Genomic DNA, 57671 nt, shown 5'->3' with positions numbered 1-57671 from the left:
CGGAAGTGCTGGAAGGCATGGAGAATCTGGCGCTGGTCTGCATCGATAACATTGAGTGTATTGCCGGAGAAGCGGAGTGGGAGATGGCGATATTTGACCTCTACAATCGCATTCTGGAAACCGGCAAAACCCGCCTGCTGATCACCGGCGATCGGCCACCGCGTCAGCTCAATCTTGGCCTGCCGGATCTGGCATCCCGTCTCGACTGGGGACAAATTTATCGTCTGCAGCCGCTCTCTGATGAGGACAAACTGCAGGCGCTGCAGCTGCGTGCCGGTCTGCGCGGTTTTGAGCTGCCGGAAGATGTCGGGCGCTTTCTGCTGAAGCGCCTCGATCGTGAAATGCGCACGCTGTTTGAAACGCTGGATCGTCTTGACCGCGCCTCTATCAGCGCCCAGCGCAAACTGACGATCCCGTTTGTTAAAGAGACGCTCGGGCTCTGACGTTATCCTTTCTGATACTGGCGGAAACGCCGCTGCAGCTCACGCAGCTGATCGATTCGGGCGTCATACCGTGCCTGCTTCAGACTGCCAAGCGGCACCTCTGCGCTGGCGCTGCCCAGCGCGGTAATGGCCTGATCGAGCTGACCGCTGAGCGCCAGGCTCTCTGCCCGTGCCGACAGCTCTTCATCACGTAATCCCTGAGCCGCCGACGCCTGTGCCAGCAGATCCCAGGCGTTAAGGTCGTCCGGGTGGGCAAAGGTATAGCGGTTAAGAATGCGGCTGGCGCTGGCGGGCTGCTTCGCTTCCACATAAGCGTTAGCCAGGTTGAGCTGCAGCACCGGATCGCTGCCGCCGCCGCGGGCGCTGCTCAGCATGGCGATCGCCTGCTGCGGCTGGTTTAGCCCCAGATCGATATCGGTCATCAGATCAAGAAACCAGACGTTATCCGGCTGTTTCGCCAGCAGCGGCGCCAGCGTACGTCTGGCATTCGCAAAATCTTTGGCCTGCAGAAACTGTACCGCTTTGCCATACTGCGCCGCCTGCTGTTCACGCAGATTGCCTTTCGCATACTCATTCAGCAGATCGTCAGTGAGCTGATTGCGGCCGGTCGGATACATGCCCAGTACACGCACTTTCGCCATATAGAAATCCTGCGACGACTGGACCACCACCGGACGCATCTGGTTTGCGCGGTTGCGCGCGTCAGAGAGGCGGCTGTCAGGCAGCGGGTGCGTCAGCAGAATTTCCGGCGGCCGGGAAGAGAAGCGCGTCTGGTCGGCAAGCTTTTCCAGAAAGGCGGGCATCGCCTGCGGATCAAAACCGGCGCGCTGCAGCACCTGAATACCGATGCGATCCGCTTCCTGCTCATTACCCTGCGTAAAGCTGATGATGCCCTGCTGGGTGCCTGCCAGCGTACCGGTCAGAGCGGCCATTCCCGCCTGCGGATTTGCCATCGCCAGCAGAATAGAACCCAGCGCACCGACCCAGGTCAGCGGCGCACTGCGTTTCTGCTCCTCCATGGCGCGCGCCAGATGGCGCTGCGTCACGTGTGAAATCTCATGCGCCATCACCGAGGCGAGCTGGCTTTCATTGTCGGTATAGCGAAACAGGGAGGCGTGCAGCACCACGTTACCGCCAAAAAAGGCAAAGGCGTTGAGTTCGTCGTTCTGGATCAGGAAAAAGTGAAACGGCGTGCGTACTGAACTGGCGTGCGCCACCAGACGCTGCCCCAGCGCATTAATGTACTGATTCAGCAGCGGATCCTGAATCAGCGGCGCACTGGCCCGCAGCTGGCGCACGTAAAAATCGCCCATCTGCAGTTCCTGATTAATGGATAGCGTGGAACCTGCCGTCGTGCCGATGTCGGGCAGGTTATCACTGAGATCGGCGCGTGCGCTGAAGGCTGGCGTCAGCAGCAGCGCAGGAATGAGGGTAGCCAGTACGGAGATACGCAGTCGGTTTAACATGCCTCGATCCTGATAATGCTCATCTGTCGCCGGACAGAAGAGAGGGTAAATGTTCGATGTGAATCGGGTTTTCTGCTCTGCCGTTATCTTAACCGCAGGCCGCCGGGTTGCAAAGAGAGCGGCCACAGAAGCGCATAATGGAGCGTTTAGCAGTGTGAGTCGCAGTTTTGCCGCAAAAAACTGAACAGTAATGCAGCGACAGACGGGCGGATAAGTCACTATGAATTCAAAGTTACGTAAAGTTGCTCAAAAATATTGAATCTGGCATGGATTTTTCCAGGTATTCTCTGAAAAACAGCGCGGCGCTGACCTCAACTATCACCCTGTTCCATCAGCTTTTTTTATCATCAGCGCCGGATAAAAACCGACCTTAACAGAAATTAATGGTCAGGATTAACCCGCTCGTCAACCCGCCTGGTAAGCATTGGTAAACCTGCTTTCCGGCCAGCCTATTCTGCAGCGCTGACGTCATGACCATCGAATTCCCTGTTTAATCAGCACAGCTAATTATGTTGCGCGCAACTAAAACGCGCTTATGCCGTGTGGGTCGGTCACGCCGTTCCGTATGCGCTGTGGTATAGATAAGGCACTTTTTTCCTTGTGGACTGTTAATACACGTGCCGTGTATGCCGGAGAGTTTGTATGCGTTCAGCAGTAAGCTATGCCCTGATTGCTGTTCTGGGAGGCGTGGTCGGAGCAGGAATAATCAAAGGAGACGACCTCTATCAGCGTGTGGCGAAACATTTTACCGCTGAGCCTGCCGATCCCGAGGGGTTCTGGAGCACGCCCGCCATTGAAGGCTATGGCAAGATTCACTACGAAGCAGATGCGGCCTTTAAGCCGGTGGCCGGCCTGAGCAATAAAGTCATTTTTCAGCTCACCAAAAATGAAGGCGATATCAAACGTCCTAACCTGGGCCTGGAACGGGTTGCGCGCGTGGTGAATCTCTATGTTGCCTCCGGGATCCCTGTCGATCAGCTGGCGTTTGTTGTCTCCATGACCGGCGATGCGACGCCTGCCACGCTGGACAACAGCCACTTCAGACAATTTTATGGCGTTGATAACCCTAATCTGCCGCTGATCAATGCGCTGAATAAGCTGGGCGTAAAAGTCTCCGTATGCGATCAGTCTGTTGCCTTTCACCACTATCCCAACGCCTGGATCGATCGTTCAGTGATCCATGCGCTCTCCAGCCCGACTACGGTCTCCACGCTGGAAAATCAGGGCTATGCCCTTTTGCAGATGTAATCGTTTCGGTTAAGGAGAAACAGAATGCGTGTAGCGTCTTATATTGTTATCGCCGCGCTGGCAGGGTTTGTCGGCGGTAATGTGTTACAGCTTCCTGAGCTGGTGGATAAAGTCAGCGGTAAATTTGCCGATAAAAAAGCGGAGCCCGCTGACTTCTGGAGTACCCCGGCAATTGCCGGCTACGGCAAAATTCACTTTGTGAATACGCCGGACTACAACCCGGCAATGACGCCCGGGCTGAGCAACAAAATTGTGTTTCAGATCAACCGCAGCGAAGGTGATATTCATCAGCCTAATCTGGGTCTGGAGCGCGTGGCGCGCGTAACCAACCTCTATTACGCTGCGGGTGTGCCGCTTAATCAGCTGAACTTTGTGGTGTCCATTAACAGCGATGCGGTCCCGGCTGCACTGAATAATGAGCAGTTTCACAAGGCGTACGGTTTTGACAACCCGAACCTGAAACTGATTGATGAGCTGAAAAAAGCAGGCGTCAAAGTCACGATTTGCGATCAGTCCGTAGCGTTTCACCAGCTGCAGCGTGACTGGATCGATACCCGCGTAACCCATACGCTCTCCAGCGGCACGACGGTCGCTACGCTGCAGAATGAAGGATACGCCTTTTTGATGCTGTGATTTCAGCCGACAGCGGCGCAGGCCGCTGTCACCTCTCTGCTTCAATCCGCAAACCGATCCAGCGTAAAAAAGAGTTCTGTTGCCAGTCCGGCGGGATGATCCGTGCTGAAACGACCTGAGCGGTGTACACTTGTGTGTCTCTCATAACAACAAGTGACCCCCTCAATCACCACAGCGTCAGGCACGTAAATCTATGAAGCAACCTATCCGCGCGGCGGCGTTATGCTGACGCGAATCCGGCCAAAAACTGACCTGCGGACGCTGATCGCGCTGCTGGCAATTATCAGTATTGTCATCACGCTGGCAAACACGCTCTATGCGACCTGGCGCGTGCAGCGCATGGTGCTGATTGAAACCACACTGGAAGCCAACCGCGCCTACGCGACAAAGCTGGCAACCACCACAGAACTTTTCTTTCAGCAGGCGCAGTCGCAGCTGCACTTCAGCGCTAACCTGCTGGGCCAGGCGTTTGACGATGAGGCGCTCGCGCAGCAGGAAGTCAATCGCCTGCGTGAGCAGACCAGCAGCTTCAACTCCGTCGCGGTGGTGGACAGTAACGGCATCGTGAAAGCGATCTCACCGGAATCCCTGACGCTGAAGGGCATGCAGCTTACCAGCCAGGCATCCCGGGAAGCGCTGACGCAGCGGCAGCCGCTGGTCAGCAGGGCGGTGATCTCAGCCGCGAACAATCTCATCGTGTTTGTTTCATGGCCTGTCTGGAATAGCGAAGGACGCTATCTGGGTTACGTGGGCGGCACGCTCTATCTGAAGAAGAAAAGTATCCTGAATGCGCTGCTGGGCGAGCAATATTATCGTGACGGGACCCAGATTTTTGTCCTGGATCGTAACAATCAGGTGCTTTATCACCAGAACAGCCAGCTGGTGGGTAAAAGCGTGCCGGCTATTATCAGCGAACGCGAGCGGGAGGAGCGCAGCAGCGGCACCGCACAGATCACGGAGAACAACAGCAACAAGCTGATTGGCTACGCGGTGGTGCCGGGTACCGGCTGGATGGTTGTGGCGCTTAAGCCTGTGGCGGTTACGCTGGCTCCGCTTTCCGGCCTGCTGCTGAACGTGCTGAAGAATTCGGTGCCGTTTGCGCTGCTGACGCTACTGGTGGCGATCGTGCTGGCCCGGCTGATTGCGCTGCCGCTCTGGCAGCTGTCGCGAAAAGCGAGCCAGATGGATACGCAGGGGGTGTCGGCAGAAATTGGCGGCATCCGCGCGTGGTATTTTGAGGCGGCGCAGGTGAAACGGGCACTGCTGACCGGTATCGGACTGGTACAGGATAAAATCGGGCGCCTTAAGTCAGAAGTGCAAAGCGATCCCCTGACACAGTTGCTCAACCGGCGCGGATTGCACGCCGTGCTCGACTATTTTGATGCGATGCAGCAGCCGTTTGCCGTGCTGGCGCTGGATATCGACCACTTTAAACGGGTCAATGATAATTTTGGCCACAGCGCGGGCGACGACGTGATTAAGCAGGTTGCGCAGACGTTGCGCAGCAACGCCCGTCAGACGGATGTGGTCTGCCGTAACGGTGGCGAAGAGTTTCTGATGCTGCTGCCGGCAACCACTATTGAAGAGGCGCGGGTTATTGCCGAGCGGGTACGCGTCAGCATTGCAGAGCGCTGGATTGATCCGCCCGGCCATATCACGCTCTCAGTGGGCATCGCCTGCTGGCAACCGCAGCAGGGCACGCAGGAGGAGAGTCTCAGGCAGGCGGATGCGGCGCTCTATCAGGCCAAGCACGCCGGACGAAACTGTGTGATGATTGCCGGCCATGACGCGCTGGTCAGCAGCATTATACGCTGATCCGTGCGGGTCGATAAGCGGACGGCTACGTGCCGTTCTGGTGCAGTAAAAGGATAAGGTTGATGTTGTCTTTGTTGTTTCAATGGTACAAGCGTCGCTTCAGCGATCCGCAGGCGATTGGCCTGCTGGTGATTCTGCTGACGGCGTTCTGCATTCTGTTTTTCTTTAGCGGGTTGCTGGCCCCGCTGCTGGTGGCGCTGGTGCTCGCTTATCTGCTTGAGTGGCCTGTGGTCCGGCTGCAGCGTATCGGCTGCAGCCGCAGCTGGGCAACCAGCATCGTGTTAATACTTTTCGCCGGCATTCTGCTGGTTATGGTACTGATAGTGGCGCCGGTTGCCTGGCAGCAGGGCATTAACCTGACGCGCGATCTGCCCAACATGCTTAACAAGCTCTATGTCTCTGCTGCTGCGCTGCCGCAGCGTTTTCCGGCGCTGGTGGATGCAGGCATTATCGATATTATCGTGGAAAATCTGCGCAGCCGCCTGACCGGCCTGGGCGAATCTCTGGTGCGCTATTCGCTGGCTTCGCTGGTTGGCCTGATGACGCTGATGATCTATCTGGTACTGGTGCCGCTGATGGTGTTTTTCCTGCTGAAAGATAAAGATCAGATGCTGAACGCAGTACGGCGCGTGCTGCCGCGTAATCGCGGGCTGGCAGGTACGGTATGGAAAGAGATGAATCAGCAAATCACCAACTATATTCGCGGCAAAGTGCTGGAGATGGTGGTGACCGGCGTCGTCAGCTGGATCGCTTTTTTAGTGCTGGGACTCAATTACGCGCTGCTGCTGGCGGTGCTGGTGGGCGTTTCGGTACTGATCCCTTACGTCGGTGCGCTGGCTGTCACGCTGCCGGTGATCGGCGTCGGACTGTTTCAGTGGGGGCTCAGCAGCGACTTCTGGACGCTGATGGTGGTGTATCTGGTGATTCAGGCACTGGATGGCAACGTACTGGTCCCGGTACTGTTTTCAGAGGCGGTGAACCTGCATCCGCTGGTGATTATTCTGTCAGTGGTTATTTTTGGCGGACTGTGGGGGTTCTGGGGCGTATTTTTTGCTATTCCGCTGGCCACGCTGGTGAAAGCGGTGGTGCGCGCCTGGCCGGAAACCATGCCGGAACGGCAGGTCACAGAGTAAGAGGTAATGGGAAGCGGTGCGCAGCGGAAGCGCACCGCTTGTGATCAGGCAGACTTAACGTAATCCAGCACGATATCGTGATGGTCTGAAGTTTTAAAGCTGTCGAACACCTTCTCCACTTTACCATCCTGACCAATCAGGAAGCTGATGCGGTGAATGCCATCGTAGCTTTTGCCCATAAAGGACTTTTCACCCCAAACGCCAAACTGCTCGCACACCTGGTGATCTTCATCAGAGAGCAGCGTGAAATTCAGCAGCTCTTTCTCAACAAAACGGGACAGTTTTTCCGGCTTGTCGGTGCTGATACCCAGTACCTCAACGCCCGCTTTTTTCAACTCATCCATGTTGTCGCGCAGGCCGCAGGCCTGAGTGGTACAGCCTGGCGTCATCGCTTTCGGGTAGAAATAGACCAGAACACGCTGTCCCTGGAAGTCGGCCAAATTTACTTGTTCGCCGTCCTGATCGGGCAAGCTAAATTTCGGTGCGGTATCACCGGCTTTCAGTGGATTCATCACAACTCTCCGTTTTTTGTTCATGCTGTGGGTATGACACCCGGCATCGCCTGCTGGCCTGCCGGACGTTTACCTCAGGGTTATTTCATAACACGTTATGTTGCCGCAACAGAGTGTGTGGCGAAATAACCCGGAGCCTGATTACAGGACACTGCTGCTGTCGTCGGTGACACTATAGAGGCGAATTGAGCCCTGTGCATGCAGTTCTTCACAGAGCTGATTAAACGCCTGCTCTATGGGCGCGCTGACCCGGTTAGCCGGGCTGTGTGCCGTCATCTGAATATAGAGTACCGGCTGTTCATTGTCCTGAGCCGGGTTGATACGCGATACCAGCTCAGCGATGTTCAGCTGGTGTTTATCAAACAGATCGGTAAAGCGCTCAATAATGCGTGGTGAATCCGGCACTTCTACCTGAACCCGGACCGTCACCGGCATCGGTGGCGTGGCGCGCGCATTCGTTCGCTTCATTACTATCAGCAGCTCCAGCTCAGCCCCTTTCATCGGCAGGGTGGATTCAATCAGCGTGATAGCGTTCCAGCTGCCGGAAAGCAGCATAATAAAGGTGAACTCATCGCCGAGCATGGCCAGACGGCTATCTTCTATATTACAGCCGCAACTGCTGACATGGCGGGTAATAGCGTTAACGATACCTGGACGATCAACGCCAAGGGCAGTGATGACCAGATGATGCGGCTGTGGCTGCGACAAAATGAGTTTTCCTGTACGTTCGCTAATAACTATAAGGTAAACATAAAAAAAACTGCTGACAAGCGCGGGAATGGGCTGGCTCGCTTGCTTTTCTTTCAAGGTAAAACGTAACATGAGGCACTTGTTTGTCGAGGGGATAGCCCATGTTCACCGGAAGTATTGTTGCACTCATTACGCCTATGAATGACCAGGGCCAGGTTTGCCGCCCGAGTCTGAAAAAACTGATTGATTATCATGTCGCCAGCGGAACCGCAGCGATCGTTTCTGTTGGCACCACCGGCGAATCTGCAACGCTCAGCCATGAAGAGCATGGTGATGTGGTTATGCAAACCCTGGAGCTGGCCGATGGCCGTATTCCGGTCATTGCCGGAACGGGCGCTAACGCCACTGCTGAAGGGATCTCTCTGACAAAACGCTTTACCGGCACCGGCGTAGTCGGCTGTCTGACCGTAACGCCTTACTACAATCGTCCGACTCAGGAAGGGCTTTATCAGCACTTCAAAGCGATTGCGGAAAGCACCGACCTGCCGCAGATGCTTTATAACGTCCCGTCACGTACCGGCTGCGACATGCTGCCGGAAACAGTGGCACGCCTGGCGGAAATCAAAAATATTATCGGTATTAAAGAGGCGACCGGGAACTTATCGCGCGTTTCACAGATCCAACAGCTGGTTGGTGACGAGTTCATTATTGTCAGTGGCGATGATGCCACCGCGCTGGATTCCATGCAGCTGGGCGGCAAAGGCGTTATTTCTGTCACCGCCAACATTGCGGCGCGTGAAATGGCTGAACTCTGCGCGCTGGCGCAGGAGGGCAAATTTGCCGACGCGCGCCGCCTGAATCAGCGTCTGATGCATCTGCACCAGACGCTTTTCTGTGAGCCCAATCCTATTCCGGTAAAATGGGCCGCGAAACAGCTGGGATTGATCGCGGATGACACGCTGCGCCTGCCAATGACGCCGCTGACCAGCGCGGGTCAGGAAAAAACAGCGCAGGCACTTATTAAAGCGGGTCTGCGTTAATTTAGGGAGAATCAATGAGTTTTTCAGTTAAGCGTTCGACGCTGGCAACAGTAGCGGGCCTGTCTACCCTGTTGCTGCTGACAGCCTGTTCCAGCGATCAGCGTTACAAGCGCCAGGTGAGCGGCGATGAGTCCTATCTTCAGACGCCTGAACTGCGTGATTTAAACGCGCCGGCAGGAGCAATACTGCCGATACAGAACGGCGACTATGAGGTTCCGCATCGCGTAGCCAATGGCGCACTGGGTAAAGCGCTTGATATCCGTCCGCCGGCGCAGCCGCTGGCGCTGATGAACGGTACCCGGGCGCAGTTCACCGGTAATACCGGCGTACTCGCGCTGGAAAGCAGCCGTGGCTCTATCTGGTCACAGGTGGTCAACGTGGTGCAATCCTATAAATTCCCGATTGCTCAGCGTAATGATGCCGGGCAGCAGCTCACTACCGATTGGGTGCAGTGGAACCGCGCAGATGAAGATAATCAGTATCGCGGGCGCTATCAGATCAGCGTCCAGAACCAGGGGTATCAGCAGGTTCTGACGGTGCGTCTGCTTGAACTGCAGCAGCAGGGCCAGACGGTGACTTCACCGGCTCAGGTTCAGCGCTATACCGGCCAGATGCTTAACGATCTCAGCACCGGTCTGGATAAGATCGATACCGCCAGTCAGGATGCCGCCGCCGGGCGTGCAACCGGGCAGATCGATGTACAGAGTGGCGCGGATGACACCGGCCTGCCGCTGCTGATCCTGCGTTCGCCGTTTAACGTCACCTGGCAGCGACTGCCGGCGGCGCTGCAGCGTGCAGGCATGGAAGTCACAGATGACAACCGTTCGCAGGGTAGTCTGAAAGTGACCTACAAGCAACCGGGCAGCAGTGCATTTGACGCGATTGGCGCCAAAGATCCGGAGCTGCCGAACGGTGACTATAAGCTGCAGGTCGGCGACCTTGATAACCGCAGTAGTTTGCAGTTTATCGATCCCAAGGGTCACGTGCTGACCCAGGCGCAGAACGATGCGCTGGTCGCCGTCATGCAGGGTGCACTGAATAAATAATTGTGTAAAGGCCGGAGATTCTCCGGCCTTTTTGTTTTGATTTTGGCATAATGGCGCCCGGCGAGGTAAACGATTGCGTCACGCAGTCGTTGCGCGGTGGAACACCGCTGAACACGGGTTATTTCATGTCTGGAGTTAACAAGATGCAAAAGCGAGCTGAGTTGTATCGCGGTAAAGCGAAAACCGTATACAGTACCGACAATCCGGATTTGCTGGTACTTGAGTTCCGCAACGATACATCAGCAGGAGACGGAGCGCGAATCGAACAGTTTGATCGTAAAGGCATGGTAAACAACAAGTTTAACCACTTTATTATGACCAGGCTGCAGGAAGCGGGCATTCCTACTCAGATGGAAGCGCTGCTGTCTGATAACGAAGCGCTGGTGAAAAAGCTGGAGATGGTGCCGGTAGAGTGTGTGATCCGCAACCGCGCGGCCGGATCGCTGGTCAAACGCCTTGGTGTGGAAGAGGGCATGCTGCTCAGTCCGCCGCTGTTTGATCTCTTCCTGAAAGATGACGCCAAACATGATCCGATGGTCAACGAGTCGTACTGCGAAACCTTTGGCTGGGTCAGTAAAGCGAACCTGGCACGTATGCAGGAGCTGACGTATAAAGCCAACGAGGTACTGAGCAAACTGTTTGATGACGCCGGTCTGATTCTGGTGGATTTCAAGCTGGAGTTTGGTCTGTTCAACGGTGAAGTTACGCTGGGCGATGAGTTCTCACCCGACGGCGCGCGCCTGTGGGACAAAGAGACCATGGACAAAATGGATAAAGACCGTTTTCGTCAGAGCCTCGGCGGCGTCGTTGAAGCGTATGAAGCCGTAGCGCAGCGCCTCGGGGTAAAACTCGACTAAACCGCATCACGTGGCAGGTAATATCGGGTCGTCTCTGCAGACGGCCCTTTTTTATATCCGTCATCTGCCGGGCTGCAACGCTGGTGATTATGCCTGGCCCCATCTAAAATCATGCCTATCTGAAGAAAAATAAACAGGAGCAGGCCATGCGCTGGCAAGGGCGTCGTGAAAGCGACAATGTGGAAGATCGTCGCGGCGAATCATCAGGTTTTGGCGGAGGCGGGCGACAGATCCGGCTGCCGCGTGGCAAAGGCGGCATTATCCTGCTGGTGGTGGTAGCGGTCGCCGGGTATTACGGTTATGACCTTACCGGACTGCTGGGCGGCGGGGGCGGCGCACCGGTGCAGCAGCGCCAGGTGGACTCCGCGCAGGATAACGAGGCGGCGAAATTTACCTCGGTGATCCTTGCGACCACAGAAGATACCTGGGACAAGCTGTTTAAGCAGATGAACAAACAGTATGTGCCACCAAAGCTGGTGATGTATCGCGGCGTGACGCGCACCCACTGCGGAACCGGCCAGGCGGCGATGGGCCCGTTTTACTGTCCGGCTGACCAGAGTGTCTATATTGATCTTTCGTTCTACGATGAGATGAAAACCAAACTCGGCGCAGGCGGCGACTTTGCGCAGGGCTACGTGATTGCGCATGAAGTAGGGCATCACGTGCAGAAACTGCTGGGTATCGAGCCGAAAGTACGAGAGATGCAGCAGGGGGCCAGCGAGAAACAGGTGAATCAGCTGTCAGTGAAAATGGAGCTGCAGGCCGACTGTTTTGCCGGCGTCTGGGGCCACTATATGCAGCAGCAGAACATTCTGGAAACAGGCGATTTGCAGGAGGCGCTTAACGCGGCAGAAGCGATTGGTGACGACCGCCTGCAGCAGCAGAGCCAGGGGCGCGTGGTGCCGGACAGCTTCACGCACGGCACATCTGAACAGCGTTACACCTGGTTCAAACGCGGTTATGACGGCGGCGATCCGGGCCAGTGTAACACCTTCGCCACAAACTGATGTCCTGTGCAGTGATCACGGCGGCGATGCAGCAGGCAGGCATTCGTCGCTTAGCGGTGATTGCGGGCGATGCACACTGGGTGCGCGAGCAGGCCGGTCTATGGCAGCAGGCGCTGCCGGGTGACTGGATCACGCTGAGCAGCGCCCGCGACCTGACGCCGCACGTTGCCCCGGCCGCGCTGCGTACGCTGCTGGGACGTGAGTTTACGCATGCGCTGTTCGACGCGCGATACGGCTTTCACGCTGAGGCATTTGCCGCGCTGGCGGGCACGCTGCGCGCCGGCAGCTGGCTGCTGCTGCTGACGCCGCCGTGGGAGAGCTGGGCGACAACTGCCGATGCAGACAGCCTGCGCTGGGCCGATGTTGCAGAGCCGATTGCCACGCCCCGCTTTATATATCGCCTGCAGCAGCTGATGCTGGCAGATGATCAGGTGCTGCTGCAGCGTCAGCATCAGCCGGTGCGTCAGCCCGCCGCAGGCGTCTGGCCGCAGTGGCAGTGTCGTGCGCCACAGCAGCAGGCGACTATTCTTGCTCAGCTGCAGGCGCTCACCTCCGGTGTGGCGGTGGTCACGGCCCCGCGCGGGCGCGGTAAGTCGGCGCTGGCCGGCATGCTGGCGCGTACTGTGTCACGCGTGCTGGTCACGGCTCCGGCAAAGGTGTCAACAGACGTGCTGGCGCAGTTTGCCGGCGAGCAGTTTTCCTTTATGGCTCCTGATGCGATCCTGCAGCAGCCGGCTGATCCGCCGCCTGACTGGCTGATCGTTGATGAGGCTGCCGCGATCCCGGCGCCGCTGCTGCAGCAACTGGTCGCGCGTTTTCCGCGCGTGCTGCTGACCACAACGGTGCAGGGGTATGAGGGCACCGGACGCGGCTTCCTGCTGCGCTTTTGCGCCACCCTGCCTGACGTTCACGCTTTTACGCTGGATGAACCCCTGCGCTGGAGCGCTCAGGATCCGCTGGAGCAGTGGCTTAATCGCGCGCTGCTGTTCGAAGAAGCGGATCAGGCTGAACCGGCATCAGAACCAATGCTCTGTAAAGTAACACCGGATGCGCATCCCGCTGCGGTGGAAGCGGGTTATCGTCTGCTGGCGAGTGCGCACTATCGTACCTCGCCGCTCGACCTGCGACGCCTGCTGGACGCGCCGGGGATGCAACTCTGGCTGGCCGGTACGCCGGAGAGCGTGGCCGGTGCGCTGTGGCTGGTTGAAGAGGGCGGGCTGGATATCGCGCTGGCGCAGGCGGTCTGGGCGGGTACGCGTCGCCCGCGCGGTAATCTGGTGGCGCAGTCCCTGGCGGCCCACGCGGGTTTCTGTACGGCGGCCACGCTGCGCTCCCTGCGCATCAGTCGTATTGCGGTCACCGCAGCCTGCCGTCAGCAGGGAGTGGGCCGTGCGCTGGTCGCACAGGCGCGTCAGCAGGCCGACGGCTGCGATTTCCTGTCAGTGAGCTTTGGTTACACGGCGACGCTATGGCGTTTCTGGCACGCCTGCGGCTTCACGCTGGTGCGGGTCGGATCGCAGCGTGAAGCGAGCAGCGGCTGCTATGCCGCGATGGCTATCTGCGCGCTGACGCCGGCCGGAAAATTATTGCAGATGCAGGCGGCACAGCGGCTGGCACGCGACGCCGTCTGGCTGCGCGACCTTATCGATTTACCGCTGCAGGGCGCGACAGCATTGCAGCAGGATCTTAATGAAGAGGATGTGGCATTGCTGGCCGGTTTTGCCTGGGCGCAGCGCCCGTTCGAAGCGAGCTATGCGGTGCTGCAGCGGCTGGTACGCGTACAGCCACAGCCGTTAACGCAGGCCATACTGCTTCAGCAACAGACGCTGAGTGAGGCGGGCAGCAGCGCCGGTCTCAGCGGCCGCAAAGCGGTGATACAGCGGCTGCGTCAGGAGACGGCCGAGGCGCTTGAACGGCTCGATCCGCAGGCAGCGCAAGCCTGGCAGCAGCAGCTGACGTTGTTGCAATAAATCAGGGTTCTTATTCAAATTTTCCCGGTATCACTCTGCTGGCTGCGGCGTATAGTGATTACAGGAGGTCAGTATGGCTTTACGATATGTTGTTGTTCAGCAGCCGGTGCAGGCTGCACAGCTCTTTCTGCTTTATCACGGCGCGGATGATAACCCTGATGCGATGGCACAGATTGGCAGCTGGTTTGCGCAGGCGTTTCCGGACGCGCAGGTGGTGTCGGTTGGTGCGCCTTATGCGGGTAATGTGCCGCAGGGCCGCCAGTGGTTCATGGATTATCCTGCCCAGGATCGTTCGCCGCAGCAGTGTGTTGATGCGGTCATGCCGGTGTTTATTGAGTCTGTCCGGCACTGGCAGCGCGCCGCTGGCGTCCGGCCGGAAGCGACGGCGCTGGTAGGCTTCTCGCAGGGCAGCACCATGGTACTGGAGGGCGTAAAAGCGCAGCCGGAGCTTGCCGGACGTGTAGTTGCCTTTAGCGGGCGCTATACCACGCTGCCGGAACGGGCCAGCAGGCGTAATACTATTCATCTTATTCATGGCGACGATGACGAACAGGTACCGCTACAGCATGCTAAAGCGGCAAACCAGCGTCTGACTGAGCTGGGGGGAGATGTGACGCTGGACGTGGTGGACGATCTGCCGCATGCGATAGATGAACGCAGCATGGCGCGGGCGCTGCATCATCTGCAATATACCATACCGCGCCGCTATTTTGATGAAGCGCTGAGCGGCGCCAAACCAAACGATGACGTTGTGATGTTTCTGTAGGGGCGGGCGGCATAAATGCCGCCCCTGCGGGTGCCCGTAGGGGGCGCATTCATGCGCCCCTGGGTATTTACGCGTCCGTTGCCAAATTGCGGCCAGGGCGGCATGAATGCCGCCCCTACAATAATTGTAGGGGGCGCATTCATGCGCCCCTGGCGTATTCATGCGCCCCTGGCGTATTTATGCGCCCCTGGTTTATCCATCGATTGTTTGCGACAAGGGCGGCATGAATGCCGCCCCTACAGGTGCCCGTAGGGGGCGCATTCATGCGCCCCAGGCCTATTTTTTCTTTGGCCAGTCATCTTCATCATCCCACTTATCGTTGAAATCACGATGCGGGGGCAAATCCGGCCGGTTATCCATATATTTCTTATGATCGATGCGCTTGAGATCTTTATAGACGTTCATCAGCACGCCCACCATCAGCACAATCACCAGTATCCACCAGTACTCTTTTAACCACTCCATGCCCCGTCTCCTTGTTTGTGCGGTCAGGCGATCAGCTGCTCCATAATGCGCTGATACATGCGGCTCAGCAGCTGCAGGTCTGACGCTTTGACGCACTCATTGATTTTATGAATTGTGGCGTTAACCGGACCAAGCTCCACCACCTGCGCGCCCATACGGGCAATAAAGCGTCCGTCGGAGGTGCCACCTGTGGTTAACAGCTGCGGCTTAATTTCATTATAGTGCGTTACGGCGTTTACCACGGCGTCGACCAGCTTGCCGCGTGACGTCAGGAAGGGTTGTCCGGAGACAGTCCACTCCAGCGTATAGCGCAGCTGGTGGCGATCCAGCAGTTCCGTCACGCGATCTTTAATCATCTGATCGGTCAGCTCAGTGCTGAAGCGAAAGTTAAACTGCACAAAAAACTCACCCGGAATAACGTTATTGCTGCCGGTACCCGCCTGCACATTCGCAATCTGCATGCTGGTTGGCGGAAAGAAAGCGTTGCCCTGATCCCACTCGGTGGCCACCAGCTCATTCAGCGCCGGCATCGCACGGTGTACCGGGTTATCTGCCAGGTGCGGGTAGGCGACATGGCCCTGCACGCCGTGCAGCGTCAGGTTTGCGGTCATGGAACCGCGCCGGCCGTTTTTCACCACATCCCCGACAATTTCTGTACTGGAGGGTTCACCCACCAGGCAGTAATCCAGGCGTTCATGACGCGCCATGAGGCGCTCCACCACTTTGACCGTGCCGTTAACCGCGCTGGCTTCTTCATCGGAGGTAATCAGAAACGCCAGGCGGCCCTTGTGCTGCGGATGCGCGGCAACAAACCGTTCAGCGGCGACCACCATCGCTGCCAGCGAGCCCTTCATATCGGCGGCACCGCGTCCAAACAGCATGCCATCCCGGATAGTGGGCTCAAACGGCGGGTTGATCCAGCGATTTGCATCACCGGGCGGCACGACATCTGTGTGTCCGGCAAACGCTAAAGTTTCCCCGTGACCGCGCGTGGCCCAGACGTTCAGCGTGTCATTAATATGCATCTGCTCAATCTGAAAACCGATAGCCTCCAGCCGGGCGATCAGCAAGGCCTGGCAGCCCGCATCATCCGGACTCAGCGAAGGGCGACGGATGAGCTGCTGAGCCAGCTCAATAACCGGACAGAACATGTTATGACTTCTCCTGAATAAAGGCGTGGTAAAGATCGGCACTGTAGCCCGGCAGCAGGCTGCCATCGGGGGCGGCAAGCAGCGGACGTTTAATGATGGCGGGCTGTGCCAGCATCACGGCGCTGGCGCTGGCCGCATCATTAATCGCGGCACGCTCTGCTTCCGGCAGCTTACGCCAGGTCGTTCCACGCGTATTAAGCAGCGCTTCATAACCGAGCCGATCAATGAAGTGCTGCAGCAGCGCGGCATCCAGTCCATCCGCGCGGTAATCGTGAAACCGGTAGTCGATGCCGGATGCGGTTAATGCATTGCGCGCTTTTTTTACGGTGTCGCAATTTTTGATTCCGTACATCACCCACTGCGCTGTCATAGCTGTTTCCCGTTCTGCAAAAAAATCTGCGCGCGAGTTTACCACAGCGGGTTGCCTGCGGTGAGCGCCAGTGGATGTTGCCTGCATTTTTCATCATCTGCAGGCTTTAATCGAAAACGCTAATCAGGACCAGTAAACGCTTTCATTTTGAGCGCAAACTGTGCGCTGCCTGATTATCAGGCCGGTAAGGATTATCTTAATCACGGAATTGTGCTACAGCATGCGAAAAAAATTATTTTTCAGCCTGTACAGCAGGTTGCAGGAATGTGCGTCAGGACACAAAAAAGAAAAACTGCAGCTTTTACCTGCTTCTGCCGATAGTGATAAGAGGTGAAAACGTATTCACCTGCAGAAAAAAGCGGCGTACAATTGCCATCACAATAAGAGAGGTTGTTATGGTTGAACATGAACTGGGGAACTGGAAAGAATTTATCGAAGCGATGTTACGTAAGTAACGCGTGACGAGGAAAGCAGGGTATTTCCCCCCCTTGCTGTGATTCTGACCACACACATCAATAAAGCCGCCGGGAGCCTCTTCCGGCGGCTTTTTCATGCCGGTTAATCCTGCGGTTTCTCACGCAGCGGAAAACGACGCCGGACCAGCACAAAGAACAAGGGTACAAAGAAGATAGCCAGCAGCGTGGCGGTCAGCATACCGCCCAGAACGCCGGTCCCTACCGCGTGCTGACTGCCTGAACCTGCGCCGCTGCTGATCGCCATCGGCAGGACGCCAAACATAAAGGCCAGCGAAGTCATTAATATCGGGCGCAGGCGCTGACGCGATGCTTCAAGCGTAGCCTGCTTTAGTTCGCGGCCTTTACTGTTGATCTCATTCGCAAACTCCACGATCAGAATCGCGTTTTTCGCCGAGAGGCCGATTACCGTCAGCAGACCCACCTGAAAATAGACGTCGTTTTCCAGCCCGCGCAGCCAGGTTGCCAGCAGGGCACCCACGACGCCCAGCGGCACAACCAGCATCACCGAGAAAGGAATAGACCAGCTTTCATAGAGGGCTGCGAGGCATAAAAACACCACCAGCAGCGAAATAGCATAGAGCGCCGGGGCCTGCGCGCCGGATAATCGTTCCTGATAAGATGCGCCGGTCCACTGGAAGCCAGTGCCCAGCGGCAGCTGCGCCACCAGCTTCTCCATCGCATCCATGGCTGTTCCGCTGCTGACGCCGCTGGCCGCTTCGCCAACAATTTCCAGTGATGCATAACCGTTGTAGCGCTCCAGGCGCGGCGAGCCGGTTTCCCAGCGGCTGGTAGCAAAGGCAGAGAAGGGCACCATGCCGCCGCTGCTGTTGCGCACGTACCATTTATTGATATCGCCGGGCAGCATACGAAACTCCGGCGCAGACTGCACATAGACCTTTTTAACCCGGCCGCGATCGAGAAAATCATTCACATAGGTCGAGCCCCAGGCAGTAGAGAGGGTCTGATTGATGGTGTCCAGCGAGACGCCGAGCGCCTGCGCTTTGCGCTGGTCGATATCAATCTGCAGCTGCGGCGTGTCGTCCAGGCCATTATGTCGCACGCGCGACAGCGCCGGATCGGCCGACGCCAGCGCCAGCAGCTTATCGCGCATCGCCATCATCTGCGTATGCCCGATGCCGCCGTGATCCTGCAGCTGCAGGTCAAAGCCGGATGAGCTGCCCATACCGCTAATGGCTGGCGGACTGCTGGCGACCACGCGCGCTTCAGCAATGGCGGTAAATGCGCGGGTAGCGCGCTCAATAATGGCAAAAGAGGAGCGGTCGTCACCCGGGCGTTCATCCCAGGGAGTAAGGCGGACAAACAGCCGCGCCACGTTCTGACCGTTGCCGCCAGGCCCGGATCCAATGGTGGCAAACACCGACGTAACGTTCTCTTTTTCTGCCGTGAGGTAGTAATGTTCGACTTTCTCTACCACGCGTGACGTCTGCTGCAGCGTTGAACCTGGCGGCAGCTGAATCTGCGTCATGAATACGCCGCGGTCTTCCAGCGGCAGAAAGGAGGTCGGCAGGCGCAAAAACAGAAAGGCCATCAGGCCGATCAGCGCGGCATAGAGCAGCATCCAGCGGCCACTCTGGCGCAGCAGCCGCGCCACGCCCTGCTCGTAGCGCTGAGTGCCGGCGTTAAATGCGCGGTTAAACCAGCCGAAAAATCCACGCTGACCATGATGTTCGCCCTGTTTCAGTGGCTTAAGCAGCGTGGCGCAGAGCGCGGGCGTCAGGATCATCGCCACCAGCACCGACAGCACCATGGCGGAGACAATCGTGATTGAGAACTGGCGATAAATGGCACCCACCGTGCCGCTAAAAAAGGCCATCGGGATAAAGACCGCGGAGAGAACCAGCGCAATGCCCACCAGCGCACCCTGTATCTGACCCATCGATTTTCGCGTGGCGGCGCGCGGCGATAATCCCTCCTCACTCATGATGCGCTCAACGTTTTCCACGACCACGATCGCATCATCGACCAGCAGGCCAATCGCCAGCACCACGGCAAACAGGGTCAGGGTGTTAATACTGAAACCGCAGAGATAGAGCACGGTAAATGTACCCAGCAGCACCACCGGCACCGCGATCGTGGGAATAAGCGTGGCGCGGAAATTCTGCAGAAAGAGATACATCACCAGAAAGACCAGCAGAATGGCTTCCAGCAGTGTTTTAACAACATCTTTAATTGACGCTTTAACAAAAGGCGTGGTTTCAAACGCGATTTTCGCTTCCAGGCCGGGCGGAAAATAGTGCGCCAGCTCCGCGACGCGGGCGCGGACCAGCCGGTCAGTATTCATCTCATTCGCGCCTGAAGCCAGCTTGACGCCCAGGCCTGATGCCGGCTGACCGTTATAGCGGCTCAGATAATCATATTTCTCTGCGCCCATGGCGATGCTGGCCACATCACCCAGCGTGACAACTGCACCGCTGCTGCTGCTTTTTAAGGTAATGGCGCGAAACTGCTCTGGCGTCTGTAGCATGGACTGCGCATTGACCGTGGCGTTCAGCGCCTGTTTTTCTATGGACGGTAATCCGCCGACCTGGCCTACGGCGACCTGCGTATTCTGTGACGCGATCGCCTGTATGATGTCGGCGGTCGTGAGCGCATAGCGGGTCAGTTTGGCGGGATCGAGCCAGATACGCATGGCGTATTGCGAACCATAGGCATCCACCTGACCGACGCCATCGATGCGGCTAAGCGGATCCTGGATGTTACTGGCAACGTAATCAGCAATATCCTGCTTGTCCATGCTGCCATCGGTGGAGACAAAGGCGATCATCAGAATATTGCTGTCGCCGGTTTTATTGACGTTAACCCCCTGCGCCTGAACGGCGGCCGGAAGTTTGCGCAGGGCGCTCTGCAGCTGGTTCTGTACCTGCTGACGCGCCTCATCGGGATCGGTACCGGCGAGAAAGGTCAGGGTAATCTGTACCTGACCGGTACTGCTGCTGTTAGAGGACATGTACATCAGGTTATCGATGCCGGTCATATTCTGTTCGATAACCTGCGTCACGGTATTCTCCAGCGTCTGCGCAGAGGCGCCGGGATAATTAGCCGTGATCCGGACATTGGGCGGAGCGAGATCCGGGTACTGTTCAACCGGAAGGGAGGTAATAGCCAGCGTACCGCACAGACAGAGTAACATCGCCAGAACCCAGGCAAAGACCGGGCGGTCGATAAAAAAGTCCGACATAACTCTGTTACTCCTCAGCGGCAGCTTTTCATTATTATGTGAGCCGCGCACGGCAGGCGCGCTGGCAGGCGAGGCGGGTACACTCTACAGAGACCAGCCTGCTTTACTTTACGCGGTGTAAATCAGAGAAACGTGGAGTAATTATGGAAGAAATGTAAATGTTACGCTGCCGGGCGGGCCAGTCTGAGCAGAACGCTTTCCTGTCGGCCACTCGTTTCCGGCGCGCTGCCTGAGAAAAAACAGCAGATATTCCCGACGGATACCCTCTGTTTTTCTGGCGTCCTCCCGACCGGTCGCGCTGCTGACCTGTTTTTTGTGCGTCACGACCGATTCTTACAAATCAGATCGTGCACCCAGCCAGTATATTTTGCTTCGTTCATGCAGAACGGGTAGGATTCATCGCCGTAATTTCCCGGGTCACCACGCGCATCGTTCCACTGCTCGGGTACCGGTTTTTTACTCCATTTCGCACCGCAGGCGCAAACGATTGGTCAGCCGGTGATTGATGGTCAGGACAAACAGGAAAGCTATGAAACATACTAAAAAAACGCCCGACGAACAGCGTGCTGCGAGAAGGCGCTGGCTGAACTCTCACGATACCGGTTACCACAAAGCGATGGGTAACCGACAGGTACAAATGATCGCCATCGGCGGTGCTATCGGCACCGGTCTGTTCCTCGGCGCTGGCGCCCGCCTGCAGCTGGCAGGTCCGGCGCTGGCACTGGTCTATCTGGTGTGCGGCATCTTCTCTTTCTTTATCCTCCGTGCGCTGGGTGAGCTGGTTCTGCATCGCCCCTCAAGCGGCAGCTTTGTCTCCTATGCGCGTGAATTCCTCGGGGAAAAAGCGTCTTATGTAGCCGGCTGGATGTATTTTGTGAACTGGGCGATGACCGGGATCGTCGATATCACCGCCGTGGCGCTCTATATGCATTACTGGGGCGCGTTTGGCGACGTACCGCAGTGGGTATTCGCGCTCGGCGCGCTGGCCATTGTCGGCACCATGAACATGATTGGCGTGAAGTGGTTTGCCGAAATGGAGTTCTGGTTTGCCCTGGTCAAAGTGCTGGCAATCGTGATCTTCCTGATTGTTGGCGTGGTGTTTCTCGGAACCGGTAAACCGCTCGACGGCAACGCAACCGGCTTCCATCTGATAACTGATAACGGCGGCCTCTTCCCGCATGGCCTGATGGCCGCGCTGGTGCTGGTGCAGGGAGTGGTATTCGCCTTTGCCTCGATTGAGCTGGTGGGAACCGCGGCCGGCGAGTGCAAAGATCCCAAAACCATGCTGCCGAAAGCGATCAACAGCGTGATCTGGCGTATTGGCCTGTTCTATGTGGGCTCCGTGGTGCTGCTGGTACTGCTGCTGCCGTGGAATGCCTACCAGGCGGGACAGAGTCCGTTTGTGACGTTCTTCTCGAAGCTGGGCGTTCCCTATGTCGGCAGTATCATGAACATCGTGGTCCTGAGCGCGGCGCTCTCCAGCCTTAACTCTGGTCTCTATTCAACCGGCCGTATCCTGCGCTCGATGTCGATGGGCGGCTCCGCGCCGGAGTTTATGTCGAAGATGAGCAAGCAGCAGGTGCCGTATGCCGGTATCCTGGTCACGGTAGCGGTTTACATCGTTGGCGTAGTGCTGAACTACTATGTGCCGTCGCAGGTGTTTGAGATTGTCCTGAACGTTGCTTCGCTGGGGATCATCTCCTCATGGGGCTTTATCGTGGTCTGCCAGATGCGCCTGCGCAAAGCGATCAAAGAGGGCAAGGCAGAAGATGTCAGCTTTAAGCTGCCGTGGGCGCCGTTCACCTCCTGGCTGACGCTGCTGTTCTTACTCAGCGTGCTGGTGCTGATGGCATTCGACTACCCTAATGGCACCTACACCATTGCATCCATTCCTCTGATCGCCGTGCTGCTGGTGCTTGGCTGGTTTGGCGTACGTAAACGCGTACAGGCAGAGGCGATGAAAGAGCATGAGGTGCACGCGGATGACAGCAGCGATGCGTCACCGCAGCTGGCGGACGAAAGCGGACGCTAAACCCTTCTCTGTAAAGTAACGGGAGCCTGCGGGCTCCCGTTTTTTTATCTGTTATACCTGTCGCCGCACAGGGAATTCAGATAGTTTTCCCCGCCGCTGCCGCCTATCATTTCAGCTTCTCTCAGCAAAGCAGCGGAGCGCTCATGGCATTCACCATCAACATCATTAAAAATAAAATCCTGTCTGAAAACTGGTTTGTGCTGCGCAATTACACCTACGAACTGACCCGCAGCAATGGCGAGGTGGTACGGCACAAACGTGAGGTCTACGATCGCGGTAACGGCGCAACGATTCTGCTCTACAATCGTGAAAAAAACAGCGTGGTGCTGACCCGTCAGTTTCGCATTGCCACTTATGTTAACGGCAACGAAAGCGGTGAGCTGATTGAAGCCTGCGCCGGACTGCTCGACGATGACACGCCGGAAGATTGCATCCGCAAAGAGGCGATTGAGGAGACGGGCTATCAGGCGGGAAAGGTAGAGAAACTCTTCGCCGCCTATATGTCACCGGGCGGCGTCACGGAGCTGATCCACTTCTTTGCCGCAGAATATAGTGAGGCGACGCGCGCGAACAGCGGCGGTGGCGTTGAAGATGAAGCGATCACCGTACTGGAGCTGCCGTTCCCGGAGGCGCTGGCGATGGTAAAAGCGGGGCGCATTTGTGACGGTAAAACCATTATGCTGCTGCAGCATGCGCAGATAGCCGGATGGCTGAAGGCGTAACCGGAGCGCAGCGATGCACCCCGGGTGGCGGACCTCAGCCACTCAGTTACGCCACCGCGTCCTCTATCTCTCCGACCACGCACTCCGGATGCGCCTGCAGTCGCGCCAGCGCTTCTGCATATGAGGGCATGGAGTCGGCTGCGCCGGCGCGTTCGACGCAAAGCGAAGCAAACGCTGCGGCAAACCGCGCTGCCTGCGGCAAATCGTCGCCGGAGGCGAGGCGCGCGGCCAGCGCACCGTTGAACGCGTCACCCGCGCCGGTGGTATCGCGCGGCTGGGCCGGAAAGAGCGGAATACGCAGCTGCCGGTCGGGCGTTGAGAGCAGGGCACCGGCCATGCCCAGCGTAATGATCACCTGGCGCGCGCCCTTGCGATGCAGCACCCCGGCGGCACGACGCGCGCTGGCGAAATCGGTTACCGTTACGCCGCTGAGCTGCGTTGCTTCGGTACTGTTCGGCGTCAGCAGATCAACCTTTGCCAGCAGCGCATCGCCAATCTTCTGCCACGGTGCCGGGTTAAGGATGACAAAGGTGCCGCTGGCGCGGGCGTTATCGATCATGCGCTGGATAGCGCTGAGATTATTCTCCAGCTGCACCAGCAGAATGTCGGCTGCGGCGACCGTAGGCTGGCAGCGCGTCACCTCGGCTGCGGTCACGGTGGTATTGGCACCGGGATAGACTGAAATCATATTCTCTGCGTCATCGCCCGCGACATAGATCAGCGCATTGCCGGTCGGCTTCTCTTTACAGGTAAACAGCGTAATGGCATCAAAACCGGTTTTTTCCAGATGCCGGCGCGCAAACAGGCCAAAATCGTCATTGCCTACTTTGCCGATATAGTGCACCCGCGCACCCGCGCGCAGCGCCGCCGTGGCCTGATTCGCACCTTTGCCGCCTGCGCCCATCATGCTGTGATGCGCGGTCAGCGATTCACCCGGCAGCGGAAAGCGGCGCATCACCGCCACGATGTCGAGATTAAAGGAGCCAAAAACACACACCTTTCCTTTCATCTTACGCTCCTGAACAGGCGTTCTGCGGCCAGACAGGCACCGCGACAGCCCGTGTAGTCGGTTGAGTGACTGAAAATAATCTTCAGGTGTTCACGGGTCACCGGCGGCCGCAGATGCTGCTGGATCTGGCTGCGCAGCTGCGCCAGCGGAAAATCAGCCATCGCCAGTACACCGCCACCGAGGATCAGGTACTCCGGATCGAGAATATTCATTTCGGTTGCGATGAGTTCGGCCAGCCGCCGGACAAACGCCTGCAGTTCCGGCTGTTCGCCGTGGCGGGTAAACAGGGCGGAGATCGGCGTACCGGCGGCATTCTGTGCGGCCCAGCGGCTCAGCCAGTGGCCCGACGTCAGCGTTTCCGCACAGCCGTGGTTACCGCACGGGCAGGGCAGGATGTTGCCCGCTACCGGAATATGCCCCAGCTCGCCGGCACCGCCATGCTCGCCGTGATAAAAGCCACCGTTCAGCCACAGGCTGTTGCCCATACCGGTGCCGGGATAGAGACCCACGGCGTTGTCCGGCAGCTGCTCCAGCTGCAGCAGATCCCACAGCATCAGATGGTTTACATCTTTGTCCATCGCCACCGGTACGCCGAGCAGCGCGGTGAGGCGCGCCGCGACCGGCTGGCCATCCAGGGCCTGAATAAAGGGCAGCGAAATGACCTGCTGCCGGTCGCGACTGAGAATGCCCGGCAGACCCAGCATAATGCCGCTTACCGGCTGCTGTTCCAGCGTGTCGCGGATGAGCTGAGCGAGCGCCAGCAGCGCGTCGGGCTGCTGCGCCCAGCTGGCGGTAGCGACTTTGCGAAAGCTGCTCCAGACGCCACCCTCTTCCATCAGCTGCAGCCGGGTACCGGTGCCGCCGATATCGATCCCGAGCCAGCGTGGTTTCATGCGGACACCTGCGTCAGCCCCTGGGCTTCATCAATGCTGTCGCGCATCATTTCCCAGGCGGTCGCTAAATCATCATGAATGTTAAACAGGCCGGAGGTGCCGACAATCAGCACTTCTGCACCCGCCCCAATCAGCTGGTTATAGGTGCGGGTGTTGCAGGAGCCGTCAATCTCAACCAGATAGTGATAACCGTGCTGCTGCTTAAGCGTTTTCAGCTCGCGCACTTTCTCCACCATCTCCGGAATAAAAGGCTGACCGGCGTAGCCAGGATCCACCGTCATCACGGTGATTTTATCCAGCAGGTGGATATAGTGCTGGATAAAGGAGACCGGCGTGGCGGGGTTAAGTACCACCCCGACTTTTTTTCCAAAGCTGCGGATCAGATTTATTACGCGGAAGGCATCGCGATTAATGGTTTCTGCGTGCGGGCAGATATAGTCAGCACCCGCTCTGGCGACCGCTTCGATAAAATCGGTCGGCTCTTCCACCATCAGATGTACATCAATGGCGACGCGGGTATAGGGCCGGATCTGCTCAATGAAGAAAGGGGAGAGCGTGATGTTTTTGACGTAGTGACCATCCATAATATCCACGTGAAGAAAGTCAGCGCGCGAATCGAGAACCTGCAGCTGGTGCTTGATCTCCATCAGGTTCATACACATCAGTGACGGGGAGATTTGAATACGCATCATACTTCCTTCTTTTCAGTCAGAGGATTAAGCACCGCGGCCAGCTTGCTGAGCTTTACCGCACGGTGTTCATTGAACCGGGTTTTAAATTGTTTAAAGGCGAGTACCACAATCAGCACTGCCCCCCACATCGCCAGACTGACGTGCTGGCTGATATTCATCAGGTTGAAGCCGGTGGAGAGCACCTGCAGCGCAATCAGCGCCAGCACGACGCCGGTGACGCGGCCAAAACCGCCGTTGGGATCGGTGCCGCCGAGGATAATCGCCAGCACCGTCAGCAGCAGGTATGCGTCGCCGTAGCCCATACGCGCTGAGTTAAAGCGCGCCATCATGATCAGGCCCGCCAGTACGCAGAGCAGGCTGGAGATCACGTAAACCAGCATCACCATGCGATGGGTGTTGATGCCGCTGAACCAGGTCGCGTTAATGTTGCTGCCGCCCATGTAAATACATTTACCGGCGCGGGTTTTACCGAGGAACAGCGCCAGCAGCGCAGCGGCAATCAGAAAGACCCAGAGCGGCAGCGGCATCCCGAGCAGCGTATCGGCGCCCAGCGCCTGCACCACCGGCGGCATGCCGCTGACGGCCGCGCCTTTGGTCAGCCAGATACCGATCCCGTTCAGCGTCATCATCGTTGCCAGCGTCACCAGAATCGGATGCGCGCCGATACGTGTCACCATCAGTCCGGTGATGACGCCAATCGCGGCGGCAATCAGCATGGCGCCGATAATGGCGATAAACAGCCACAGCAGCTGCAGCGCCATCCCGGCACCGGCGGGCAGGGCGCTCATCAGCGTCCAGGCGATAAACAGTGCGGTCAGGTTAGCGGTCGCGATAATGGCGAGATTCAGGCCGCCGCTGAGAATGGCAATAAACATTGCCAGCGTGAGCAACCCCAGCTCCGGCAGCTGAAACGCCATGCTCATAAAGGTTGAGTCGGTCAGGAAGCGGCCCGGCAGCATCAGGGTAAAGGTTGCCAGCGCCAGCGCGATAAGCAGCATCAGACCAAGGTTGGTGCCGTCAGGGCGCAGTGCAGTCAGTGATTTCATCATCAATGCCCTCAGTCACACGAAACTGACATCAGTTTCTTTGCGTTTTTTGTAGTGCGTTACGGCGATCGCAATCATGATGACGCCGCCGACCACGATATTCATGAAGTAGTTCGACACGCCCACCAGGTTAAGACCGTTTTTCAGGATGGCGATCAGGAAGACCCCCATCAGCGTGCCGCTGACCGTGCCTTTACCACCCATCAGACTGGCGCCACCCAGCACCGTTGCTGCCAGCACATCAAGCTCGCCGCCGACCAGCGCATTAGGCACCACTTCGCCCATGCGATAGACCTGTACCAGGCCGCCAACCGCCGCCATGGCGCCCAGCCAGCCGTAGGCAAAAACGTGGATCAGGCCGACGCGGATGCCGATACGTCGCGCAGACTCTGCGTCGCCACCCACCGCATAAAGCTGGCGCCCGAGGTTGGTTTTGTTCAGCAGCAGTGCCGTCGCCGCGGCAATGATCAGCATGGTGGCCAGCGGTAAACCGACCTGAAAGCTCTCGCCCTGCCAGCTGAACGGCAGCACGTTACGCAGGGTGATCCACCACTCCGGCAGCGAATAGAGGCTGCGGCCGCCGGTCACCCACATCAGCAGGCCGAACAGCAGCGACTGCATGCTGATAGTGATGATGATGGAGACCACCCGCAGCGTGGTGATCAGCAGCGCATTGATCACGCCAAACAGCGTGCCGCACACGATCGCCAGCACAATGCTGAGCAGCGCGTTATCAAACTGAAACTGCACAAACAGGGACGCAAGCAGGTACTGCACCACTGAGGCAACGGCGGCAAAAGAGATATCGATCCCGCCGGTCACCAGCACCACAAAGAGGCCCAGCGCAAAAATGCCGGTTACCGCGTAGCTCTCGGCCAGATCCAGCAGGTTCTGTACGGTAAGAAACTGATCGCTGGTCATAGAGAAAAACAGAATGAACGCCAGCAGCACCCAGGCGAGCCAGCCCTGGCTGGAGTGCGGACGTAAACGGGAAAAATCAGGCATTGATCACCTCCGCCAGCTGCTGCTGCTCGACGCTATCAGGTTGATATTCGGCATGAATGGTGCCGTCGCGGAAATGCAGGATACGGTCGCAGTTGTACCAGACCTCCGGCACCTCATCGGAGATCAGGATGATCGACAGTCCCTCTTTCGCCAGCTCATGAATCAGCTGATAGATGCTGGCTTTGGCACCGACGTCTACGCCAACGGTTGGCGAGTCGAGGATCAGGATGCGCGGCTGCGTCAGAACCCACTTTGCCAGCACAATTTTTTGCTGATTGCCGCCGGAGAGGGTGGAGATGGCGAGATTCGGGTCAGCGACGCGCACGCCGAGCTGCTGGATCCACTGCAGGATCAGCTTGTTTTTGCGGTATTCATCGATCAGGTGAAAACGGTTCTGCAGCTTGTCGAGGATCGGCAGCACCATGTTGTCAGCCACTGACTGCTGCTGCACCAGACCTAACGTCAGGCGATCCTCCGACACATAGCCGATACCGGCTTTGATCGCATCTTCATGGCCACGAAAGCGGACCGGTTTGCTGTCGAGCCAGATTTTGCCGCTGTCGGGACGCGTCATGCCAAACAGCGACAGCGCCAGCTCGGTGCGTCCGGATCCGAGCAGACCGCACAGCCCCAGCACTTCACCCTCGTAAAGTTTGAAACTGACATCATGGTACTGACCGGCACGGGTCAGATCGTCTATCTCCAGAATCACGCGCTCGCTGTTACGCGTCGGCGATTTCAGCTGATAGTCGAGCTTCAGGCCGGTCATCAGCTCGGTAAGGTGATGCGGTGTCATCTCCCGGGCGGGCCAGCAGCCCATTTTACGGCCGTCGCGGATCACCGTAACGCGGTCGGAGATCTCCAGCACCTCATCAAGCCGGTGGCTGACAAAGACCACGCAGATATTTTTATCTTTCAGATAGCGCACGGTGCGCAGCAGCTGATTAACCTCGGTGCGGGTCAGCGAGGCGGTTGGCTCATCCATGATCACCAGGCGCGCATCGGCGACCAGCGCGCGACAGATCGCAACCTGCTGGCGCTGAGCAATCGAGAGCGTCGCCACTTTCGCGTCCAGATCGAGGTCAAAATTCAGCTCGGTTATGATGCCGCGCGCGCTTTCACGCAGGCGCGCGCTGCGGTGCCAGCGCAGCAGACCATTGAGGTTATGCTCAAACGCAATGTTCTCTGCCACGCTCAGATTCGGAAACAGCGACAGATCCTGATAGATCACCTGAATACCGAAGTCACGCGCCTGTTGCGTGGTCAGTCGCGGCAGTGCCGGGCCATCGCCCAGCGTAATGCGGCTGCCGCTGTCCGGGGCGTGCACCCCGGAGATAACTTTGATCAGGGTGCTCTTGCCACAGCCGTTGGTGCCAGCGAGACAGTGCACTTCACCTGCCAGTAAGGTCAGGGAGATATCGCTCAGCGCGCGGTTGCCACCAAATGTTTTCGACAAATTCTCGAGCGCAATTAGCGTCTGTGGAATGACCTCTTGCATATCAGAGCCCCATTTTTACCAGTTTTGGCAGGTTTTCTTTATCCAGACTCTCGGTGTTGTTACCGAGAATGGTATGGGTCGCTTCATCTACTTTGACTTTGCCCAGTCCTTCAATCGTCATACCGTCGGTGATCGGCTCTTTCTTCTGCATCATGTCAGCGATACGGACAAAGACTTCACCTGCGGTCTCCGGATTCCAGATGTAGCCGCCTTTAATGGCGTTACGCTGTACCAGTGAGGCACCCTGGCCCGGACTGAAGGAGCCAATAACGCAGACCTGATCGATTTTTTTACGGTTCATTACGGCGCGTCCGGCACCAATTGGCCCCTGTGAACCAAACGCCATAATGCCTTTCAGATCGGGATATTTAGACATCAGCTCATTGGTGGTACGGATGGAGTCATCCAGCGATTCGCCGACGCCAAATTTGTCGGTGACCAGCTGCATCCTGGGGTAGTGCTCTTTCTGATAATTGAGCGCGGCGTCGGTCCACTGCTGATGCAGCGGTACGGTCAGGCTGCCCACGTACATGGCATATTTGCCCTCGTCGTGCATGCACTTCGCCAGCGCTTTCATGTGATTGATACCGTGTGTGGCGGCGTCAACCAGTTCAAAATCCCAGTTGGCCCCCTGCTGACCGGGCGACTCATGGGTAATGACTTCGATGCCGGCATCCCGCGCCCGTTTCAGCACCGGCTCCAGCACTTTCGGATCGTTGGGCACCACGCCGATGATGTCGACTTTCTGCGCAATCAAATCTTCAATAGCGCGCACCTGCAGCGCCGGATCGGCTGCGGTAGGGCCGACCATCCATGCATCGATGCCGCGCTTCGCCGCCTCACTTTTAATGCCCGCTTCCATGGCGTTAAACCAGGGAATACCACCAATTTTAACGACGATACCCATGCGTAATTTATCAGCGGCCTGCGCACCGGTGGCGGCAAACAGGGCAAGCAAAGAACAGGCAATAAGATGTTTTTTCATACAGACTCCTGGTTAATTTTTAATTAGCTGCATGGACTGATGACGCTGAGAACAGACAATGACGTTAACGCCATTCCACGCCAGTTCCTGTTCCAGCTCTTTATCTTTTAATTGGTCAGTGATCAGAAAATCGACATCACGGTAGTGACAAACACGGGCAAAAGAGGGCCGCATAAATTTACTGCCATCCAGCAGAAGATGTTTTCTTTCAGCGGCCAGTAACATTTGTTGTTTTAAATGCGCGTTATTCTCATTGCCTTCGCGTAAATAACCGTCATTACCTAAACTGCTACAGGAAAAAAATATCTTGTTAATCTGAAATTCACGCAGCGGCTGCTCAGCCACTACGCCGTGAAAATCTTCATCGCGGTCAGAATATTCACCGCCGAGGCAGATAGTACGAATGCTGCCGCGCGCCGCCAGCGTCTGCACGATGCGTAGCGAATTGGTTAGCACGGTTAACTCAATATCGGGCAGCTGTCGCGCCAGATACCAGCAGGTGGTACTGCTATCGAGCAAAATACAGTCACCCGGAGTAATAAAATCGAGCGCGCGCTTGGCAATACTCATTTTTGCATCGACATGCTCGTTAATACGCTGCCGGAAAGATAATTCATTTTCTCTGGACGATCTGTTATTTCCCTGAATGCTGGCACTCTGTCTTTTTACCGGAACAGCACCACCATGACTGCGTTGTAATAATCCATTTTTTTCCAGTTGGCTTAAATCACGCCGTATGGTTTCCTGTGAAACCTGACAAAGCGTGACCAGCTCTGAGACAATTACGCGGCCATTTATATTAAGTTCATTAATAATTCTTTGCTGTCTCTCAATCGGCAACATACTTATCCTCCGATGGCTATAAATTACTGGAAGCGGGCACGGGAAAATGTGGACTGGGCAGGAGTCCACGGTGGTAAAAAAAGAGGCCCGTTATTGAGTGATATAACTTCAATAATTTATGTAATAAACGATGGTTAATTGCATTTAAAGTTGATCTGATTCACATAATTAACCCCTGAAGCGGTACAGTTAAAACAGATCCGATCACCAGCTCATTAATCCATAGCTACCATAGCATGACTGTTTATGACCGTTTGTGTGGTAATGACTGTTTCAGATTGCGCCCTGATAGTCCGAGGAATCTGATTGAGCCGTTGTAAAGCGCAGTGGATGATGGGACTGCAGCGCACAACCTGTCCGTACGATGATGAATCGCTGACTTAATAAGCAGTTAATTCTGCTTTCAGGCCACTTCACACTTCCAGCCTGCTGATAACGCACGCAGTGCGCTATGATTTTCTTTCCAGGAATTCGGGGACCGGGTTGTTAATGTCGTATTGGATGAAGTCACTGCTTTTGAGCGCTCTGGCGGCCAGTGTCAGCGTGCAGGCTGAACCTCTGCAGAAGTCTTTTTCTGACTGGCAGCTCACCTGTAATAATGCGGCTTTTTGCGTGGCGCGCAGCTTTCCCGGGGATAATGGGCTGGTGATGACGCTGTCGCGTCACGCCGGCGTTGACGATCGCCCGCTGCTGCGTATCGATTACGGCAGTGCCTATACCGGCACGCTTCCGGGCGGGCCGCTGAAAGATAATCTGCTGCTGGATCAGCGTCGCCTGAAGCCCGACCTTAAACACTGGACAGTTGAGCCGCATCATCTTGCCACCAGCAACGCCATCGCGATTGATGAGTTCCTGGGTCAGACGCTGGAAGCGAGCACGCTTCAGCTGACGTACCAGGCTAAGGCGGTGGTACCGCTGCGCGGTCTGAAGGCCGCGCTGCTGCTGATGGATGACGTGCAGGGGCGCGTAAACGGGGCCAGCGCATGGGTCAGGCGTGGCGACAGGATGCAGTGGGATGTCCCGCCCCCGCCGTCGCTGCCGTCGCTGCCATCATTAGCCTCGCCGCCTGCGCCGCTGACGCAGGAGGAGACCAGCGGACTGATTGACTATGGCACCTGGCGCATCACCACCGATAACTGCTCGCTGGATCCGCTCCGGCGGGAGGTCAGCGTCGCGCCGCTGACCGACAGCAAAGCGCTGCTGCTGGTCAGCTGTGAAACCGGTGCCTACAACGTCATCGATCTGGCGTTTGAAGTAACACGCAGCCAGCCCTATGTATCACGCGGGCTGACGCTGACGCTGCCTTTTACGCCCCCGTCGCGCAGTGATACGCAGCTGGAGCTGGTGAACGCAGAGTTTGATGCCAGTAATGGCCTGCTTTATACCTTCAGCAAAAATCGCGGACTGGGCGACTGCGGCACGGCAACACGCTGGCAGTTTGATGGCAGCGCATTTGTTCTGGCGGAATATGCAGAAGAGCAGATTTGCGACGCCTGGCACAGCAGCGACGACTGGCCCACACTGTGGGTCAGCCAGCCGGCGCGCTGAGCGATTATCCGGGGTTCAGGGGATCGCACCGATCATCATTGGTGAGCCAGTCTTATTGCCCGCCAGCTCCGTCAGCAGGTTGTTTACGCCATCGCTCATGGGCGTAAAGCGGCTGAGTGGTGAGCGGGTGACAGCCACAAACACGCCAAGGTTATGCTGCGGGATCATCGCCATATAAGTAATGAACCCGCCGGCGCCGCCGGTTTTCTGAATAATACCGGGCCGGCCCGCTTTGGGCGCCATATAGACCCAGCCCATCCCCAGCGCATCGGCACGCCCCGGCACATCCATTCCTTCAACTTTGGTCAGCTGATCGCGCCGGTAGATCAGGGTCTGCAGGCGATCGATTTGCGGCGTGCGGTGGCTCACCGCCGAGTCGAGGAACTGCTGCATCCAGCGCGCCATATCATCGGGGGTGGAGTAGACGCCACCGCTGCCGATCGCCGCCAGCGTATTATTACAGGGGCTGGCACCTTTTTCCGGCACCATCAGGCGCTGGCACTGGTCCGGTGAGGGCGTAAAAGTAGTGTCCTTCATGCCCAGCGGGCGCGTGACCAGACGCTGCAGCAGCGCCGGATAGGGCGTGCCGCCCGCTTTAGCCAGCGCGTCAGCCAGCAGATCAAACCCAAGGTTGGAGTAGGCCGCCTGAGTGCCAGGCGCAGCCTTCAGCGTGGCATTGCCCAGCCACTGCCAGCGATCGCTTTTAGTCGGCCAGACAAACACCGGACGATGGGGTTTACCGCCGGGCTGTTCGCGCGGCAGCGAGCCGGTGTGGGTGGCGAGGTTGATCAGACGGATTGGCTGGCCGTTATGGGCCGGAACGCGTGCACCCGGCGGGGCATAGCGGCTGAGCGGATCGTCCAGACGAATTTGCCCGCGCTCGGCCATTTTCACCATCACTTCACTGGTCATCAGCTTGCTGAGCGATGCGATACGAATAAGCGAATCCTGCTGCGGCCGGATATTATTGCCGGGCCGGGTTTCACCGAAGCTGGTAAAGACGCGCTGATTGCCGTCAATCGCGACCAGCGCCATACCGGTTGCGCCGCTGGCGTAAAAAATATGTTCGGCATAGCGATCAACAATCTGTGATGCCAGCAGGGGATCAGGTGAGACCTGCGCTAGAGCGCTGACAGGCAGCACGGAGACCATCAGGGCCAGTAAAAATGAAGTCGGTTTTTTCAACGGGAATGCGTCCGCTATCAGGATCGGAAGAAAACCTATAGTAATCAGTTTGCGCAGAGCGGGAAGGGGGAGACGCGATTTTTTTCTGTAAAGCGTGATAAAAAACGGCCCTCACCGTTATCGGGTGAGGGCCGCAGAGCTTAGGCAGGTTTCAGCAGCGACTCAGCCTGGCTTACCACGTTTTCAACGGTAAAACCAAAGGCCGGGAACAGCTTGCCAGCCGGCGCAGACTCACCGAAGGTGGTCATGCCGACAATTTTGCCGTCAATGCCGACATACTTATACCAGTAGTCAGCAATGCCTGCTTCAACCGCGACGCGCGCACGCACGGTAGAGGGCAGTACGGATTCGCGGTACGCGCTGTCCTGCTTGTCGAACACATCGGTGCTCGGCAGCGAAACCACCCGGACCTTATGGCCATCTGCGCTGAGTTTCGCTTCGGCCCCCAGCGTGATCTCCACTTCTGAGCCAGTGGCGATCAGAATCACATCCGGCGTGCCGTCGCAATCCTTCAGGACATAGCCGCCGCGCGCAATGTTTTCGACCTGCGTCTGGCTGCGCTCGGGCTGCAGCAGATTCTGACGGGAAAGGATCAGCGCGGTCGGGCCATGATGACGCTCGATGGCTGCTTTCCAGGCCACAGCGGTCTCAACCTGATCGCATGGACGCCAGGTGCTGAAATTAGGCGTCAGGCGCAGGCTGGCCAGCTGCTCTACCGGCTGGTGCGTCGGGCCATCTTCGCCCAGACCAATAGAGTCGTGGGTATAGACCATGATCTGGCGCGCTTTCATCAGTGCTGCCATACGTGCGGCGTTACGCGCGTATTCAACAAACATCAGGAAGGTCGCAGTGTAAGGAACAAAGCCGCCATGATGCGCGATGCCGTTCGCAATGGCGGTCATGCCAAACTCACGCACGCCGTAATGGATATAGTTTCCGGCCGCATCTTCTTTGATCGATTTTGAACCTGACCAGATGGTAAGATTACTTGGCGCCAGGTCAGCCGACCCGCCAAGGAATTCCGGCAGCATTTTGCCAAAGGCTTCCAGCGTGTTCTGTGACGCTTTGCGGCTGGCGATTTTCTGCGGATTGGCCTGCAGATCGCGGATAAAGTCAGCGGTTTTGCTTTCCCACTCATCCGGCATTTCGCCATTAAGACGACGGCTGAACTCCTGCGCCAGCTGCGGATGCGCCTGCCGGTAGGCAGCAAATTTTTCATCCCAGGCTTTTTCGTGCGCGGAGCCTGCTTCTTTTGCATCCCACTGCTGATAAATATCCTGCGGGATCTCAAACGGCGCATAGTTCCAGCCGAGCTGCTTACGCGTCAGGGCGATCTCTTCATCACCCAGCGCGGCACCGTGCGACTCCTCTTTGCCCGCCTTATTTGGCGAACCGAAGCCGATGGTGGTGCGGCAGATAATCAGTGATGGCTTATCGGTTACGCTCTGCGCTTCCCGGATAGCGGCGGCCACGGCTTCTGCATCGTGACCATCAATGCCTTCAGCGCTGCCGATCACGTGCCAGTTATAAGACTCAAAGCGTTTATGCGTATCGTCGGTAAACCAGCCTTCTGTTTCACCGTCGATAGAAATACCGTTGTGATCGTAGAAGCCAATCAGTTTGCCGAGGCCCAGCGTACCCGCCAGCGAACAGACCTCATGCGAGATGCCTTCCATCAGGCAGCCATCACCCATAAATACGTAGGTGAAGTGGTCAATAATATCGTGTCCCGGCTGGTTAAACTGGGCTGCCAGCGTACGCTCAGCAATGGCCAGACCCACCGCATTCGCCAGACCCTGGCCGAGCGGACCGGTGGTGGTTTCCACACCTGGCGTATAGCCAATCTCCGGGTGCCCCGGCGTTTTTGAATGCAGCTGGCGGAAGTTTTTCAGCTCTTCCATTGGCAGATCGTAACCGCTGAGATGCAGCAGGCTATAGAGCAGCATTGAACCGTGACCATTGGACAGGATAAAGCGGTCACGATCGGCCCACGCCGGGTTGGTGGGGTTATGTTTCAGGAAGTCGCGCCATAACACTTCCGCGATATCGGCCATGCCCATTGGCATACCAGGGTGACCGGAATTTGCTTTCTGTACCGCATCCATACTCAACGCGCGAATCGCGTTAGCCAACTCTCTGCGTGAAGACATAGGGTTCTCCCTTATAATTAAGCATCAGCGGGTTCGCTTCGGCTCACCCGCACTCAACGGTGGTGCAATCAGAGGCGCGCGGCCAGCACATCTTCCAGTTTCTGCTGGTCAACGGCGAACTGGCGGATACCTTCAGACAGTTTTTCAACCGCCATTGGATCCTGGTTGTGCTCCCAGCGGAACTCCGCTTCTGACAGCGAGGCTGGCTGATGGAAGCCTTCAGTAGAAGGCTCCAGCTTGCGCTCAACCGGCGCGTCGCTGTTCGCCAGCTCTTCCAGCAGGTTAGGGGAGAGGGTCAGACGATCGCAGCCCGCCAGTGCCAGAATCTGCTCAATTTTGCGGAAGCTCGCACCCATGATCACCGTGCTGTAGCGATGCTTTTTGTAATAGTCATAGATACGACGCACAGATTTTACGCCGGGATCTTCATCCACAACATACGGGTCCATAGGCTTACGCGTGTTGTACCAGTCGTAAATGCGGCCCACGAAAGGCGAGATCAGATAGACGCCCGCTTCAGCGCAGGCGCGCGCCTGCGCAAAGGAGAACAGCAGCGTCAGGTTGCACTTAATGCCGTTTTTTTCCAGCTCTTCAGCCGCCTTGATCCCTTCCCAGGTCGACGCCAGCTTGATGAGGATACGCGAGCGGTCGATACCGTGCTCTTCATACAGGCGTACCAGCTTCTCTGCTTTGGTTACGCACATACCGCGATCGAAAGAGAGGCGGGCGTCAACTTCAGTTGAAACGCGGCCCGGCACGCTTTTCAGGATTTCCATGCCGAGGTTAACCGCCACTTTGTCGCTGGCGTTGATAATCTGCGTCTCTTTGCTGCCACCCTGCTTTTTCGCATAGTCGATGGCGTCATCAATCAGGTGTTTGTAAGCGTCAAGACCGGCAGCTTTCAGGATCAGAGAAGGGTTGGTAGTGGCATCTTCCGGGTTGTAATGACGAATAGATTCGATATCGCCACTGTCTGCCACCACGGTGGTGAACTGTTTTAGTGCGTCTAGCTGGTTCATCGCTTAACTCCTTGATTAGCAATATTGTGGGCAAAAGAATGCCGGGCAACCGTCGCCTTGTCTGCGCCCTTTGCTGGGGATAGTGGTTCCACACAGTGCTACAGACGCCCGCTGATTAAAATGCGTTTTCTCTGATTATGGCGTGGCGGAGAGAGAGGCGGCGTAACCGGTTCAGCCATGTTTTGCCATCTTCAAGCATAGCAGCTTGCGCCGGAGATGCAGGCGAGGCGGTAAGTTCGCCGTCAGCGGCGGCGGCAGCCTTTGCCCTGGACGCGTGCTGCTGCACCGGGGCTGGTTCCGTTCGCCACGGGGCACGGGGCTGGTTCCGTTCGCCACGGGGCATGGGGCTGGTTCCGTTCGCCACGGGGCACAGGGCTGGTTCCGTTCGCCACGGGGCATGGGGGCCGGTTCCGTTCGCCACGGGGCATGGGGGCCGGTTCCGTTCGCCGTCAGCGGCGGCAGCAGCCTCTGCCCCGGCGCGGCGACCGGGCAGAGGATGCCTGGCCGCGCCCTCTGCACTCCCCGGCCCTGCGCCAGCCCCGTCCGCCGCTGCGCGGTTCCCTCGCTCACGCCCGCTTCCCGGGGACCGGCCGCCATTCGCTCCTGCTCACCGCGCCCTTTCGCCGACGTCCTGTCGGCTCATCCCGGAACCGTGCCCTCCCTCGGCGGACCCGGATGGCGCTTCCCGCTGCTGCTGCTCTTTTTTCGTTATGTTGTTTTTTCATGGCTGGCAGTCCTGCGCCTGAACTTCAGGCTTCGCCACTTTTAAGAATGAAAAAAATGAATGTGCAGGCGGGAAGAGGGGGGCGCCATCCGCAGCGCCGGGCGCAGCGTGACGGCCAGGGCGAGCCGGCAGGACGCCGGCGAGAGCGCGGGGTGAGCAGGAGCGAATCCGCGCGGTCCGTTAAGGCCGGAGGGATGAGGCCGGGAATTCGCGAGGACGGCGCGGGGCGCGGATTGCTAAGGGGCGCGCCCACCCGCCCCTTAGCCCGTCCGCGTGCGGAAATGCCGCTGAAACTGCCAGAAGCCTGGCGGGCGGAACCCCTTCAGAGCCTCGCGCTGCTTAGCATAAAGCCCCGCGCTGCTTAGCGCACAGCCCCGCGCTGCTCAGCGCCACTCCCTTTAAGCCACTCCCGCACGGGCAGAAAATCTGTATACAGCTGCGCTTCCGGTGAGCCGGGTTCCGGCTGATAGTCATACTCCCAGCGCACCAGCGGCGGCATCGACATCAGAATTGACTCCGTTCTGCCGCCGGTCTGCAGGCCAAACAGCGTGCCGCGGTCCCACACCAGGTTAAACTCAACGTAACGTCCGCGGCGATAGAGCTGGAACTGACGCTCGCGATCGCCCCACGGCAGCGCTTTACGGCGTTCAACAATCGGCAGATAAGCCTGCAGGTAGCCCAGGCCTACCGCCTGCATAAAGTCAAAACAGCGATCAAAGTCTGGCGTATTCAGATCGTCATAAAACAGACCGCCAATGCCGCGCTGTTCGTTGCGATGCTTCAGGTGGAAATAGTCATCGCACCATTTTTTATAGCGCGGATAGACATCCTCGCCAAACGGCTCACAGAGGGTGGCCGCGGTCTGATGCCAGTGCAGCGCATCCTCGGTAAAACCGTAGTAAGGGGTCAGATCAAAACCGCCGCCGAACCACCAGACCGGATCGGCGCCGGGCTTCTCCGCGATAAAAAAGCGCACGTTAGCGTGGCTGGTCGGCACATAGGGGTTTTCCGGATGCACGACCAGCGAGACGCCCATCGCCTCAAAACTGCGTCCCGCCAGTTCCGGCCGATGTGCGGTGGCTGAGGCGGGCATCTGATCGCCATGCACATGGGAAAAGTTTACCCCGGCCTGCTCAAACACTGCGCCGTTACGCAGAACCCGGCTGCGCCCGCCGCCGCCGCCGGGACGCTGCCAGCTATCTTCAGCAAACGTTGCACGTCCGTCTGCGGCAGCCAGTTGATTGCAGATCTCATCCTGCAGCGTCAGCAAAAACGCTTTAACGCGTGAAATATCGGGATTGCTCATGCATCACTCTCTCTGTAAATGTGCCGTAAGCTTACCACAGCCCGGGATCATGCCTGGCGACGATCGTACTCAGCAAAATAGTTAACAATTCCGTCAGCGATGGCGGCAGCGATCTTATGGCGAAATGCGGCAGTGCCCAGCAGCTGCTCTTCATGCGGATTGGTAATGAACGAGGTTTCCACCAGTACGGAGGGAATAGAGGGCGACTTCAGCACTGCAAACGCGGCCTGTTCGGTATGCTGACTATGCAGGTGATGCACCGGGCGGATCTGATCCAGCACATGTTTACCCAGCGTCAGGCTGTTGCGAATGGTATCGGTCTGCACCAGATCAAACAGAATCTCATTCAGATAGTGATCTTTCTGCTGCACGGCGGCATCGCCAGCTTTATCCGCATCATTTTCACGCTGCGACAGATAGCGTGCCATCGCGCTGCTGGCACCGCGATTGGACAGGGCAAACACCGAGGCGCCGTTGGCATCCGGACTGGTAAAGCCGTCAGCGTGGACCGACATAAACAGGCTTGCGCCGTGCTGATGCGCAATCTCAACCCGCTGATAAAGCGGAATAAAGTGGTCACTGTCGCGCGTCAGCCGCACTTCAATGCGCGGATGCGACTGCAGCAGCGTACGCACGGTACTGGCAATCTCCAGCACGATATGTTTCTCCTCCGCGCCTTCCTGTCCGACCGCGCCGGAATCGATACCGCCATGGCCGGGGTCGATCATCACAATGCGCTTACCGCTGGCAGCAGGCCTGGTCGCGGCATGACGTGGCGCCGCCGTGACCTCTGCCCGCGTCTCTTTGGCCTGAACCGCGCGCGGCGAAAGAACGGCCAGCGCCAGTCCCGACAGAATCAGCTGGCGACGGTTAGTCAGGCGTGAAAGCAGTGAAATCTTTTTCATTTACAGGTCCCTGGCGGAGAAATCAGCCCAGTGTTATAGCGTAACCGTCGCTGTACAGCGACCCCGCAACCATTTCAGCGTATTACTTTGTATTGCACGGTGCTAACCCGGATTTAGCCGCTTTTTTCTGCCATTGCGGAGCAGGAGGGTTGCACCACGCAAAGAATGCGTGATAATCAGCGAATTATGCCGATCAGCAGGACACGTCGATGGAAATTCGCTCTTTCCGCCAGGAAGATTTTGATGAAGTAATCACGCTCTGGGAGCGTTGCGATCTGTTACGTCCGTGGAACGACCCGGAGCTGGATATCGAACGCAAAATGCATCATGACCCGGAACTGTTTCTGGTCGCTGAAGTGGGCGGCGAAGTGGTCGGCACGCTGATGGGGGGCTATGACGGCCACCGCGGTTCAGCCTATTATCTTGCCGTGCATCCGGACTATCAGGGACGTGGCTTTGCCAATGCGCTGATGAACCGGCTGGAGAAAAAACTGATTGCGCGCGGCTGTCCGAAAATTCATCTGATGGTGCGTGAAGAGAACGATCAGGTCGTCGCATTCTATGAAAAGCTCGACTATGAGCCCGTGGATGCGCTGCTGTTGGGCAAGCGGCTGATTGAAGATCGCGAATATTGATGGGGATCGGCCAGCTAAACTTTTTGCCATTACGCGACTCCAAGAGGCACGCGATAAAGTTGAAACCATGGAGTTAGCATGAAAGCTGTACGTTTTGCGGCGCTGGCGGCGGCGCTGGCCGTGTCAGGCTGCGCCACTACCGGCCAGGCACCGGCAGAGCACGAGAGCCACTGGTATAATCCGCTGACTTACCACTGGGCCGCGCTGAATCCGCTGAGCTGGTTTGGTGGTTCATTGCAGGTAACCGAGCAGGGTGTGGCAGGCCTTAATGGCAGCACCCTGATGAGCGAATCCGCTGTTTCGCAGGCGCTGAATAATGATTACCAGCTGCGACAGGGCATGCGCAGTGAGCAGGGGCAGGTGGTTGAGTTCTGGCAGGCGCTGCAGGATGGCAACGTTAAACTGGTCATCAGCGGCAAGCCCGCCGTTGAGCGTATTGAGGTGCTGGACACCGCGGCAGAGAGCAGCAGCGGCAATAAAATTGGTGACCGCTTCAGCGATACGTTTACCAAAGCATTCAGCAACTGCAAAATGGTCGCGGGCCTTGATGCGCATGACGTCGAGTGCCGGGCGCCGGGCAGTCAGCATATCTCTTATGTCTACAGCGGCAAGTGGCACGGCCCGACGGGCCTGATGCCGTCAGATGACACGCTGAAAAGCTGGACGCTCAGTAAAATTGTCTGGCAGCGCTAACCCTGCCGGGGGCCGCTTTTACGCGGCCCGCACCCGCCTGCGTATATTTCTGAAAACCGGCTTTTCTCTGCCGATCGCTTATGCCTTTTTCGACTTTTAAATCCCCAAAAGATATATAAAACCGTTACAGTTTTCCGCGAAGTTATAAATACACTGACAGCATCTACTGGCCCAGGCTGGATTTCTATTTATCAGGGTGCTGCATGACACTTCCGGTTTTGAAAACATGGCTCAGCGGCGTGGCGCTGTCACTGTCACTGGCAGCGGCTGCGCAGGCAACGGAGCTGCTGAACAGCTCTTATGATGTGTCACGCGAACTCTTTGTGGCGCTTAACGCACCGTTTGAACAGCAGTGGGACGCCGCGCACCCTGGCGATAAACTGACGATTAAGCAGTCTCACGCCGGCTCGTCCAAACAGGCGCTGGCCATCCTGCAGGGGCTGCGGGCAGATGTCGTAACTTACAACCAGGTTACTGATGTGCAGGTGCTCCATGATAAAGGCAACCTGATTGCCGCTGACTGGCAGAGCCGTCTGCCCAATAACAGCTCACCGTTCTACTCCACTATGGCGTTCCTGGTGCGTAAGGGTAATCCAAAGCAGATCCACGACTGGGCCGATCTGGCGCGCGACAACGTAAAGCTGATTTTCCCGAACCCGAAAACCTCCGGTAACGGTCGCTATACCTATCTTGCTGCCTGGGGCGCCGCGGAAAAAGCTGACGGCCAGGATCGCGCAAAAACCGAAGCCTATATGCAAAAGTTTTTGAAAAACGTTGAGGTGTTTGATACCGGCGGACGCGGCGCAACCACCACGTTTGCCGAACGCGGTATGGGTGACGTCCTGATTAGCTTTGAGTCAGAAGTGAACAATATCCGTAATCAGTATGGCAAAGATGACTACGAAGTGATTGTGCCGCGCAACAACATTCTGGCGGAGTTTCCGGTTGCCTGGGTGGATAAAAATGTGGCGCATAACAACACCGCCGACGCAGCTAAAGCGTATCTGAACTATCTCTACACGCCAGCGGCCCAGGCAATCATTACGCGTTACTACTACCGCGTAAACAATCCGCAGCTGATGGCAGAACAGCAGGACCGCTTCCCGCAGACCACCTTGTTTAATGTCAAAGAAGCATTTGGCGGCTGGGAGCAGGTGATGAAAACGCATTTCGCCAGCGGCGGCGAACTGGATAAATTACTGGCAGCGGGGCGGGGCTGATGTTTGCTACAGCACAAAAACGCGTCCTGCCGGGCTTTGGCCTGAGCCTCGGCACCAGCCTGCTGTTTACCTGTCTGATTCTGCTGCTGCCTATCAGCGCACTGCTGATGCAGCTGTCGCAGATGACGCTTGCGCAGTACTGGGCGGTGATCTCCAGCCCGCAGCTGGTAGCGGCTTATAAAGTGACGCTGCTGTCAGCCGGCGTGGCATCGCTGTTCAACGCGGTGTTTGGCATGCTGATGGCGTGGATCCTGACCCGTTATCGCTTTCCGGGCCGTACGCTGCTGGATGGCCTGATGGATCTGCCGTTTGCGCTGCCGACAGCGGTAGCGGGGCTGACGCTGGCCGGACTCTTTTCCGTTAACGGCTGGTATGGTCAGTGGCTGGCGCATTTTGATATCAAAGTCTCTTATACCTGGATTGGCATCGCGGTTGCGATGGCGTTCACCAGCATTCCGTTTGTGGTGCGTACCGTTCAGCCGGTACTGGAAGAGCTGGGCCCGGAATATGAGGAAGCCGCTGAAACGCTGGGTGCCACACCGTGGCAGAGCTTCCGTCGTGTGGTGCTGCCTGAGGTAGCCCCGGCGCTGCTGGCCGGAACGGCGCTTTCGTTTACCCGCAGCCTCGGGGAGTTTGGTGCAGTCATTTTTATCGCCGGCAACATTGCGTGGAAAACCGAAGTGACGTCACTGATGATTTTTGTTCGTCTGCAGGAGTTTGATTATCCGGCTGCCAGTGCTATCGCTTCGGTGATCCTTGCTGCCTCATTGCTGCTGCTGTTTGCCATTAATACGCTGCAGAGCCGCTTTGGCCGTCGCCTGGGAGGTCACTGATGGCGGAAATTTCTCACATCAATCGCGCTGAGCGTGAGCCTGTTAACTGGGGCAAATGGCTGCTGATTGGCACCGGCGCGCTGATATCGATACTGCTGCTGGTGGTACCGATGATCTCTATCTTCTGGGAGGCGCTGGCGCAGGGCGTGGGACAGGCGTTCAGCAACCTGCAGGATGGCGACATGCTGCACGCGATCTGGCTGACGGTGCTGGTTGCACTCATTACCGTTCCGGTAAACCTGGTGTTTGGCACGCTGCTGGCGTGGCTGGTCACCCGCTTTACCTTTCCGGGACGGCAGCTGCTGCTGACGCTGTTTGATATTCCGTTTGCGGTGTCGCCGGTAGTCGCGGGTCTGATGTATCTGCTGTTCTGGGGCATTAACGGCCCGGCAGGCGGCTGGCTTGACGCACACAACATTCAGATTATGTTTTCCTGGCCCGGTATGGTGCTGGCCACCGTATTTGTTACCTGTCCGTTTGTGGTACGTGAGCTGGTGCCGGTGATGCTGAGCCAGGGGAGTAACGAAGATGAAGCTGCGGTGCTGCTTGGCGCATCCGGCTGGCAGATGTTTCGTCGCGTGACGCTGCCCAACATTCGCTGGGCGCTGCTCTACGGCGTAGTACTGACCAACGCGCGCGCCATCGGTGAGTTTGGTGCAGTGTCGGTGGTGTCAGGATCGATTCGCGGTGAGACCTATACCTTACCGCTTCAGGTTGAATTACTGCATCAGGATTACAACACCGTAGGCGCATTCACTGCCGCGGCGCTGCTGACCCTGATGGCAATTGTGACGCTGTTTCTGAAGAGCGTGGTGCAGTGGCGATTAGAGCATCAGCGGAAGCGCCAACAGGAGGAAAATCATGAGCATTGAGATCAAACAAATTAATAAAGCCTTTGGCCGCACCCCGGTGCTGAATGATATCTCTCTGGATATTCCTTCCGGCGAAATGGTGGCGCTGCTGGGGCCTTCCGGCTCGGGTAAAACCACTCTGCTGCGTATTATTGCCGGGCTGGAGCATCAGAACAGCGGACAAATTCATTTCCATGGCAAAGATGTCAGCCGCATTCATGCCCGCGATCGCCAGGTAGGCTTTGTCTTTCAGCACTACGCGCTGTTCCGCCATATGACGGTGTTTGACAACATCGCCTTTGGCCTGACAGTGCTGCCGCGCCGCGAGCGCCCCTCTGCAGGGGAGATCAAACAGCGCGTCACGCGTCTGCTGGAGATGGTGCAGCTGGCGCATCTGGCAAACCGCTTTCCGGCCCAGCTCTCCGGTGGACAGAAGCAGCGCGTGGCGCTGGCGCGTGCGCTGGCGGTAGAGCCGCAGATTCTGCTGCTGGATGAGCCCTTTGGCGCACTGGATGCGCAGGTGCGTAAAGAGCTGCGCCGCTGGCTGCGTCAGCTGCACGAAGAGCTGAAGTTTACCAGCGTGTTTGTTACGCACGATCAGGAAGAGGCGATGGAAGTCGCAGACAGCGTGGTCGTAATGAGCCAGGGGAATATTGAACAGACCGGTTCTCCGGACGAAGTGTGGCGTGAACCCGCTACCCGCTTTGTGCTGGAGTTTCTGGGCGAGGTCAATCGCTTTGAGGGCGAAGTACACGGCTCGCAGTTCCACGTCGCTGCACATCACTGGCCGCTGGGTTATACGCCAGCGCATCAGGGCGGCGTTGAACTCTTCCTGCGCCCGTGGGAAGTGGATGTCTCACGGCAGAGCAGCCTGGAGACGCCGCTGCCGGTACAGGTGCTGGAAATCAGTCCGCGCGGACACTTCTGGCAGCTGGTGGTACAGGCCTCAGGCTGGCATGAAGAGCCGTTTACCGTGGTCTTCGAAGGTGAGCAGGCGGCCCCGGTACGCGGTGAGCGTCTGTTTGTGGGGCTGCAGCAGGCTCGTCTCTATCAGGGGAATACCCCGCTGCGCCCGGTTGCCTTTGCCGAGAGCGCCTGATATTTTGACATCTCTTTCGGGCGGGACTTTCCCGCCCGTTTTTATTGCCTCTCTTGCGCCTGGAAAACGATCGTGACCACTCTGGAAAATACCATCGGCAATACGCCGCTGATCAGGCTGCAACGCCTGTCGCCCGACAATGGCAGCGAAGTCTGGCTGAAGCTGGAGGGGAATAACCCGGCCGGCTCAGTGAAAGATCGCGCCGCCTGGTCGATGATTCATCAGGCTGAGCTGCGCGGTGAAATCAGGCCCGGCGACAGGCTGATTGAAGCCACCAGCGGCAACACCGGTATTGCGCTGGCGATGATCGCCGCGCTCAAAGGGTACAGGCTGCGGCTGCTGATGCCGGAGAACATGAGTCAGGAGCGACAGGATGCGATGCGCGCTTACGGGGCCGAACTGGTGCTGGTAACGCGTGAACAGGGCATGGAAGGCGCACGCGATCTGGCGCAGGCGATGGCCGATCGCGGCGAAGGCCGGGTGCTCGATCAGTTTAACAATCCCGATAATCCGCTGGGCCACTATCTCACCACTGCCCCGGAAATCTGGCAGCAGACCGGCGGGCGCCTGACGCACTTTGTCTCCAGCATGGGCACGACCGGCACCATCAGCGGCGTGGGCCGTTTTCTGAAAGAGCACGCGCCGGCGGTCAAAGTCATTGGCCTGCAGCCGCAGGAAGGCAGCGCCATACCCGGTATTCGTCGCTGGCCTGAAGCCTATCTGCCTGGCATCTGGCGCCCTGAGGTGGTAGACGAGATCATGGATATGGGGCAGCAGGAAGCGGAAGAGACGATGCGTGCGCTGGCGCAGCGTGAAGGGCTGTTCTGCGGCGTAAGCTCCGGCGGCGCCGTGGCGGGGGCGCTGCGCATCGCCCGGGCGCAGCCCGGCAGCGTGATAGTGGCGATCGTCTGCGATCGGGGCGATCGTTATCTCTCCACCGGTGTCTTTCACTGACAGTATCTGCCCGCTGCGTTTTTCGCGTCCGGGAAACAAAAACGGCACCCGATGGGTGCCGTTTTCAGAGAGGGCTAACGTCCGTTACTTTTTAATACGAATAACCGGCGTTTCGCCAACCGTCACCTGACCTGAAAGCTTGGTCAGATCTTTGATCTCATCCATATTCGAGATCACAACCGGTGTCAGCGTGGATTTCGCTTTCTCTTCCAGCAGCGGCAGATCGAATTCGATCACAACGTCGCCTTTTTTCACTTTCTGACCTTCTTCGGCAATACGTTTAAAGCCTTCACCTTTCAGCTCTACCGTATCGATACCGAAGTGGACAAACAGCTCGATGCCGTTGTCTGACTCAATGGAAAACGCGTGGTTAGTTTCAAAAATCTTGCCGATAGTCCCATCAACCGGTGCAACCATTTTGTTGCCAGTCGGTTTGATTGCGATCCCATCACCCACGATTTTCTCAGCAAACACGACATCAGGTACGTCTTCAATATTGACAATTTCGCCTGACAGAGGCGCAACAATATCGATAGTCCCTGACGCGCTTTCTGATTTTTCGCCAAAAAGTTTAGAAAACAAACCCATGATCTTCTCCTAAGCAGTAATTTGGGGCCAGCATCACGTGGATCAGCAGAGCGTTTTTTCTTTAATGAATTTGTTGACCAGATTCATCAAATCTTCCGCTGTGGGTTGAGCCAGAGCCTGCTCTGCCAGAGCCTTAGCATCTTCGTAATTGGTATTACGAATGATTTTCTTGATGCTTGGGATCGAAATGGCACTCATGCTGAATTCGTCCAGCCCCATTCCCAGTAACAGTAGTGTAGCACGTTCATCACCAGCCAGCTCACCACACATGCCGGTCCATTTCCCTTCGGCATGTGATGCGTCGATCACTTGCTTAATGAGGCCAAGCACAGATGGCGTCATTGGGTTATAGAGGTGTGAAATCAAATCATTACCACGATCGACCGCCAGAGTATACTGCGTCAGGTCATTTGTCCCAATACTAAAGAAGTCGACTTCTTTCGCCAGGTGACGGGCGATAACGGCTGAAGCCGGGGTTTCTACCATGATGCCCACTTCAATGGACTCATCAAAGGCTTTACCCTCTTCGCGCAGCTGCGCTTTCAGGGTCTCCAGCTCTGCTTTCAGGAAACGCACTTCTTCAACCGAGATAATCATCGGGAACATGATGCGCAGTTTACCGAAAGAGGAGGCGCGCAGAATGGCACGCAGCTGGGCATGCAGGATCTCTTTACGATCCATTGCGATACGGATCGCACGCCAGCCCAGGAACGGGTTCTCTTCTTTAGGCAGGTTCATATACGGCAAATCTTTATCGCCGCCGATGTCCATAGTACGTACGATAACAGCCTGTGAACCCACGGCTTCTGCGACTGCTTTATACGCCTGGAACTGCTCTTCTTCTGAAGGCAGCGAATCGCGGTCCATAAACAGGAATTCGGTACGATACAGCCCTACGCCTTCTGCACCATTACGCTCTGCACCTGCCACGTCGCGCACGGTACCGATGTTGGCGCAGACTTCAACCTGATGACCGTCCAGCGTAATAGCGGGCAGATCTTTCAGCTTGGCCAGTTCATGTTTTTCAGAAAGGTATTGGGTCTGAATCGCTTTAAGCTCTTCCTGTTCCGCTTCAGTCGGATTGACATAAATTTTATTGTTTACGCCATCCAGAATCAGGAAATCACCGTTTTTAACGGTGGTGGTCACGCTGCCGGTGCCGACAATCGCAGGCAGCTCCAGTGAGCGCGCCATGATTGAGGTGTGCGAGGTACGTCCACCCAGATCGGTGATAAAGCCCAGCACCTTTTTCAGGTTGAGCTGTGCGGTCTCAGACGGGGTAAGATCTTTTGCTACCAGAATCGCTTCTTCAGCAATCGAGCTGAGATCGACCATGTGCAGACCAAGAATGTTCTGCAGCAGACGTTTACCGATATCACGTACGTCAGCTGCGCGCTCTTTCAGATACTCATCATCGAGCTCTTCCAGCGCTTTAGCCTGGCCTTCAACCACAGAGTGAGCCGCAGCGTCAGCGGTGACATGATCTTTTTTAATCAGGTCAATGATTTCCTGCTCAAGCTCTTCGTCTTCCAGCAGCATGATGTGACCTTCAAAGATCGCCGCTTTCTCTTCACCGAAGGTTTCACCGGCTTTGACGCAGATCGCCTGAAGCTGTTCTGCTGCTTTGCTACGTCCATCAAGGAAGCGCTGAACTTCCTGATCAACCTGGTCGTCTGTAATCTTTTTACGGTTGATGACGATCTCATCTTCTTTCAGCAGCAGTGCTTTGCCGAAAGCGATACCCGGTGATGCTAAAATGCCTGAAATCATAACCCTACCTTTTTATCACGATGGCTCGTTGACCCGATGCATTGCCATTGTCGTGGAGCAGTACTCTAGTGAAGCGATATCGCGGACAGGTTGTCCGCGATCAAGATAGTTGCACTCAATGGGGCAAAGGAGTCGATTTAGTGGTGACCGCGCGAGTTTACTCGAGCTCAGCCATCAGCTTGACCAGATGTTCAACCGCCTGCTGCTCATCTTCACCTTCAGCAGAGAGCGTAACAACCGTTCCCTGAGTCAGACCCAGCGTCTGCAGCTTAAACAGGCTTTTTGCGCTGGCAGATTTGCCATTAGAGGTAACAGTGATTTCTGACTGGAACGCTTTGGCTTCTTTGACGAACTGTGCAGCGGGACGCGTGTGCAGACCGTTTGGTGCAGTAATGGTAACTTCTTGCTGGAACATGCTATTTCCCCAACTTTTTCAGGTTTGGTGTTATGGATCTAAAGTCTAGCCTGGAGCCGTAACTTTAGCCTGTATAGGTGCGCTGGTATGGCATCATGCTGACCAAAAAGGGCGCTTTGATGAATAAGCCATCTTAGCAATGACGGATCAACAACTGCGTTTGTTCGTCATCGGGTTAATTATGCCGTGATTCGCCATTTCGCCAAATCAGTAAATCGATTCAGCTTGATCCACTTCAAGGGCAGATTAATTTCAGGCACCGAAATAATTGGCAGCTTAAATACCAGAGCGACATCACTGAAATCAATCTGCCCGGTGATGAAAGTGAGATCTGCGCCACAAAAAAGCACCCAGAGGGGTGCTTTTTTCGACACTTTAAGACTTTGACGCTTACTGCTGCAGCTCTTTTTCCGTGAACAGATCGGCAAACAGTGCGGTACTGAGATAGCGCTCACCGGAAGAGGGCAGAATCACCACAATATTCTTGTTGGCGAAAGCTTCATCTTCCTGCAGCTTCAGCGCTGCCGCGACGGCCGCACCCGATGAGATACCGGCAAGAATACCTTCCTCTTCCATCAGCTGACGTGCGGTGTTGATCGCTTCATCATTGGTGATAGCGATAACCCGATCAACCAGCTGCAGGTCAAGGTTACCGGGAATAAAGCCTGCGCCGATGCCCTGAATTTTGTGCGGACCCGGTTTGATCTCTTCACCCGCCATCGCCTGCGCGATAACCGGCGAATCGGTGGGTTCTACCGCCACGGTAATCAGCTCTTTTTTACCTTTGGTATTCTTGATATAACGGCTTACGCCGGTCAGCGTACCACCGGTGCCGACGCCGGCGATAAAGACATCGACTTCACCATCGGTATCTTCCCAGATTTCCGGGCCGGTGGTTTTTTCATGAATTTCCGGGTTGGCCGGATTGCTGAACTGCTGCAGCAGAACATACTTATCCGGATCGCTGGCGACAATCTCTTCCGCTTTTGCAATCGCGCCTTTCATGCCTTTCGGCCCTTCGGTCAGCACCAGATTGGCACCCAGCGCTTTCAGCAACTTGCGGCGCTCAATTGACATCGTCTCTGGCATGGTCAGCGTCAGTTTGTAACCACGCGCGGCGGCGACGTAAGCCAGCGCGATACCCGTGTTACCACTGGTTGGCTCAACCAGCTCTACGCCAGGCTTCAGAATTCCGCGTTTTTCTGCATCCCAAATCATATTGGCACCGATACGGCACTTGATGCTGAAGCTCGGGTTACGCGACTCGACCTTCGCCAGAATACGTCCGTTACCGATGCGGTTCAGTCGAACCAGCGGCGTATGACCAATTGTCAGCGAGTTGTCTTCGTAGATCTTACTCATTGCCCGTCCTTAACTGTATGAAATATTGGGAACCCTTTGAGGATACCTGTTCTGTCCCCGCGCGGAAGGAAAGAAATAGTATATCTATATAGCCCCTGACCATAAGCCGTGCGGAAAAAAGCATAAGCCTGAATTTGCTCTGTTAATGACGAGCTAAATCAGCACGATAGCGATCGACCCACATTGCGGTAGCGCCGCATACGGCGACCGGCATAATCACCAGATTCAGAATGGGTATCATGGTAAACAGGCTGACCATCGCCCCAAACTGCATATTGGCGACTTTATGCCGCCGCAGGGCGGTGCGCATATGCGAAAAGCTGACCTTATGATTGTCAAACGGGTAGTCGCAGTACTGCACGGAAAGCATCCATGCGCTGAACAGAAACCACAGCACCGGCGCCACTATCTGGCCAAAGCCCGGAATAAAATAGAGCAGCAGCAGGCCAAGCGCGCGTGGCAGGTAGTAACCCAGTTTTTGCAGTTCACGTTTCATGATGCGCGGCAAATCTTTAAGCAGACCCATCCAGCCGCTGTCAGGCAGCGGCCTGCCGGTGAGTTGTCCCTCCAGCTGTTCAGCCAGCAGGCCGCAAAAAGGCGCGGCAATCAGATTGGCGAGCGTGGAAAAAAAGTAGCCAAACACCAGCACAATTGAGATCACTGACAGCGGCCAGATAAGGTAACTCAGCCACTGCAGCCAGTCAGGCACGTGTGAAAGCAGCTGCGGGATCCACTCGCCCAGCCGCCGGAACAGCCAGTAAAACGCGCCGCCCAGCAGCAGCACATTCACCAGCAGCGGCACAATGACATAGCGACGAATTCCTCGCATATGCACCAGGTTCCAGCCGCGGGCAAAGTAGTGAAGACCATTAAATGATGAGACTGAATTCTCTGCGGGCATAACAAGCCTTTCTCCTGTAAGTAGCGGCATCAACATCATACCCTGGCTTTTTCCGGTGAGCTGGCCTGCTTTGTGCGAAAAAACAGCGAAAAAGCGTCGGCTGGGTATCTTATTTGTCAGAAAATAGTGCGCAGACTTGCACTTGTGTAGCAGGGCAAATACAGTTAGAGGATAAAGTTTGCCGTGGTGGCAAGGTATTGGAACAACAGAGAATACAATGATGCAGGATTTGCGTCTGATATTAATCGTTGTTGGCGCGATCGCCATAATAGCGCTGCTTCTTCACGGACTGTGGACCAGTCGTAAAGAGCGTTCGTCTGTATTTCGCGATCGCCCGCACAAACGTCTCAAACAGCGCGATGACGCGGATGACGATCTGCTGAGTGATGAAGAGGATGGCGTGGGTGAAGTGCGCGTGCATCGTCAGCATGACGACAGTGATGCACCTGTATTCACCGCGCCGCCAGCAAAACCGGCTGCGCCGCGTGCGCCGGAGCCGGCACGCCAGCCTTTTGCACAACATGAAACCCCGCTGACGGGCGACCCGCTGCTGGACAGCAAGCCTGCGCCGCAACAGCCTGTTTCTCCGGAGCCTGTGCCACAACCTGTTCCACAGCAGCCTGCGCCGCAGCCGGTAGTGAAACCGCAGCCTGCACCGGTACAGCCCGATCCGCTCCTGGATAACGAACCGCATCCGGCGATACAGCCTGTGCCGGAATTCACCCCCGCACCTGAGTCTGAAGCAGTACATGAGCCTGAGGCGGCGCCAGCGCCACAGGAAACGGCATCGCAGCCTGCTGCTCCGGGCAGTAAAAAAGAGACTGTTCTGGTTCTGCACGTGGCCGCTCATGCAGGCGGGGCGCTGAATGGTGAAGCGCTGCTGCAGGGCGTATTACAGGCAGGTTTCCAGTTTGGCGAGATGAATATTTTCCACCGTCATCTGAGTCCGGCCGGCAGCGGTCCTGTTCTGTTCAGCCTGGCTAACATGGTGAAACCGGGATCTTTTAACCCTGACACAATGGGTGATTTTACCACGCCAGGCGTCTCTATGTTTATGATGGTGCCATCCTACGGCGATGCGCATCAGAACTTTAAACTGATGCTGCAGTCAGCCCAGCGTATTGCTGATGACGTCGGCGGTGTGGTGCTCGATGATGAGCGCCGTATGATGACGCCGCAGAAGCTTGAGACTTACAAAGCCCGCATTCGCGAGGTTACGGGCGGCTAACCGCTACAGCAGTATCACATGTTCACGCCCGCAACCTGCAGCGTGAAACAGAGTCATTATCAACCCCCGCCAGCCGGGGGTTTTTTATCGGATAAACGCTATGAAATCAGTTCAGGAGCAGATCGCCGCGCTCAGTACTACGCTGCGTCATCATGAGTATCTCTACCACGTGATGGATGCGCCGGAAGTCCCGGATGCTGAATATGACCGGCTGATGAATCAGCTGCGCGAGCTTGAGAGCGCGCACCCGGATCTGATTACGCCCGACTCACCTACCCAACGGGTCGGCGCATCCCCCCTGACCGCTTTTGAGCAGGTGCGGCATGAAGTTCCGATGCTGTCGCTGGACAATACCTTTGATGAAGCGGGGTTCCGCGCCTTTAACAAGCGCGTGCAGGATCGGCTTAAGAGCAGCGAGGAGCTGACCTACTGCTGTGAACTCAAGCTGGACGGTCTGGCGGTGAGCCTGCTGTATGAAAACGGTTTACTGGTGCGGGCCGCCACCCGCGGTGATGGCACCACCGGCGAAAATATCACGGCTAACGTGCGCACCGTCCGGGCGATTCCGCTGCGGCTGCAGGGCGACAATATCCCGGCGCGGCTGGAAGTGCGTGGTGAAGTGTTTATGACTGAAAGCGGTTTTGAAAAGCTCAATGAAGAAGCGCGACGTACCGGTGGTAAAGTCTTTGCGAATCCGCGCAACGCAGCAGCCGGCTCGCTGCGTCAGCTCGATCCCCGTATCACTGCCAGACGCCCGCTGACTTTCTTCTGCTACGGTTTTGGTCTGCTGGAGGGCGGCGAAATGCCGGCCAGCCACTGGGCACGCCTGCAGCAGTTCAAAGCCTGGGGTTTACCGGTCAGTGAGCGCATCAAGCTGGTTCATACCGCTGATGAAGCGCTGGCGTTTTATCATCATATTGAGCAGGAACGACCGGCACTCGGTTTTGATATTGATGGCGTGGTAATTAAAGTCGATTCACAGGCGCTGCAGGAGCGGCTCGGTTTTGTGGCGCGCGCGCCGCGCTGGGCGATCGCTTTTAAATTCCCGGCACAGGAGCAGCTCACCGTGGTGCGCGACGTTGATTTTCAGGTTGGACGCACCGGTGCCATTACGCCGGTCGCGCGCCTGGAGCCGGTGCAGGTTGCAGGCGTGATAGTGAGTAATGCCACCCTGCACAACGCTGATGAGATCGCCCGTCTCGGCCTGCGCATCGGCGACCGCGTAGCGATTCGCCGCGCCGGTGATGTGATCCCGCAGGTGGTCAGCGTTGTGGAGTCTGATCGACCGGCTGACGCCCGTGAAATTGTGTTTCCGCAGCACTGCCCGGTATGCGGCTCTGACGTGGAGCGGGTAGAGGGTGAAGCGGTGACGCGCTGTACCGGAGGGCTGATCTGCGGTGCCCAGCGTAAAGAGGCACTGAAGCATTTTGTCTCGCGCCGCGCCATGGATGTGGATGGCATGGGAGATAAAATTATCGATCAGCTGGTTGAGAAAGAGTATGTGAAAACGCCTGCCGATCTGTTTCGCCTGACGGCAGGCAAACTGACCGGGCTGGATCGCATGGGGCCAAAATCGGCGCAAAACGTGGTGGCCGCGCTGGAGAAAGCAAAGCTGACCACGCTGCCGCGGTTCCTGTATGCGCTGGGGATCCGCGAGGTGGGTGAAGCCACGGCGGCTAACCTCGCCCGTCACTTTGGCGAGCTGGAGCGGGTGATGAATGCCGATCTCGACGCGCTGATTGCGGTGCCGGATGTGGGTAAGGTTGTGGCCGCCCACGTACGCAATTTTATGGAAGAAGAGAGCAATCGTGAGGTGATCCGCGAGCTGACAGAAGAGATAGGTGTTCACTGGCCTGCGGTCGCGGCGATCAAAGCTGAAGAGATCGACAGTCCGTTTGCCGGTAAAACGGTAGTGCTTACCGGCTCTCTGTCGCAGATGAACCGCGATGATGCGAAAGCGCGTCTCGCCGCGCTGGGTGCTAAAGTCAGCGGCAGCGTATCAAAGAAAACCGATCTGCTGATCGCTGGCGAAGCGGCGGGCTCCAAGCTGGCGAAGGCGCAGGAGCTGGGTATTCCGGTCATCGACGAAGCGGAGATGATCCGCCTGCTGGACGTGTAAGATGGATAAACAGCAGCTGCTGGCCATCGCCAGCACGGTGATGCCATTTGGTAAATATCAGGGGCGGCTGCTGATCGATCTGCCGGAAGCGTATCTGCTCTGGTTTGCACGTAAAAACGCGTTCCCGACAGGTACGCTGGGTGAGCTGATGCAGCTTACGCTGGCCATTAAAATTGAGGGTTTGCAGGGACTGGTCACACCGCTCAGGCGAACCCCAAATAAATAAGCCCGCTTGCGCGGGCTTTTTATTACGATTTCTGCGCTTCTGGCTGCTGCGCCAGCTGCTTTTCATTCCCTGCTTTATAGCGCTGGGCAATGAACGAACAGATCATCAGCTGTACCTGATGAAAGATCATCAGCGGCAGGACAATAATGCCCACCGCGCTGGCCGGGAAAAGAATGTTCGCCATCGGCACACCGTTCGCGAGGCTCTTTTTTGAACCGCAGAACAGCACCACGATTTCATCAGCCCGGCTGAAACCAAACAGTCGTGAAGCACCGATATTGATTGCCAGAGCAATCAGCAGCAGCAGCAGGCTGCCCGCCAGGATCCACAGCAGGGTATCCATACCGACGCGATGCCAGATGCCATTCACAACCGCTTCGCTGAATGCGGAGTAGACAACCAGCAGAATTGAGGTTTGATCGGTTTTGCCAATCAGGCTGCGATGCTTTTCCACCCAGCCGCCAATCCAGCGGCGGGAGAGGTGACCAATAACAAACGGCACCAGCAGCTGCATCATAATCTTACCAATCTGCTCCAGACCGTTGCTCGGTGCCGCACTGTGGACGTTCATCACCAGATTGACCAGTAAGGGAGAGATGAACACGCCCAGCAGGCTGGACGCTGACGCAGCACAGACCGCTGCCGCGACATTGCCGCCCGCCATAGAGGTAAAGGCAATAGATGACTGCACGGTGGCAGGCAGAATGCAGAGGTAGAGAAAGCCGGTATAAATTTCAGGCCCGACATTAACCGGGTGCCACCAGACCAGCAGCAGTCCCAGCGCCGGAAAAATCACAAACGTACTGCACATAATCCACAGGTGCAGACGCCAGTGGCTGCTGCCGGCAATAATCTTTTCACGTGACAGTTTGGCACCGTGCATGAAGAAGAGCAGGGCGATAGCGGCCGTAGTGAGGTATTCGAAGAAGTCGACAAAACCGCCGCGCGCCGGCAGAAAGCTGGCCAGCAGCACGGTAATGATGAGTTTAATCATCATGGGATCGAGTCGTAAAAAGCCCATTGTTAATGTCCGGTTAAAAGAAAAAGTCTGGCAGAGATTGTGCGTCAGGTACGTTTAGAAATAAAATTGATTTATTGCATTAATCTATGAGCATAATCGATGAATTATACGTTGCGTCAGCTGCGAACCTTTGTCGCGGTTGCCCGTCAGAGAAGCTTCAGTCAGGCGGGACAGCTGATAGGGTTAAGTCAGTCGGCGGTCAGCCACAGTGTGAAAGAGCTGGAGGCGGAAATAGGCGTGCGCCTGCTGGACCGGACAACGCGTGAGGTACTGCTGACCGGGGCAGGGCAGCAGCTGGCAACCCGGCTGACGCGCCTGCTGGAAGAGCTGAATACTACGCTGCTGGATGTACGCAGTTACGGCGAGCAGCGCAGCGGCACCGTGCGGGTTGCAGCCAGCCAGACGCCGTCCGCGCATCTGATGCCGCAATGTCTGGCCAGCACGCAGCAGCACTATCCCGATATCCGCGTGATCCTGCACGACAGGGTGCAGCAGGCGGTGCTGCAAAGCGTGCGCAATGCCGAAGTTGATTTTGGCATTGTGATTGGCCCACTGGGTGACGCAGAGTTTGATGCCGAAGAGATCCTGCAGGAGCCTTTTCTGCTGCTGTGTCACCAGAATGACGCGCTGGCGCAAACAGAGACAGTGACCTGGGCGATGCTGACAGATCGCAATATGGTATTGCAGGATTATGCATCAGGCAGCCGGATGCTGGTTGACGCGATATTGCAGCAGCTGGCAATCGGCGTGAATGTCGTACAGGAGATTGGTCATCCGGCTACGCTCTACCCGATGGTGGAAGCGGGCATCGGCATCAGTATTTTACCGGCCCTGGCGCTGCCGCTGCCTTCAGGACGTAAACTGGTGGTACGCCGGCTTTATCCGGAGATGAACCGTAGCCTGATGCTGATCAAACGTAAAAACCGTTCGCTTACGCCGGCTGCTGAAGCGGTCTGGCAGGAGGTGCGCCAGCAGGCAGCGCTGCTGACGCACAATCGCTCACTCTACCCGGCGTTTTAGATATAGACGTCGAGCTGGTTGTCTTGCGTTGGCCGGTTGATGCCGTCGGCTCTGGCACTGGCCGGCTGTTCAGTTTGCTGCTGCTGCTCTGCTTTTTCCGCTTCGCGTTGCTGGATCTGAGCAATTTGTGCATACAGCATCTGAATCTGGCTCTCCAGCATCTGCTGCTGTTCTGATTTTTGCTCCTGCGTCAGCGTATGATCGTCTGCCAGAGATTTAAGCTGGCTGGTAATCGCGGCGATCTGTTTATTAATCCCGGCAATCTCGGAGGCTGCTCCGCCCCCGCTGCTGCCACCTGTTCCGATGCTGCTGATACCTGATATTGCTGTCATGATTTTCTCCTTGCCATAGACCCTGAAGAGGTTATCGGCAGCAGCAGCAAAGGCTTCAGGTGTGCCGCCCGGATGTTGAGGCCGCGCTGATTTCAGGGCCGCATTAATGCGGCCCCTGCGTATCATGAAACCGCAGGGGCGGCATTAATGCCGCCCTGGGTCGGGTATATCGCATAAACCAGGGCCGCATTAATGCGGCCCCTGCGTATCATGAAACCGTAGGGGCGGCATTAATGCCGCCCTGGGTCGGGTATATCGCATAAAACAGAGCCGCATTAATGCGGCCCCTGCAGGTGCGATCAGCGTGGTTTGTTTGCAGGGGCGTCATTAATGGCGCCCGGATGCTGATGACGCCCGAAAGAAACAAAAAAAGCGCCCATAGGGCGCTTTTTTCTGAATTTGGTGGGTCGTGCAGGATTCGAACCTGCGACCAATTGATTAAAAGTCAACTGCTCTACCAACTGAGCTAACGACCCGAAGTGGTGGGTGATGACGGGTTCGAACCGCCGACCCCCTCCTTGTAAGGGAGATGCTCTACCAACTGAGCTAATCACC

General features: G+C 56.9%; 54 protein-coding genes and 1 tRNA gene (1 of these 55 running past the window's edge). 26 read left to right on the top strand and 29 right to left on the bottom strand.

Annotation, left to right across the window (positions count from 1 at the left end; genetic code table 11):
• Window positions 1–443, top strand: partial view of a DnaA inactivator Hda gene (gene hda / locus SB719_RS17375; RefSeq protein WP_240484896.1) — the 3' portion only. It extends 259 nt beyond the left edge of the window; 443 of the gene's 702 nt are visible here — the last part of the coding sequence; the start codon falls outside the window, past its left edge; it ends in the stop codon at window positions 441–443.
• Window positions 444–445: 2 nt separating this feature from the next.
• Here hda and SB719_RS17370 read toward each other — a convergent pair whose 3' ends face one another.
• Window positions 446–1909 (bottom strand): tetratricopeptide repeat protein, encoded by a 1464-nt coding sequence (locus tag SB719_RS17370; protein ID WP_304233876.1) that lies wholly within the window; start codon window positions 1907–1909, stop codon window positions 446–448.
• A gap of 642 nt (window positions 1910–2551) precedes the next feature.
• On the opposite strand from SB719_RS17370, the gene SB719_RS17365 reads away from it, so the two are divergent.
• From SB719_RS17365 to SB719_RS17350, 4 genes are all read left to right on the top strand, one after another.
• On the top strand, window positions 2552–3157 hold the full coding sequence (locus SB719_RS17365; protein ID WP_292969888.1) for a DsrE family protein: 606 nt from the start codon (window positions 2552–2554) through the stop codon (window positions 3155–3157).
• Window positions 3158–3181: 24 nt separating this feature from the next.
• Entirely contained in the window at window positions 3182–3790 is a 609-nt protein-coding gene (locus tag SB719_RS17360; RefSeq protein WP_065648712.1) for a DsrE family protein, read from the top strand.
• Window positions 3791–4012: 222 nt separating this feature from the next.
• Window positions 4013–5605, top strand: a complete 1593-nt coding sequence (locus SB719_RS17355) for a sensor domain-containing diguanylate cyclase (protein ID WP_304233871.1) — start codon at window positions 4013–4015, stop codon at window positions 5603–5605.
• Between the two features lie 62 nt (window positions 5606–5667).
• Window positions 5668–6738 carry an AI-2E family transporter gene (locus tag SB719_RS17350; RefSeq protein WP_412159516.1) on the top strand — a complete coding sequence of 357 codons (1071 nt, stop codon included), beginning with the start codon at window positions 5668–5670 and terminating at the stop codon, window positions 6736–6738.
• Window positions 6739–6782: 44 nt separating this feature from the next.
• Here SB719_RS17350 and bcp read toward each other — a convergent pair whose 3' ends face one another.
• Together bcp and SB719_RS17340 are read right to left on the bottom strand one after the other, a co-directional pair.
• Window positions 6783–7250 carry a thioredoxin-dependent thiol peroxidase gene (gene bcp / locus SB719_RS17345; RefSeq protein ID WP_065648715.1) on the bottom strand — a complete coding sequence of 156 codons (468 nt, stop codon included), beginning with the start codon at window positions 7248–7250 and terminating at the stop codon, window positions 6783–6785.
• Window positions 7251–7391: 141 nt separating this feature from the next.
• Window positions 7392–7958, bottom strand: coding sequence for a glycine cleavage system transcriptional repressor (locus SB719_RS17340; RefSeq protein WP_065648716.1), 567 nt, complete (start codon window positions 7956–7958; stop codon window positions 7392–7394).
• Window positions 7959–8101: 143 nt separating this feature from the next.
• On the opposite strand from SB719_RS17340, the gene dapA reads away from it, so the two are divergent.
• The 6 genes from dapA (at window position 8102) to ypfH (ending at window position 14626) form a co-directional block, all read left to right on the top strand.
• Window positions 8102–8980, top strand: a complete 879-nt coding sequence (gene dapA, locus SB719_RS17335) for a 4-hydroxy-tetrahydrodipicolinate synthase (RefSeq protein ID WP_065648717.1) — start codon at window positions 8102–8104, stop codon at window positions 8978–8980.
• A 14-nt stretch (window positions 8981–8994) separates the two neighbouring features.
• A complete protein-coding gene (bamC, locus tag SB719_RS17330) occupies window positions 8995–10026 on the top strand; it encodes an outer membrane protein assembly factor BamC (protein ID WP_065648718.1) in 1032 nt (343 codons plus the stop codon).
• 143 nt (window positions 10027–10169) lie between these two features.
• On the top strand, window positions 10170–10883 hold the full coding sequence (gene purC, locus SB719_RS17325) for a phosphoribosylaminoimidazolesuccinocarboxamide synthase (protein WP_065648719.1): 714 nt from the start codon (window positions 10170–10172) through the stop codon (window positions 10881–10883).
• 146 nt (window positions 10884–11029) lie between these two features.
• Window positions 11030–11890 (top strand): neutral zinc metallopeptidase, encoded by an 861-nt coding sequence (locus SB719_RS17320; RefSeq protein WP_065648720.1) that lies wholly within the window; start codon window positions 11030–11032, stop codon window positions 11888–11890.
• On the top strand, window positions 11890–13860 hold the full coding sequence (locus tag SB719_RS17315; RefSeq protein ID WP_314689740.1) for a tRNA(Met) cytidine acetyltransferase TmcA: 1971 nt from the start codon (window positions 11890–11892) through the stop codon (window positions 13858–13860). The genes SB719_RS17320 and SB719_RS17315 overlap by 1 nt, the downstream gene beginning before the upstream one ends.
• Window positions 13861–13933: 73 nt before the next feature.
• Window positions 13934–14626 (top strand): esterase, encoded by a 693-nt coding sequence (gene ypfH, locus SB719_RS17310; RefSeq protein ID WP_412159515.1) that lies wholly within the window; start codon window positions 13934–13936, stop codon window positions 14624–14626.
• 276 nt (window positions 14627–14902) lie between these two features.
• Here ypfH and SB719_RS17305 read toward each other — a convergent pair whose 3' ends face one another.
• From SB719_RS17305 to SB719_RS17295, 3 genes are read right to left on the bottom strand one after another with little or no spacing between them, the layout of a single operon-like run.
• Window positions 14903–15091: a YpfN family protein gene (locus tag SB719_RS17305; RefSeq protein ID WP_039379517.1), complete on the bottom strand. Its 189-nt coding sequence runs from the start codon at window positions 15089–15091 to the stop codon at window positions 14903–14905.
• Window positions 15092–15114: 23 nt separating this feature from the next.
• The gene (gene dapE / locus SB719_RS17300) at window positions 15115–16242 is read right to left on the bottom strand and encodes a succinyl-diaminopimelate desuccinylase (RefSeq protein ID WP_065648723.1); all 1128 of its coding nucleotides are present in this window, start codon (window positions 16240–16242) and stop codon (window positions 15115–15117) included.
• A gap of 1 nt (window position 16243) precedes the next feature.
• Window positions 16244–16612 carry an ArsC family reductase gene (locus SB719_RS17295; RefSeq protein ID WP_292969868.1) on the bottom strand — a complete coding sequence of 123 codons (369 nt, stop codon included), beginning with the start codon at window positions 16610–16612 and terminating at the stop codon, window positions 16244–16246.
• Between the two features lie 395 nt (window positions 16613–17007).
• On the opposite strand from SB719_RS17295, the gene ypfM reads away from it, so the two are divergent.
• Window positions 17008–17067: a protein YpfM gene (gene ypfM / locus SB719_RS17290; protein ID WP_104085366.1), complete on the top strand. Its 60-nt coding sequence runs from the start codon at window positions 17008–17010 to the stop codon at window positions 17065–17067.
• Between the two features lie 103 nt (window positions 17068–17170).
• Here ypfM and acrD read toward each other — a convergent pair whose 3' ends face one another.
• Entirely contained in the window at window positions 17171–20287 is a 3117-nt protein-coding gene (gene acrD, locus SB719_RS17285; RefSeq protein ID WP_314688551.1) for a multidrug efflux RND transporter permease AcrD, read from the bottom strand.
• A 529-nt stretch (window positions 20288–20816) separates the two neighbouring features.
• Between acrD and ansP the strand changes: the two genes are divergently transcribed.
• Together ansP and nudK are read left to right on the top strand one after the other, a co-directional pair.
• Window positions 20817–22319: an L-asparagine permease gene (ansP, locus tag SB719_RS17280; protein WP_065648725.1), complete on the top strand. Its 1503-nt coding sequence runs from the start codon at window positions 20817–20819 to the stop codon at window positions 22317–22319.
• A 143-nt stretch (window positions 22320–22462) separates the two neighbouring features.
• Window positions 22463–23041: a GDP-mannose pyrophosphatase NudK gene (nudK, locus tag SB719_RS17275; protein ID WP_065648726.1), complete on the top strand. Its 579-nt coding sequence runs from the start codon at window positions 22463–22465 to the stop codon at window positions 23039–23041.
• Window positions 23042–23087: 46 nt separating this feature from the next.
• On the opposite strand, the gene SB719_RS17270 is transcribed toward nudK, so the two are convergent.
• From SB719_RS17270 to SB719_RS17235, 8 genes are read right to left on the bottom strand one after another with little or no spacing between them, the layout of a single operon-like run.
• The gene (locus tag SB719_RS17270; protein ID WP_065648727.1) at window positions 23088–24050 is read right to left on the bottom strand and encodes a ribokinase; all 963 of its coding nucleotides are present in this window, start codon (window positions 24048–24050) and stop codon (window positions 23088–23090) included.
• Window positions 24047–24943 (bottom strand): allose kinase, encoded by an 897-nt coding sequence (gene alsK, locus SB719_RS17265; RefSeq protein ID WP_304233837.1) that lies wholly within the window; start codon window positions 24941–24943, stop codon window positions 24047–24049. Before alsK ends, SB719_RS17270 begins: the two co-directional genes overlap by 4 nt.
• Complete coding sequence (gene alsE, locus SB719_RS17260; RefSeq protein ID WP_065648729.1) at window positions 24940–25632, bottom strand: D-allulose 6-phosphate 3-epimerase; 693 nt, start codon at window positions 25630–25632, stop codon at window positions 24940–24942. The genes alsK and alsE overlap by 4 nt, the downstream gene beginning before the upstream one ends.
• Window positions 25632–26681 (bottom strand): ABC transporter permease, encoded by a 1050-nt coding sequence (locus SB719_RS17255; protein WP_065650432.1) that lies wholly within the window; start codon window positions 26679–26681, stop codon window positions 25632–25634. Before SB719_RS17255 ends, alsE begins: the two co-directional genes overlap by 1 nt.
• 15 nt (window positions 26682–26696) lie before the next feature.
• Window positions 26697–27686: an ABC transporter permease gene (locus tag SB719_RS17250; RefSeq protein WP_412159514.1), complete on the bottom strand. Its 990-nt coding sequence runs from the start codon at window positions 27684–27686 to the stop codon at window positions 26697–26699.
• On the bottom strand, window positions 27679–29184 hold the full coding sequence (locus tag SB719_RS17245) for a sugar ABC transporter ATP-binding protein (protein ID WP_065648731.1): 1506 nt from the start codon (window positions 29182–29184) through the stop codon (window positions 27679–27681). Before SB719_RS17245 ends, SB719_RS17250 begins: the two co-directional genes overlap by 8 nt.
• 1 nt (window position 29185) lies before the next feature.
• Complete coding sequence (locus tag SB719_RS17240) at window positions 29186–30169, bottom strand: substrate-binding domain-containing protein (RefSeq protein WP_065648732.1); 984 nt, start codon at window positions 30167–30169, stop codon at window positions 29186–29188.
• A gap of 12 nt (window positions 30170–30181) precedes the next feature.
• Window positions 30182–31012, bottom strand: coding sequence for a DeoR/GlpR family DNA-binding transcription regulator (locus SB719_RS17235; RefSeq protein WP_293006102.1), 831 nt, complete (start codon window positions 31010–31012; stop codon window positions 30182–30184).
• A gap of 489 nt (window positions 31013–31501) precedes the next feature.
• Between SB719_RS17235 and SB719_RS17230 the strand changes: the two genes are divergently transcribed.
• Window positions 31502–32560: a DUF1176 domain-containing protein gene (locus SB719_RS17230; RefSeq protein WP_314688561.1), complete on the top strand. Its 1059-nt coding sequence runs from the start codon at window positions 31502–31504 to the stop codon at window positions 32558–32560.
• A 15-nt stretch (window positions 32561–32575) separates the two neighbouring features.
• On the opposite strand, the gene ampH is transcribed toward SB719_RS17230, so the two are convergent.
• The 5 genes from ampH to amiA form a co-directional block, all read right to left on the bottom strand.
• The gene (ampH, locus tag SB719_RS17225) at window positions 32576–33745 is read right to left on the bottom strand and encodes a D-alanyl-D-alanine-carboxypeptidase/endopeptidase AmpH (RefSeq protein ID WP_065648735.1); all 1170 of its coding nucleotides are present in this window, start codon (window positions 33743–33745) and stop codon (window positions 32576–32578) included.
• A 140-nt stretch (window positions 33746–33885) separates the two neighbouring features.
• On the bottom strand, window positions 33886–35895 hold the full coding sequence (gene tkt, locus SB719_RS17220; protein WP_065648736.1) for a transketolase: 2010 nt from the start codon (window positions 35893–35895) through the stop codon (window positions 33886–33888).
• Between the two features lie 68 nt (window positions 35896–35963).
• Window positions 35964–36914: a transaldolase gene (gene tal / locus SB719_RS17215; RefSeq protein ID WP_065648737.1), complete on the bottom strand. Its 951-nt coding sequence runs from the start codon at window positions 36912–36914 to the stop codon at window positions 35964–35966.
• Window positions 36915–37999: 1085 nt separating this feature from the next.
• Window positions 38000–38944, bottom strand: a complete 945-nt coding sequence (hemF, locus tag SB719_RS17210) for an oxygen-dependent coproporphyrinogen oxidase (RefSeq protein WP_314689586.1) — start codon at window positions 38942–38944, stop codon at window positions 38000–38002.
• A 47-nt stretch (window positions 38945–38991) separates the two neighbouring features.
• Complete coding sequence (gene amiA, locus SB719_RS17205; RefSeq protein WP_412159513.1) at window positions 38992–39849, bottom strand: N-acetylmuramoyl-L-alanine amidase AmiA; 858 nt, start codon at window positions 39847–39849, stop codon at window positions 38992–38994.
• Window positions 39850–40058: 209 nt separating this feature from the next.
• Between amiA and SB719_RS17200 the strand changes: the two genes are divergently transcribed.
• From SB719_RS17200 to cysM, 7 genes are all read left to right on the top strand, one after another.
• Complete coding sequence (locus tag SB719_RS17200; protein ID WP_065648740.1) at window positions 40059–40484, top strand: GNAT family acetyltransferase; 426 nt, start codon at window positions 40059–40061, stop codon at window positions 40482–40484.
• Between the two features lie 78 nt (window positions 40485–40562).
• Window positions 40563–41177 carry an RpoE-regulated lipoprotein gene (locus SB719_RS17195; RefSeq protein WP_412159512.1) on the top strand — a complete coding sequence of 205 codons (615 nt, stop codon included), beginning with the start codon at window positions 40563–40565 and terminating at the stop codon, window positions 41175–41177.
• Between the two features lie 203 nt (window positions 41178–41380).
• The gene (locus tag SB719_RS17190) at window positions 41381–42397 is read left to right on the top strand and encodes a sulfate ABC transporter substrate-binding protein (protein WP_314689580.1); all 1017 of its coding nucleotides are present in this window, start codon (window positions 41381–41383) and stop codon (window positions 42395–42397) included.
• Window positions 42397–43230, top strand: coding sequence for a sulfate/thiosulfate ABC transporter permease CysT (gene cysT / locus SB719_RS17185; RefSeq protein ID WP_039379465.1), 834 nt, complete (start codon window positions 42397–42399; stop codon window positions 43228–43230). Before SB719_RS17190 ends, cysT begins: the two co-directional genes overlap by 1 nt.
• Window positions 43230–44102, top strand: coding sequence for a sulfate/thiosulfate ABC transporter permease CysW (cysW, locus tag SB719_RS17180; RefSeq protein ID WP_065648743.1), 873 nt, complete (start codon window positions 43230–43232; stop codon window positions 44100–44102). The genes cysT and cysW overlap by 1 nt, the downstream gene beginning before the upstream one ends.
• Window positions 44092–45180, top strand: a complete 1089-nt coding sequence (gene cysA / locus SB719_RS17175; protein ID WP_065648744.1) for a sulfate/thiosulfate ABC transporter ATP-binding protein CysA — start codon at window positions 44092–44094, stop codon at window positions 45178–45180. The genes cysW and cysA overlap by 11 nt, the downstream gene beginning before the upstream one ends.
• Window positions 45181–45252: 72 nt before the next feature.
• Window positions 45253–46134 (top strand): cysteine synthase CysM, encoded by an 882-nt coding sequence (gene cysM, locus SB719_RS17170; RefSeq protein WP_065648745.1) that lies wholly within the window; start codon window positions 45253–45255, stop codon window positions 46132–46134.
• Window positions 46135–46218: 84 nt separating this feature from the next.
• Here cysM and crr read toward each other — a convergent pair whose 3' ends face one another.
• From crr to cysZ, 6 genes are all read right to left on the bottom strand, one after another.
• Complete coding sequence (crr, locus tag SB719_RS17165; protein ID WP_039379452.1) at window positions 46219–46722, bottom strand: PTS glucose transporter subunit IIA; 504 nt, start codon at window positions 46720–46722, stop codon at window positions 46219–46221.
• Window positions 46723–46764: 42 nt separating this feature from the next.
• Window positions 46765–48492 (bottom strand): phosphoenolpyruvate-protein phosphotransferase PtsI, encoded by a 1728-nt coding sequence (gene ptsI, locus SB719_RS17160; protein WP_065648746.1) that lies wholly within the window; start codon window positions 48490–48492, stop codon window positions 46765–46767.
• A gap of 157 nt (window positions 48493–48649) precedes the next feature.
• Window positions 48650–48907 carry a phosphocarrier protein Hpr gene (gene ptsH, locus SB719_RS17155; RefSeq protein WP_007889063.1) on the bottom strand — a complete coding sequence of 86 codons (258 nt, stop codon included), beginning with the start codon at window positions 48905–48907 and terminating at the stop codon, window positions 48650–48652.
• Between the two features lie 179 nt (window positions 48908–49086).
• A complete protein-coding gene (locus SB719_RS17150) occupies window positions 49087–49281 on the bottom strand; it encodes a hypothetical protein (RefSeq protein ID WP_065648747.1) in 195 nt (64 codons plus the stop codon).
• 16 nt (window positions 49282–49297) lie between these two features.
• A complete protein-coding gene (gene cysK / locus SB719_RS17145) occupies window positions 49298–50269 on the bottom strand; it encodes a cysteine synthase A (RefSeq protein ID WP_065648748.1) in 972 nt (323 codons plus the stop codon).
• A gap of 142 nt (window positions 50270–50411) precedes the next feature.
• Window positions 50412–51170, bottom strand: a complete 759-nt coding sequence (cysZ, locus tag SB719_RS17140) for a sulfate transporter CysZ (RefSeq protein WP_314688913.1) — start codon at window positions 51168–51170, stop codon at window positions 50412–50414.
• 217 nt (window positions 51171–51387) lie between these two features.
• Here cysZ and zipA point away from each other — a divergent pair, with 217 nt between their 5' ends.
• From zipA to SB719_RS17125, 3 genes are all read left to right on the top strand, one after another.
• Complete coding sequence (gene zipA / locus SB719_RS17135; protein WP_304236186.1) at window positions 51388–52398, top strand: cell division protein ZipA; 1011 nt, start codon at window positions 51388–51390, stop codon at window positions 52396–52398.
• A gap of 100 nt (window positions 52399–52498) precedes the next feature.
• On the top strand, window positions 52499–54517 hold the full coding sequence (gene ligA / locus SB719_RS17130; RefSeq protein WP_412159511.1) for an NAD-dependent DNA ligase LigA: 2019 nt from the start codon (window positions 52499–52501) through the stop codon (window positions 54515–54517).
• Between the two features lies 1 nt (window position 54518).
• Window positions 54519–54743 (top strand): DUF3820 family protein, encoded by a 225-nt coding sequence (locus SB719_RS17125; RefSeq protein ID WP_412159510.1) that lies wholly within the window; start codon window positions 54519–54521, stop codon window positions 54741–54743.
• 22 nt (window positions 54744–54765) lie between these two features.
• On the opposite strand, the gene SB719_RS17120 is transcribed toward SB719_RS17125, so the two are convergent.
• Window positions 54766–55764: a bile acid:sodium symporter family protein gene (locus SB719_RS17120; protein ID WP_412159509.1), complete on the bottom strand. Its 999-nt coding sequence runs from the start codon at window positions 55762–55764 to the stop codon at window positions 54766–54768.
• Window positions 55765–55863: 99 nt separating this feature from the next.
• On the opposite strand from SB719_RS17120, the gene SB719_RS17115 reads away from it, so the two are divergent.
• Window positions 55864–56784: a LysR family transcriptional regulator gene (locus SB719_RS17115; RefSeq protein WP_065648753.1), complete on the top strand. Its 921-nt coding sequence runs from the start codon at window positions 55864–55866 to the stop codon at window positions 56782–56784.
• Here the strand turns inward: SB719_RS17115 and SB719_RS17110 are convergent.
• A complete protein-coding gene (locus SB719_RS17110; protein ID WP_065648754.1) occupies window positions 56781–57116 on the bottom strand; it encodes a FlxA-like family protein in 336 nt (111 codons plus the stop codon). The genes SB719_RS17115 and SB719_RS17110 overlap by 4 nt on opposite strands.
• 400 nt (window positions 57117–57516) lie before the next feature.
• Window positions 57517–57592 (bottom strand) — tRNA-Lys (locus SB719_RS17105).
• Window positions 57593–57671: the final 79 nt, after the last annotated feature.

It is taken from the genome of Pantoea sp. SIMBA_079 (assembly GCF_046940275.1).
Classification (GTDB): domain Bacteria; phylum Pseudomonadota; class Gammaproteobacteria; order Enterobacterales; family Enterobacteriaceae; genus Pantoea; species Pantoea borealis.
Note: the sequence above shows the minus strand (reverse complement) of the source record. Positions and strands in the feature narration are given on the sequence as shown.

Coding starts and splice junctions, on each gene's coding strand:
- SB719_RS17370 (WP_304233876.1), bottom strand. CDS start 1,909: ATGTTAAACCGACTGCGTATCTCCGTACTGGCTACCCTCATTCCTGCG.
- SB719_RS17365 (WP_292969888.1), top strand. CDS start 2,552: ATGCGTTCAGCAGTAAGCTATGCCCTGATTGCTGTTCTGGGAGGCGTG.
- SB719_RS17360 (WP_065648712.1), top strand. CDS start 3,182: ATGCGTGTAGCGTCTTATATTGTTATCGCCGCGCTGGCAGGGTTTGTC.
- SB719_RS17355 (WP_304233871.1), top strand. CDS start 4,013: ATGCTGACGCGAATCCGGCCAAAAACTGACCTGCGGACGCTGATCGCG.
- SB719_RS17350 (WP_412159516.1), top strand. CDS start 5,668: ATGTTGTCTTTGTTGTTTCAATGGTACAAGCGTCGCTTCAGCGATCCG.
- bcp (WP_065648715.1), bottom strand. CDS start 7,250: ATGAATCCACTGAAAGCCGGTGATACCGCACCGAAATTTAGCTTGCCC.
- dapA (WP_065648717.1), top strand. CDS start 8,102: ATGTTCACCGGAAGTATTGTTGCACTCATTACGCCTATGAATGACCAG.
- bamC (WP_065648718.1), top strand. CDS start 8,995: ATGAGTTTTTCAGTTAAGCGTTCGACGCTGGCAACAGTAGCGGGCCTG.
- purC (WP_065648719.1), top strand. CDS start 10,170: ATGCAAAAGCGAGCTGAGTTGTATCGCGGTAAAGCGAAAACCGTATAC.
- SB719_RS17320 (WP_065648720.1), top strand. CDS start 11,030: ATGCGCTGGCAAGGGCGTCGTGAAAGCGACAATGTGGAAGATCGTCGC.
- SB719_RS17315 (WP_314689740.1), top strand. CDS start 11,890: ATGTCCTGTGCAGTGATCACGGCGGCGATGCAGCAGGCAGGCATTCGT.
- ypfH (WP_412159515.1), top strand. CDS start 13,934: ATGGCTTTACGATATGTTGTTGTTCAGCAGCCGGTGCAGGCTGCACAG.
- SB719_RS17305 (WP_039379517.1), bottom strand. CDS start 15,091: ATGGAGTGGTTAAAAGAGTACTGGTGGATACTGGTGATTGTGCTGATG.
- dapE (WP_065648723.1), bottom strand. CDS start 16,242: ATGTTCTGTCCGGTTATTGAGCTGGCTCAGCAGCTCATCCGTCGCCCT.
- SB719_RS17295 (WP_292969868.1), bottom strand. CDS start 16,612: ATGACAGCGCAGTGGGTGATGTACGGAATCAAAAATTGCGACACCGTA.
- acrD (WP_314688551.1), bottom strand. CDS start 20,287: ATGTCGGACTTTTTTATCGACCGCCCGGTCTTTGCCTGGGTTCTGGCG.
- ansP (WP_065648725.1), top strand. CDS start 20,817: ATGAAACATACTAAAAAAACGCCCGACGAACAGCGTGCTGCGAGAAGG.
- nudK (WP_065648726.1), top strand. CDS start 22,463: ATGGCATTCACCATCAACATCATTAAAAATAAAATCCTGTCTGAAAAC.
- SB719_RS17270 (WP_065648727.1), bottom strand. CDS start 24,050: ATGAAAGGAAAGGTGTGTGTTTTTGGCTCCTTTAATCTCGACATCGTG.
- alsK (WP_304233837.1), bottom strand. CDS start 24,943: ATGAAACCACGCTGGCTCGGGATCGATATCGGCGGCACCGGTACCCGG.
- alsE (WP_065648729.1), bottom strand. CDS start 25,632: ATGCGTATTCAAATCTCCCCGTCACTGATGTGTATGAACCTGATGGAG.
- SB719_RS17255 (WP_065650432.1), bottom strand. CDS start 26,681: ATGAAATCACTGACTGCACTGCGCCCTGACGGCACCAACCTTGGTCTG.
- SB719_RS17250 (WP_412159514.1), bottom strand. CDS start 27,686: ATGCCTGATTTTTCCCGTTTACGTCCGCACTCCAGCCAGGGCTGGCTC.
- SB719_RS17245 (WP_065648731.1), bottom strand. CDS start 29,184: ATGCAAGAGGTCATTCCACAGACGCTAATTGCGCTCGAGAATTTGTCG.
- SB719_RS17240 (WP_065648732.1), bottom strand. CDS start 30,169: ATGAAAAAACATCTTATTGCCTGTTCTTTGCTTGCCCTGTTTGCCGCC.
- SB719_RS17235 (WP_293006102.1), bottom strand. CDS start 31,012: ATGTTGCCGATTGAGAGACAGCAAAGAATTATTAATGAACTTAATATA.
- SB719_RS17230 (WP_314688561.1), top strand. CDS start 31,502: ATGTCGTATTGGATGAAGTCACTGCTTTTGAGCGCTCTGGCGGCCAGT.
- tkt (WP_065648736.1), bottom strand. CDS start 35,895: ATGTCTTCACGCAGAGAGTTGGCTAACGCGATTCGCGCGTTGAGTATG.
- tal (WP_065648737.1), bottom strand. CDS start 36,914: ATGAACCAGCTAGACGCACTAAAACAGTTCACCACCGTGGTGGCAGAC.
- hemF (WP_314689586.1), bottom strand. CDS start 38,944: ATGAGCAATCCCGATATTTCACGCGTTAAAGCGTTTTTGCTGACGCTG.
- amiA (WP_412159513.1), bottom strand. CDS start 39,849: ATGAAAAAGATTTCACTGCTTTCACGCCTGACTAACCGTCGCCAGCTG.
- SB719_RS17200 (WP_065648740.1), top strand. CDS start 40,059: ATGGAAATTCGCTCTTTCCGCCAGGAAGATTTTGATGAAGTAATCACG.
- SB719_RS17195 (WP_412159512.1), top strand. CDS start 40,563: ATGAAAGCTGTACGTTTTGCGGCGCTGGCGGCGGCGCTGGCCGTGTCA.
- SB719_RS17190 (WP_314689580.1), top strand. CDS start 41,381: ATGACACTTCCGGTTTTGAAAACATGGCTCAGCGGCGTGGCGCTGTCA.
- cysT (WP_039379465.1), top strand. CDS start 42,397: ATGTTTGCTACAGCACAAAAACGCGTCCTGCCGGGCTTTGGCCTGAGC.
- cysW (WP_065648743.1), top strand. CDS start 43,230: ATGGCGGAAATTTCTCACATCAATCGCGCTGAGCGTGAGCCTGTTAAC.
- cysA (WP_065648744.1), top strand. CDS start 44,092: ATGAGCATTGAGATCAAACAAATTAATAAAGCCTTTGGCCGCACCCCG.
- crr (WP_039379452.1), bottom strand. CDS start 46,722: ATGGGTTTGTTTTCTAAACTTTTTGGCGAAAAATCAGAAAGCGCGTCA.
- ptsI (WP_065648746.1), bottom strand. CDS start 48,492: ATGATTTCAGGCATTTTAGCATCACCGGGTATCGCTTTCGGCAAAGCA.
- ptsH (WP_007889063.1), bottom strand. CDS start 48,907: ATGTTCCAGCAAGAAGTTACCATTACTGCACCAAACGGTCTGCACACG.
- cysK (WP_065648748.1), bottom strand. CDS start 50,269: ATGAGTAAGATCTACGAAGACAACTCGCTGACAATTGGTCATACGCCG.
- cysZ (WP_314688913.1), bottom strand. CDS start 51,170: ATGCCCGCAGAGAATTCAGTCTCATCATTTAATGGTCTTCACTACTTT.
- zipA (WP_304236186.1), top strand. CDS start 51,388: ATGATGCAGGATTTGCGTCTGATATTAATCGTTGTTGGCGCGATCGCC.
- ligA (WP_412159511.1), top strand. CDS start 52,499: ATGAAATCAGTTCAGGAGCAGATCGCCGCGCTCAGTACTACGCTGCGT.
- SB719_RS17125 (WP_412159510.1), top strand. CDS start 54,519: ATGGATAAACAGCAGCTGCTGGCCATCGCCAGCACGGTGATGCCATTT.
- SB719_RS17120 (WP_412159509.1), bottom strand. CDS start 55,764: ATGGGCTTTTTACGACTCGATCCCATGATGATTAAACTCATCATTACC.
- SB719_RS17115 (WP_065648753.1), top strand. CDS start 55,864: ATGAATTATACGTTGCGTCAGCTGCGAACCTTTGTCGCGGTTGCCCGT.
- SB719_RS17110 (WP_065648754.1), bottom strand. CDS start 57,116: ATGACAGCAATATCAGGTATCAGCAGCATCGGAACAGGTGGCAGCAGC.